We start from the raw sequence: 57,524 nt of genomic DNA on the forward strand, positions 1-57,524 counted from the left end.
TCTCCTTCCTATGTTATTCAGAGATGCCAGCTTCTCAGCCGTGAGACCCATGCTGAAGCCCGTTGTCATATCATACTTTGCATATCTTGGATCTTCAATGAGCTTTCTGTTGTATATTATCATGGGGTTGTCCCCCATTGGAACATGGGTCATGTGTTCCATGCCTCCGGCTATGACCGCGTGAGAATGCCCTGCAACTATCTCGAAGGCGCCCATCGCTATGGCCGCCATCGATGACGAACACTGCCTGTCCACGCCCATAGCAGGCACCTCTGGCGGCAGCCCGGCGAGAAGCACCGGCATCCTACCACCATAGAGCCAGTCCTCACCCACCTGAAGAGCACAACCAGTTATGACGTCGCCGATATCTTTTGGATCGATCCTGGTTCGTGATATGATATCGTTGAGAAGCATGGCCATGACCTCATCCATCCTAAGACTGTTAAATAAATCTTTCTCCGGCTCCCTTGGCCTAGATCTTGAGAATGCTGTCCTCTTGTAGTCCACCAAATAGACGTCCATTTTCATCTCCCCCTGAACTGCGGCTTTCTCTTCTCAAAAAACGCATCTATGCCTTCCCTGAGATCCTCTGTGGAGAACGCAATGCCTGCTGCGAATGCCTCCATATCTAGTCCTATATCCCTGGGCACCTGCGTACCCTTGTTTATGAGCCTTTTTATGAGTGCAATGGATATTGGGGCTGACGTCTTCAAGACATTGCTGGCAAATTCAACAGCATATATGTCTGGATCGTCAGCAACCTCGTTTACCAGGCCGATATCATAAGCTTCCCTACCCGTTATTCTCTTACCTGTGAGTGTGAATTCAAGAGCTCTACCATAGCCGATTATCCTTGCAAGCCTCTGAGACCCGCCCCATCCTGGAACGAGACCGAGAGTGACCTCAGGGAACCCTATCTTGACTTCTGGAGAAGCGATCCTTATATCGCAGGCAAGCGATAATTCAAGTGCACCCCCCAGAGCGTAACCCTTCATCACAACTACAGTGAGCTTTGGTATCTCTGATAACATCTCGAAAATCCGCTCCCCCTTTCTAGATGATTCAGCGAACTGGTAGCTGGTCATGGTAAACTGCTTGAGATCTGCTCCGGCTGAAAGGACATTTCCTTCTCCGGTTATTATTATTGCTCTTGTATTATCATCGGTCCATAGCGTTCTTATAGCATCCTCGAGATCGTCAAGCAGATCGTCGCTGATAGTGTTGTATTTTGGCCTGTTTAGTTTTATTCTGGATATGTAGTTTCCGAGGTTTTCAACAATGATGTTCCTGTACTGTTTTGACGTAACCATTCCTGAATATCCCTTATTTATATGCAATATTTCATGCATTCTCCCATTCTTTATAGAGTCTGAAGGATCGAAGACATTATTGTTGAATTTCTTCTTGAGATCCTCAAGGGTACGCAACACCTTTTCATTCGTCATATTTTCTGCTTCGGTAATAGGCCCCATCTTTCTGTTAAGACCGTATCTGACTCCTGTCTCTATATCCTCAGGTGTTGAAACTCCCATCTCCACAAGCTTTGTTGCTTCATTTATCTCCACCGCATATATTTCATCCGCAGATATCTTGTCGGTGGTCTTACTCGTGTCTATTTTCGGCCTACCCCTGCTCCAGTCGTAAAAGCCTGAGCCCGTTTTCATACCGAGCTTTCCTCTCCGTACCATATCGCCGAAGAGCGTGCACTTCGCATAATCAGGATCAACCGTTCTGGCGAAATACTCTATGGAGTGCATAGCCACGTCTATGCCCACGTAATCTGATAACTCGAAAGGACCCATAGGATATCCAAGGTTCTTCACGTACGCATCTATCTCCTCCGGTGACGCTATGCCATTTCCTGCATATAAACAGAAAAGCAATGTTACAGGTGCATTAACGCGATTGACCACAAAGCCTGGAACATCCCTGTTGACCATGATGGGGTACTTACCTATCATCTTTACAATATCAATGAGGGTCTTTGCCGTAGCCTCCGAGGTATCCTCGCCCTTTATCACCTCAACAAGCTTGAGTATCACTGGTGGATTGAAGAAATGCAGACCAGCAAAGCGGTCTTTACGCCTAAGGACGTTAGCGATGTCTGTTATCCTTATATTCGAGGTATTGGAAGCAAGTATTGTACTGTCATCAGCATATTTTTCGACCTCAGAGAATACCTTCTTTTTCAGGTCTTCTATCTCTGGAACTGCTTCGATGACAAGGTCAGATCCATTCACTGCCTTTCCTATTTCAGTGAAAGTTTTTATTCTAGCTAGAACATCACTGGCCTTCTGCCCGCTGAGTGAATCTTTCTGTTCCAATTTTGAAAGACTTTCACTTATATTCTTAAGCGCTTTGGCGAGTATATCATCGGATATATCTTCAAGACGCACATTGAAACCGTTTATCGCAAACACCTCAGCTATTCCGTGCCCCATCTCACCAGATCCTATCACGCATACCTCCTTTATATTCATATGACGTCACCATATACTTGATGATGTAACTGATTGTCAGTTAATTAGACTTGCGATATACCTCCATATATGTATAAGAATTTACAGCCTAATTGATATATTCTGTCATCTAATGATACCCAACATGATCCGCTCTCGCATCTGGTCACAGGCCACTTCTTCAATATCTTTTAACTGAAAACCATGCACGACAAAAATTATGTACTTCATATTGCATGCGATAAGATTTATCTCATGCAATATGATCGTATATTGATATGATATGACGATATATGACGTGGATCGTTATCTGAATAGCCTTGACGATGGACGCGCAGTTTATTACAGGGGACAGAAGGTTAGTAATGTTGTGAATCATCCAGAGATAGGAGCCGCGGTTAAGCATGCCTCTCTAGTATACAAATGGCAGAAAGATCCTAAGTACAGGAGCATGCTTGTTTGCAGAGATAAGGACTATGGTGAGATCAGCACATTCTATAGGATTCCTAAAAAGCCCGAGGATCTCATGGAAAGGTTTGATCTGATATACAAGACCACCAGAATGGGAAGGGGAACCTTCAACATAATACAGGCAATAGGATCTGACGCTTTATTCGCACTGCTCATCGCCAGTAGAGAGATAGACTCCAAATTGGGGACAGCGTACCATGACCGTGTTGAGAAATTCTTCAGGTATGTAGCCGAAGAGGATCTAGCCCTTGCCGTTGCACAGACGGATGTCAAGGGAGACCGCATACTAAGGCCAAGTGAGCAATCCGATCCTGACATGTATGTACATATTGTTAAAAGAACGAACGAGGGCATAATTGTGAGGGGGGCAAAAGCCCATACGACGCAAGGTCCGGTCGCGAACGAAATTATAGTGCTGCCCACAAGAGCCATGACAAAGGATGATGCAGATTACGCTGTGGCCTTTGCAATACCGGCCAATGCAAAGGGCTTGAAGATGATATCTAAGCCAGAGAAGGCTTCAGAAGCGGCCCTCAATGATCCATGGTTCATAGTTGGCAGAGAAAACGTTGAAACGGAATCCATAACTATATTCGACGACGTATTCGTCCCATGGGACAGAGTGTTTCTCGCCGGGGAATGGCAGTACGCTGGCCTTATAGCAGTAATGTTTCCAACGTACCACAGATTCACCGCCATAGCCTACAGAGCAGGTATCGCAGACATGCTTATTGGGTTAGGAAAATTGCTTGCGGAGCTCAATGGTGTTGATGATAAGTCTCACATAAGGAGAGACATTGTGGAGATCATCAAATACAAGGAACTGCTGAGAAGCACCGGCTATCTCGCTGCGCATGAATCTAAAATGGATCCTGCCACATCGATATATGTGCCGAATAGGGTTATCACGAATGTTGGCAAACTGATTGCAAATGAGAATTATCTGGATGTTGTGAAACATCTAGTTGATGTTGCTGGCGGACTTGCGGCAACACTTCCGTCTTCAAAAGACTTCGAAAACCCAGATGAAAGGAAGTACCTTGAAAAATATCTTGTAGGAAAGAAAGGTACGGATGCGATCGTGAGATCAAGGATACTATCCATGACCAAGGAGATCATATCCTCTTTTGGTGCGCTGTTTGCCACTGCTATGATACATGCCGAGGGATCGATCGAGGCCAGCATACTAGAGCTTTATAGATCCTATGACTATGATGGGAGTAAGGATCTTGCGTTCTATGCATCAGGGATAAGGGATGAACTCAGGGAATGATATCACCATCATACCTAATCTTCAAGCCAACCAGCGACCAGACCATCGAAAGGACATTCTCTGCCGCAGGAACGACCACCGCAAAGCTCAGAAAACCATGTATCATGCCCTTTGCTCTGATTCCAGTTGCAATAACGCCTGCGTCATATAGGCGCTTCAGGTACATCTCACCCTGATCCCTCAGTGGATCAAGTTCCGCAGTTACAATTATTGCTTCTGGAAGACCTGAAAGATCATTGTAGAGTATAGGGGCAAAATATGGATTGAGAGCGTCAGCTGGGCTGCTGAAATAGAGCTGCCCGAACATGTCCATCTGCTTTCGTGTCAGGAAGTATCCCTCGCCGTATTCACGCAGTGATTCGCTGAAGAAGTCAGGCCCAAGAGCAGGATAGAAGAGCACCTGCAGTCTTGGCTGGACGTACCCGGTGTCCTTGATCTTAAGCGTAACCGCTGCGGTTAGATTTCCACCAGCACTGTCACCTCCTATCGCGATCTTGCTCTCATCTATGCCGAGATCCCTTGCATTCTCCCTAATCCACCGGTAAGCCTCATAGGCATCATCAACCGCAGCGGGAAACTTGCTTTCTGGAGCAAGTCGGTATTCCACTGATATAACCTTTGAATGGGATCTGTTGGCAATCTTCCTGCATAGGTTATCATAGAGATCTATGTCACCGAACACAAAGCCGCCACCGTGATAATAAACGATCATAGATCTCGTCTCCTTATCTGGAACATACAGGCGCATCCTTATTCTGACTCCACGGTACTCAAGGGCGTAATCTCTGACTTCATAAACTTTCTCAGGGGCCTCCGGAATTTTGTATTCATTCATTGCACGTCTGAGGCCGTATACATCAAGGTTCTCCAGGTTAGCGGCAGAAAGCATCTCCAACAATTTTTTGAAGGCGGGGTCTATAGCCATATTATAATATAAAAATTCAGAATTTAAATGTTTTGCATTATGAATGATCGGTGTTCTCTATGATTATAGTGTATCCCTGTCCTCCACCAACACACAGTGTTGCGGCACCATATCTTCCATGTTTCTCCTTGAGGATGCGTGCAAGTGTACCCACTATCCTTGCACCTGTTGCACCTAGTGGATGCCCTATTGCTATTGCCCCTCCATGTACGTTTACACGATCCTCCTCAATGCCTAGCTTCTTCATGGCGTTGAGTACAACGACGGCAAATGCCTCGTTTATCTCCCAGTAATCTATGTCATCCACCTTCAGATCCGCGTGCATGAGCGCCTTTCTAGTGGCTGGGACTGGACCTTCACCCATCAGGTAGGGCTCAACAGCGGCCCATCCCATGGAGACTATCCTTGCCATGGGTCTAAGATTGTATTTCTCAACAGCATCATCTGAGGCTAGCATTACCAGTGAAGCACCAGCATTCAGCGGTGACGAGTTTCCGGCTGTTATGATGCCGTCTGGTTTGAACGCTGGTTTCAAGGCTGAGAGCTGTTCCATGGATGTGTCAGGTCTTATGCTTTGATCACGATCCACTACCACTTCCCTACCTTCGTACGTGACCCTTACAGGTAGGATCTCTTCATTGAAGAAACCTCTTTTCAGGGCTTCACTTGCCAGTCTGTGGCTACGCAGTGCAAATTCATCCATCTCTCTCCTTCCTATGTTATTCAGAGATGCCAGCTTCTCAGCCGTGAGACCCATGCTGTATGATTCCTTCATCCTGTACTCTGAGTATTCAGGATCATTTACAAGTGGATCGCACATACCGTTAGATAGCCTCGGAACGTGGGTCATGTGCTCAAAACCACCGGCAAGAACTATGTCGCTGTTACCGGTCATTATCTCCATGGATCCAGCCGCTATAGCATTCATGGATGATGCGCATGCCCTGTCAACCGCCATGGACGGTATCGTAAATGGCATATGTGCTAGAAAGAGTGGATGTCTTCCACCGTATGTCCAATTCTCGTTCCTCTGATATGCACAGCCAAAAATGGCATCATTGATCTCCTCCGGATCTATGCCCGTATTAGCCACATGATCTTTTATCAGTGATGCCATCAGAACGTCCATCCGCACCGAATTAAAAATATCTCTCTCCGGATCGTTCGGCCTTGACCTTGAAAATGCAGACCTCTTGTAATATACTACATACGAATCAAGCATGCTTTTCTGCATATTGAAAAAAATGGTTATTGAGTATTTATATGATTGCTTATATAGGAAAATATATAATTGAACTACATTTGAAAATCACCAATTAATGATTGCCCAGAATCTATAATTATCGTCTGTCCTGTTATATTTGGAGATGAGACCAGGAAGTCAACTGTTTCAGCTATCTCCGAAGGGTATATTATTCGACCTGTCAGCGTGTGCTTTGACGCATACTCGTCTTCAGTCATGTGCATGTAATCGATGAGGCTCTCCCCCATCTTTGTCTTCACTATGGATGGGGCGATCGCATTAACCCTTATCCTCTTCTGTTTCAGCTCCAGTGCAAGATATTCGGTGAGTTTGATGATGGCTGCCTTCAGGCTCCCGTAAAGCGAAAGCGACACCATCGGTCTTATGCCGGCAAGTGAGGCTATCATTATTACAGAACTCCCCTCCGACATTATCTTGGCGAACTCCTGAGTACAGTATATAGCGGATAGATAGTTGGTGGATACCATCTTATTTATGAGCCTGTCATCACTGTCCAGAAAAGGCATTCCTATGCCTAGACCGGCATTGTTGACCAGAATGTCACATCTGCCGTATCTCTTCTGGGTTTCATCGGCGAGCAGCTTCGCGCCAGATCGGGTTGATACATCTGCCTGAACCATCATACCGGCGCTATATTTTTTAACCTCTGCCAGAGTCTCATTTCCGTCTTCCACCCTCTTCTTGACATTCACGACAACATTTGCACCCTGCTTTGCCAGGTACACCGCGATCTCTCTGCCGATGCCACGCCCGGATCCAGTCACCACAGCCACCTTGCCTTTCATATCCATACATACATAAACATGCAAACAATAGTTAAACTTTGTCCTTAATGAAATTCCGGACGATAAAGAATGAACCAGCCATTTGATATGTTATTGAATGTTGATACATAATTAATCACTATGATACTTCGAATATTTGAATCATAAAATAAATAAATCAATTTTAACATATCCTGATTATGTTCTATAAAAATATAAGGATCGAATATGAAGACATGATCTCCACGATCGTTATAGATAGACCAGGAAGGATGAACGCCCTTGATTCTGAAACACGAAGCGAAATGATATCCGCATTTGGAGAGATCGAAAAAGACAACACCATCAGGGCAGTGATAATAACCGGTGCTGGAACTGTCTTCTCAGCTGGAGCCGATCTTTCAGATTCAAAGGAAGAGATCACTGAGGATCTTCTGCGATCGGATCTTGAAGAATCCTTCCACGTCATAGCAAAGGCAATAAGAAACAGCAGGAAGATATTCATAAGCGCAGTGAATGGCATTGCAGCAGGAGCTGGTATAAGCATCGCTTTACTCTGCGATCTTGTCTTCGCATCAAAGGATGCCCGCTTCATTCTCGCCTTCCAGGGTATAGGCCTGGCACCAGACACCGGGCTGAGTTATATCCTGGCAAGACTTTCCGGAGGACGCTTTTCAAAGTACCTCATAACCGGAGGGGAATTCTCCGCAGAATACGCCAGTCAGGCTGGAATTCTTGAATTGTCAGATGATCCTCTCTCCAAGGCAAGGGAAGTGGCAAGGTCCATTGCAGATGGCCCGTTCCTAGCCTATTCCACGGCCAAGTCATTCCTAAACTATTCTCTATTCGGCGATCTTGAAGAATTCCTCAAGATCGAAGCCAGAGATCAGTCAAAGCTTGCTTCAAGCCACGACTTCAAAGAGGGCGTAAGAGCATTCAGGGAAAAAAGAAAACCAAAATTCAGAGGAAATTGAAAACAAAAATAGATTCGATGTTTTTAGAATTCAAACACAACATCCTGAGCAAGGGGAAGTGTTTGGCCCCAATTCTTTGTGACTGTCTGCCTTCTCATGTAGTACTTCCAGGCATCGCTTCCGCTCTCCCTTCCTCCTCCGGTATCCTTCTCACCGCCGAATGCTCCGCCTATCTCTGCGCCGGCTGTGCTCGTATTCACATTCGCAAGGCCGCAGTCCGATCCGTAGGGAGACAGGAAAGCTTCTTCCTCACGGAGATCCGTTGTAAATATGGAGGACGAAAGCCCCTGAGGTACGGAGTTGTGTATCTCTATTGCCTCTTCTATGGTCCTGTATTTCATAACATAGAGTATGGGCGCAAACGTCTCCTCCTTGACTATGGGCATGTCTGGTTTCGCCTCTATTATGGTTGGCATGACGTAGTGCCCACCCTCATGACCCTTCACTGTTATACGTTTCCCTCCAAATACTAGGCGGCCACCCTGCTTTATGGCCAGATCGATCGCACGTTCATAGTCCTTTACAGCATCCTCGTCTATCAGTGGCCCGACCAGTACGCCCTTGTCCCTTGGATCTCCGACCTTTATGGTGGAGTACGCATTCTTGAGCTTTTCAAGGAACTGGTCATATATCCTCTCCTGGACTATAACACGCCTGGTTGTTGTGCAACGCTGGCCAGCGGTTGCAAGGGCACCGAACACCACACCCCTCAATGCAAGATCCATGTCGGCCTTGTCAGAGACTATTGCGCCGTTATTTCCGCCAAGCTCCAGTATGCTCTTTCCAAGACGCTTCGCCACATTTTCTGATATCTTCTTGCCCACGGGGACAGAACCTGTGAATGATACCAGCGGTATTCTTGGATCGTTTGTTATCCAGTCACCGCCTTCAGATCCAGAGCTGACCATGAGGAAGAATATGTTGGGAGCGTTGTTTCTCTTCAGAACTCTCTCAATCACCTTCATGACCGCAACGGCTGTTAGAGCTGCCTTTGAAGACGGCTTCCATATCACAACATCGCCGTCAACAGCCGCTATGAAGGCGTTCCATGACCAGACAGAAGCGGGGAAGTTGAACGATGTTATTACAGCCACTGGACCAAGCGGTACCCACTGCTCATACATCCTGTGGTATGGCCGTTCGCTTGCTATGGTCAGGCCGTAGAGCTGCCTTGAGAGGCCAAGAGCCAGATCCGATATATCTATCATCTCCTGTATTTCGCCTTCTCCTTCGGATGGCGTCTTGCCCGCTTCTATTGTCACTATCTTGCCAAGGTTCTTCTTCTCCTTCCTGAGCTCGTCGCCTATTTCCCTTATGATTAAACCGCGCTTCGGGGCGGGTATCATCCTCCATTTCTTGAACTCCTCAATGGCCTTAGATACGAGACGGTCATAGTCGCCTCTTGTCGCAAGCGATATTTTTGCAACCTCACTGCCGTCTATCGGGCTCCTTACAGTGAGCATCTTTCCAGATGGATTCACCCATTCGCCGTCATATACCCCCGAGTTCACATCATCAAGGCCTATCTTTGAAAAAAGGTCTTCTTCTATGAGCGCATTCATATCGATAGTAGTGAAAAAATGTATATTAATTTTCAGCGATATTCAGTTATGAATACAAAATCTATTTTATTTCGATCTTTTTGAATTTATCCTTCTCGCTCTCTCTTTTTGGCGAGGTTTCTTTCTTTATCTCTTTCTGGAATTCCTCGAAGTTCCTGGGAAGCGTGATCAGATAGAAGATTCGTTCCAGCCTTTGGTAGGTTTTCTTGGAAACCTTTATTGTGATCTCTATATCCATACGATCACTCAAGTATTACATTCAAATATCCATTTGAATATTCCGCCGATATCGGTCTCTTATCGGAGATCGATTCAGGAAGATAGAAGACACGCTTCCAGTTTGCTATCTCAATTGTGAGTTCGCCACCATGATTGAACAGGTTAAGCTTCTCCTTATCTGCGAAGGGCATCTTTATCTTTAGGATGTACCTGTCACCGTTCTTTGTGTATTTTATCGGCGTACCTTTGTAGAAGACCTTATATGGATCCTCATCGCCGTAGATCAGCTTGCCCAGTTCTATCAGCTTTTTCAGACCGATTGGTTCCTCCTGCAGCAGCCTTGCTTTGAATATTTTTATGTCAACGAATGAATTTTCCATCTCTGTTATTATGTCCTTCTGGCTGCCCCGCATCTTCTCGAAGAATTCCCCGGTCTCATCGCTGAGTATCTTGTTGATTATGACTGCATCAACTGGGTAACCATACAGAAGCAGGTATGTGTAAGCGCGCTTTGTCTCGCTGTACGACATATTGTCTGGATTCGTGACCAGACGTATGGAAGTTACATCGTTATTTGTGAGTATTTTTCTTATATCGGTCAACTGTCTATAGAGGAGATCGATATTCTCAAACACAGCATCCTCCGGCAACGGTATATCGACAAACGGCTTGAGCAGTGGGCGTGCAACCCTTGCTGTTTTCCTGCTTATGGGAAACAGCTTATCCATGTACCATGTCATGACTTCAGGGAATGACAGAAGCTGCAACGCCGCACCAGTAGGCGCACTATCCATTATGATGGTGTCGTACTCCTCATCGTAATAATAGTTTCTTAGATAGAGGAGTTCAGAGGCCTCCTCGAAACCAGGCAGCGTAGCTATCTCATCTGCAGAAACAGGATCAAGTCCCTGCGAAAGGAAGAGGGATCTCAAGTAGTCTTTCAGCTCTCCCCAGTGCTCGTTTATGGACTGCACCACGCTGACCTCCTGCCCGTACAGGTTATCGGCCAGTTGCTTTATGCTATGCCCGATCTCCATTCCGAAGGCATCGCCCAGGCTATGAGCCGGATCAGTCGATATTATTAGCGTCTTGTGACCTTTCGCAGAAAGAAGGGCACCCGTTGCAGCAGCGATAGATGTTTTTCCTACACCACCTTTTCCAGTATAAAGCAGTATTCTTGGTCTCATTTCAGTACCTCACCATATATTTTATCATGAAGATAGCATTCATCCAGATCTCACCATTCCTTTCCCCTGAAAATCAGCCATATATCTCTATGCGATCTATGACCATCAGGGCCAATTCCATCAACAGATCGATGTCAGGAGACCTTGTAACGTTCTTCAAATAGTCCATGGCCGTAGTTATGAATCTCTTCGCTACTCCGAATGAGTAATCTATGGCCCCACTTCTGAGGAATATCTTTTTCAGCAGGTCTTTGTCTATCTCCAAGCTTCCATTGATCATGTCTATGACCTTATTCCTGTCATCCTCACTGGAATTGCGGATGGCGTATATTATTGGCAGAGTAAGTGCATCATGCTTTATATCCACGAAGGTTGGCTTACCAGTGTACTTGTCGTCTCCGGTTATGTCAAGTATATCGTCGGTCACCTGAAATGCCATTCCAAGGTTGAAAGCGAATCCAGATAGCATGTTCCGTGTGTTGAGATCGGCGTTTGCAGCTATCGTGGCTCCCTTAGCGCAGGCCTCAAAGAAATGCGCCGTCTTATTTTCGATTATTCTGAAGTATGTATCCTCGGTTATGTTTAGATTCCCGAGGTTCACTGCTTCGAGTATCTGACCTTCAGCCAGCCTGCTTGAGGCGTCCGCCATTACCTTGGAAACGACGGGGCCATATCTGGACCCGAGTTCATACGCCTTAGCGAAAAGGTAATCGGCAACAACGATCGCGTTATTCACGCCCTCTTTGTAGCTGAGGGTCGGACGCCCGCGTCTCATCGGAGAGTTGTCTATTATGTCATCGTGTATCAGACTTGCCGTGTGGATCAGCTCGTATCCGGTGGCTAGATCCAGTATCTTAAAGTAAGGTTCATCTGTACTCGATTCATATGCAAGTATCGTAAGCAGCGGCCTGAACCTCTTACCGCCTGCTTCTATGGTATACCTGGCCATTCTGTCCAGATCAGGTTCCTCACTTCTGATCGTTTCGAGGAGTCTTGCGTTGACCTCTTCCACCTTGCTGTGAAGCTCCAGTTCCCAATCCAAGAAGCTCTTCATGAACTCAGTTCTATTCCCTTATTATATTAAAAGGTATAACCGTTTCTGAAATATGAAGGAAGCCTTAACATGATGCGGAAAGATCATCGGGATCGATTCAACTATATGCGAATCCTGTCATCGCTAAAAAAACCATAATTCTGTGCCAGCAACCCTATGATGCTGAATGACGCACCATGCAATCTCCTGGTGATTCGCTATATTTCGTCGTCTTGACATAAACTTAATCTATTGCAAATTGATTTATCCATATGACGAGCAAAGCGATGCTGTACTTCTCCTACACAAAGCCCAAGGTGTGGTCTTTGCTCGTTTTCGTTGGTGCGATCGGTGCTGTGATCGCCATACCATATTTCGATCTGCATTATCTGTTGCTGATCTTGTTGGCAACAATATCAGTAATGATCGGATCAATGGGTGCAGAGGCAACAACTAACTACATCGATAAGGACATCGATGCCGTCATGTCAAGGACGATGAAGAGACCTCTAGTTACAGGCAAGATAAAACCGCTGAATGGTCTAATATTTGGGCTGGTACTGATGGTCCTGTCCATGGTAGTGCTTCTCGCCTTTGGAAAATTCTACGCTGCGCTGTTTATGGCCGTTGGGCTCTTCGACAACGTGTTCGTTTACTCCTATCTCACAAAAAGGAGGACACCATGGAACATCATTTTAGGGGGTTTTTCAGGCGGTTTTCCCGTGGTTATAGGTTGGTACACAGTCACCACCAAATTCTCAGTTCTTCCGTGGTTCCTTTTCCTACTCGTCGTTGTCTGGATACCGATACATGTATGGAGCCTCGCATACAGGTACAGAGATGACTACAACAGGGCGCGTGTCCCGATGATGACGTCCATACACAACGACAGGATATCGGCTATATGCATATCCTCGGCGGCTATCATACTCTTTGCCTTCTCCATAATACCAGCCTTCTTCAGGGTGATGCCAATCACCTACATGATACTGGCCTCAGCCATAGCCATACCCATGATATTTTATTCCGTTGTTTTCGTAAGGCACCCAGACAGGAAGAATTCCCTGAAGCTTTTCATATATAGCAGTCCATATCTGGCCATAATATTCGTCTTAGTGCTTATATTCAGGTTTCTTTAATTCTAATGAAGCAACTTCCATGCGCCATAATAGCATTGCTGGCATTGAAGGATAAGCAGGCAGCGTATTAATCACAATATTTATTAAGGTCGCATTATTTGCTGTCTATCGGTGTTGATCAATGTCATTGGATGTCTCAAGAAAGATAAGCAGAGCCTTAACTCAGGAGATAGAAACGCTCAACAACATATCAAGGGAGAGCGGTTCTAAACTCTGGAGAGATATAGCTGAGAGGCTCGCTTCTAGAAGAAGAGGATATGCCTCCGTTAACCTATCAAAGATAGATAAATATGCCAAGGATGGAGACGTCATAGTCGTCCCAGGATCCGTCCTGGGCCTCGGTAAGATAAGCAAAAAGGTCACTGTCGGCGCATTCAAATTTTCCAGGACGGCCGTGGAGAAGCTGTCTAACTCTGGATGTGCCTTCATGAACATATCCGAACTTGCAAAGGACAATCCAAAGGGTACCAACGTCAAGATAATGAGGTAAGAACATGAGAGTGATTGATGCTTCAGGAGCAATTTATGGTCGGCTATCAGCCTATGTGGCAAAAAGGCTTCTAGAGGGTGAAGAGATAACCATAGTTAATGCATCTAAGGCGGTGATAACAGGTAACAAGGAATTTGTCATCGGAAAATTCAAAGAACGCCGCGACATTGGAAGCGTCAGGAAGGGTCCTTACTATCCTAAGACTCCGGAGAACATATTAAGAAGATCCATCGGTGACATGCTGCCAAAGAAGATAACAAAGGGAAAGGAAGCCCTAGCCAGATGCAAGGTATACAGAAACGTTCCGCCTGATGTGGATAAGGAAAAAGTTGAGAAGGTTGAAGGTGTTATGACGGATAAGGTCTCCGGAATAATCACACTCGGTGATCTGTCCAGAGAGCTCGGAGGTTATTGAATATGGATTTTATAATAACAACTGGAAAGAGAAAGACCGCAGTTGCCCGTGCGGTCGCAAAGAAGGGGAAAGGCGTAGTGACGATAAACGGGTATCCTGTTGAACTGTATCCTGTAAGAGTTCTTCGCAATAAAATAATGGAACCTCTTCTCCTAGCGGAAGACAAGGCCAAAGAACTGGACATAGCGGTGAAGGTCAGAGGCGGTGGTGTCACTGGCCAGGCCGATGCATCACGCACTGCAATAGCCAGGGCCCTGGTTAAATACCTTAACGATTCGGATCTCGAAAACCTATTCAGGCAGTACGATCGTACACTCATCGTCAACGATGTGCGCATAAAGCTGCCCAAAAAGGCAGGCGGCCGCGGTGCAAGAGCCAAGAAGCAGAAATCCTACAGGTGATCAAATATGATAATACCTGTTAGGTGTTTCAGCTGCGGCAGGGTCATCGCCTCAGATTACGGACGATACATAAAGCGCGTGAATGAGATCAAGGCTGAAGGCAGAGAACCTAGCCCAGAGGAGATCGAAAAGATATTCGATGACCTCGGGATAGAGAGATACTGCTGCAGAAGGATGATCGTTTCACACGTTGACCTCATAAATGAAATAATGCCATTTTCGTGAGGGGCCGTGGGGTAGCTTGGTATCCTGCCAGCTTGGGGTGCTGGTGACTTGAGTTCAATTCTCAACGGCCCCACTCCTTCAATTTTTGTTTTTCCATTTTATGCAATTTTAACTGAGGTTTTATGGAATTGTTAGGGGTTTAGTGGAGGCTGTAAAACTATCCTTCGGGAAAGGGATGCACGGGCTTCACAAAGAAAGAATTCAATAATTAATGATTATACGCCAGACCGACAAAGACAGGGTTCGTGCGGTCCAAATCAACAACTGTGAGGATCGCTGCTTCTGGCTTGTTTAGGAACCATACAGACAGATGTCCACTCGCTGAAAGTGAACTCCGAAACATAGCCGAGGTGCAGATCACTAAAGGTATCTTCTGGATCTTCTGAGGCTTATCTTGAAATTTCCGAGTACTGAATGCACCATATAACCCATCTTGAGGATAGATCCCCTTTCATCGTCTAACTCCACATTAAGGCGCAGTTTGGAGAGTATCTTTGAAAACTGCTCTATCAGTTTCATATATTCTAGGCGATGCGGTATCTTATCTGACATGGCCGAAAACAGTCTAGGATCCTTCAGCGTTACCTTCATTTTATTTTCTGATAGACTTATTTCGGCTGCTTCCCGCCCGTCTATCTTTATAAACACGTATCCGCCAAGGTTTAAAAAACCATGATACGGAATGGGATCACTGTTTTGGTTTTTCATTTACTGGCATCGCTGTTACATTGACTTTTCCATTTATCAGCATGCTGGCGTTCATTCCCGGTAGCTTTATGCTGAGATCCTCAAATGAAAACTCAACAGTTCCTTTCGTACCCTCAAGTGCTTTTACAAAACTTTCTATCAAAGATTCTTCTTCCATACATAGTCAGCAAAATATCATATTTAACACTGATGAATTTTAAAATATAATAAAAATTATACAGACTGGAGGTTTGAACTATGTCGTTTTCTCCAATTTGCATCTTTCTATTCATTATGTGCGTTTCCTCAACCTTCACCGTGCCTGTGCCGCTATCATAGAGGAAGATGCCGGAATGCCATGGTCGTACCAGGCCTCATCTCCATGAATCTATCCCTGGAAACCATGGTTATGGTAAACGTTTCATCGGGCTTCAGACCGACAAAATGGTCCTGGCCGGTAACACGGTATTTGAGAGATCCGTAATTATCGTGCAGCTTTTTAAGCGTATTCAACACCGTTATGAACTTCATACTTGGTTTTGACGTTTCTAAAGCCTTTTACCCGGCTTTGCTGACGCATCTTATGATCTTAACCGCAGAATCAGCGGGGATCGTCAAGGCAACAGTTAAACTCCTCTCTGTGTAAATGTTAACCGTTCAAGGAAATATTACAACTTCCCCCTGTTGCGACTTATCTCGCGATATACGTACTCTGGAATACTCTCTGCATCGGTGTATGATGATTCACATGGATCTGTTCCTGACCTTATTCCGATCCATAAGGGAATTCTGAGCCATACGATTTCATTATATCTGCCCATTTTAACTCTTATTGGTAATAAGTACAACAAGGATCAACGAGAAAGACCTTCCAATGTATTCGGAAATATACAAATATTTAAAAATTTTAATTTTCAAACTGAAATATATTTTTTAAAGAAAATGCTGATATCCTATTTCTTACCCACCGGAGCCTGAGCAGCTTCATCAGAAGGCAGATACTGCATATCGGATTCTATTATCTCCGTTATCTCGTCGGTCTTGAAGCCACTGAGTACAGACCAGAAGTAGAAAGCTATAGCTACCACTATCATCACCAGGAAGTCCCATGGGAAAGGTATCAGACCAGTTCCGCCATATGGTTTCTCCCCCAGATAAGAGAGCAGCGTTATAACGCCCATGTAGGCCAGAAGCCAGGCTCCACCCTTGAAATGCTTGCCAGAGAATATGTTTATGGCCGATTTTCCAGCCAGGTAGAAAGCAGCATACACGACCAGCCCTATGAGTATGGCTATGACAAGATACGCAACCAGCGGCCATCCACTCCAGTACACTATCAGGGTTGCACCAACGAACGCTATGGGGCTCAGTATAGAGGCGCCTCCCAGCTTGAATGGTCTCTTCAGCTCTGCCGCCTCTCTCCTGAAGACCTGCAGCGCTGATCCACCCACGATGTATGTAAACACCGTTGATGAAGATATGAAGCCAACTAGCTTGTACCAACTTGGGAACGGTGCGAAGAATATGTATCCTATCACAAGCGACGCGATCAGCGGGAGTATGGGAACACGTGTCTTTTTGTTTACATCAGACATGGATTTCCCAAGGTACCCTAGCGTACCAAGTCCGTACAGTGTCCTCTGCGATGTTCCAAGGTAAACGTTGAGCGTACCCGATGGTGAAACGTAAGCATCTGCGAAGAGGAAGTAGGAAAGGAACACCAGACCTGCAGAACTGGCAAGTGTCGCGAATGGCGCTGTCACAACGCCGCCAGTCAGTGCTGACCAGTCTCCAGCTGGAACGCCGACAGCCGCCCAGTTAACCTGTCCTATGAAAACTACCTGCAGAAGGGCGTATAACGCTATGCCTATCACAACTGATAGTACTGTTGCAATAGGAACCGATTTCTGAGGGTTCTTCGCCTCTCCCCCGTAGTCAAGCGCCTGTCTGAAACCAAGGTATGAGAAAACTATGCCCGATACAGATATGGCTTCAAAGACACTCGACCATCCATAGGTGACGAAGCCTGTCTTTAGGAAGAAGTTGCTGATATTGAAATGAACGGCAAGAAGCAATGCAACGGTAGCTGATGGTATTATCAGCTTCCACCATGTCATTCCCGTGTTCGTCTTTCCCATGACCTTTATGCCGAAGTAGTTCAGGAAGAAGAAACCGAGCATCAGTATGGCAGCCAGCAGTATACCGAGTCCGGTCAATACGCCGGTATTTGTAACCAGACCCTTCACGTATGTACCGGCATACGTTATCACTCCTTCTGCCTCTATCGCAGGAACCGACACAGCACTCAAAAAGTAGGCCCAGCCGAAGAGGAATCCTGCAAGACCGCCGTGAGAATATTGCCCATATCGAACGATGGCACCTGACCTTGGTATCATGCCGCCCAGCTCAGCGTATACGAGAGCGATGACAAGCACGATGAGACCACCGATTATCCACGACAGCACGGCTGCAGGCCCTGCCAGCATGGATGCGCTTGCCGCAGCGAACAGCCATCCTGACCCGATTATCCCTCCAAGACTGAGAAACAGGAGGTCTATGGTTGTCAGTTCTTTTCGGAACTTCTTGTCGGAAGCTGTGGACTTAACAAACGTGTCTTGTTCTGTCATTACATGACCTCATGGCAATTATTATTTAAATCTTTGCAAAAAGTTATGAAATTCTATTCGTTATTAAATGAATGTCTTAGTTATATGAATGTTTAGGCATAATGATAAAAACTGCTTTTTCTGATGAATATTATCTTAACGGTAAATACGTTAAAATGCATTGTTATGGCAAAATACCAATCTGAAAACGTAATGCATTATACCCATAACAGAATATTTTTATACATATAGAAATTGTAAAGTTCATGGTAATGAGTCCGCTTCCGCCATTGGCTATAGGATTCTTCGGTCTCGGAACAGGCTATTAAGTATGGGGTGGTTGGGAATTTTTCAGGATACCCGGGGAAACAACGGAGAAGGTCAGCAAGGTTCTCGGGCAGTGGGGTATTTGGATGCCTGGGTTCATGCAGTTCATCACCGGAACCTATCTCTTCCTCTGTCTGACGATTTTCCCGGCCTTTCAGGCATCACCCGTGCTTTACATGGCTGCTACGGCCTTCACGGCATACGGAGTACATTGGTTTGCCCTCGGAATAAACAGATACGTTCAGGGAGATACAACAGTCGATGGCTTCATGGCCATAGCGTTCCTCTGGATCAGCATAACTGGTGCATTCGTTTTCTTCAAGGCAGGCGATGTTCCTGTTGCAACCCTGTTCGTTCTTCTGGCCTTGGTGTACATAACCGACATACCTGCAAGTCTTCTGAAATCACCCACATGGACCCGCGCCAAGGGTTTCTTCCACCTTGTCACAGGCACATGGCTGATGTACCTGTTCTTTGCGGCGGTGACGACGTTCGCGCTCGGGATGCATCTTCCACTGTGATCTATCATATACTTAGTCTAGAAAATAATATAATTTTTAATTTTTATCTCATTGATTTTAAAAATAGTTATATACAGATGATAGCTATGGATTAATACCATGTCTAAGGAATCTTTTCCAATCTCGATCGAAGGAAAGACATATGATGCCCATGATGGAGAGACTATCCTGCAGCTCATGATAAGAAATAACATCGACATAAGCCACATCTGCTACCACCCGAGCCTTGGGCCTATACAGACGTGCGATACATGCCTCGTGGAAGCGGATGGAAAGGTCGTGCGATCATGCGCCACCCCCGTCAGGGAAAACATGAAGATAGTATATTCAGAGGATCGCATCAAGGATCTAAGAAAGGAGGCCGTGCAACGCATACTTGCGAATCATAACTTGTACTGCACTGTGTGCGACAACAACAACGGCGACTGTGAGCTTCACAACGCCGTTCTTGATCTAAGGATAGACAGGCAGAAGTATCCATTCAGTAGGAAGCCATATGATGTGGACGATTCAAACCCTTTCTACATATACGATCCATCGCAGTGTATCCTCTGTGGCCGCTGTGTGGAAGCCTGCCAGGATGTACAGGTGAACGAAACACTGCATATAGACTGGTCCCTGGAGAGGCCAAGGGTTGTCTGGGATGATAGATCAAAGATAAACGAATCCTCCTGCGTTTCATGCGGGCACTGCGTAACCGTATGTCCGGTGAATGCACTTATGGAGAAGACCATGATCGGTAATGCCGGATACTTTACCGGACTTGATCCGGAAACGAAAGATATGATGATCGATCTTGTGAAATCGTTTGAACCGACCATAACTATGCAGCCGGTGATGGCCATAAGCAACATAGAATCAAGGATGAGAGAATCAAGGATAAGGAAGACGAAAACTGTCTGCACGTACTGCGGTGTCGGCTGTTCCTTCGAGTTGTGGACGGTCGGCCGAAAAATTCTGAAGGTTCAGCCAAAGCCAGAGTCGCCGGCAAATGGCATATCAACATGCGTCAAGGGGAAGTTCGGATGGGATTTCGTAAACAGCCCTGACAGGTTGACGGATCCGCTCATAAGGGAGGGAAACGGATTCAGGAAGGCTTCATGGGATGAGGCTCTGGATATGGTAGCATCAAGACTGAAGGAGATAAAGGAAAAGTATGGATCAGATGCCATAGAGTTCATCGCATCTTCCAAGGGCACGAACGAGGAGGCATACCTGGTCCAGAAGCTTGCCAGGCAGGTCTTCGGTACAAATAACGTGGACAACAGCTCAAGATTCTGCCAGGCGCCTGCTACAACCGGTCTGTGGAGAACAGTCGGATACGGCGGGGATGCGGGTTCCATAATGGATCTGTACAGTTCCGATCTCATCCTCGCCGTTGGTACAAACACCGCAGAATCGCATCCAGTCATAGCAGCAAGGATTAAGAGGGCACACAAACTCAACGGCCAGAAGATAATTGTTGCCGATCTCCGCATGCACGAGATGGCGAGGAGGGCGGATGTATTCATACATCCAAGGCCGGGTACGGATCTGGTATGGATCAACGCCGTGGCAAGATACATAATAGATAAGGGGTGGCAGGCGAAAGAATTCATAGAAAAACGGGTCAACTTCTACGACGATTACGTGAAGAGCCTTGAACCGTTCACGCTGGATTTCGCAGAGAAGGTTTCAGGAGTGAGTGCCAAGGACATAGAGAAGATCGCAACCATGATACATGAGGCAAAAAGCATGGCGGTGATATGGGCCATGGGAGTAACGCAGCATCAGGCAGGCAGTGATACCTCCACGGCCCTCTCCAACCTGCTCCTCCTGACGGGCAACTATGGCAGGCCTGGTACAGGTGGATATCCATTGCGCGGACACAACAACGTGCAGGGAGCAAGCGACTTCGGCGCCATGTCCGCGTACCTGCCCGGATACCAACACGTCAGCGACGATAGGGCAAGGAAGAAATTCGAGGAACACTGGAACTGCAAAATTCCAGACAAACCCGGCTTCGATAACAACACTTGCCTTGAAGCAATCGACAGCGAGAAGATCAGAGCGATGTACGTCATAGGCGAAGAGCTTGTGGAAACAGGTTCGGATTCAGAATACATAAGGAAACAGCTAGAGAAGCTTGATTTTCTTGTGGTTGAAGATATGTTTTTATCCGAGACGGCGAAATACGCTGATGTTGTCCTTCCAGCAGCTGCAAGCATAGAGAAGGACGGCACGTTCGTGAACACGGAGCGCAGGATACAGAGGATATACCGCGCGATGAAGCCGCTGGGCAATTCCAGGCCTGACTGGCAGATAATCCAGGATGTTGCAAACAGGCTGGGTGCCGGATGGAACTATAAAGACCCATCAGAGATAATGCGGGAAGTATCCAAGCTTGCACCCATATTTGCCGGTGTATCCTATGATAGACTGGATGGGTTCAGGAGCCTGCAGTGGCCAGTCTCAGAGGATGGCGGTGATACGCCGCTGCTCTACACAGATACCTTCAATTTCCCCGACGGAAAGGCCAGGTTCTATCCCCTTAAGTATAGCCCACCTGTGAGCGTTGACGAGGAATTCGATCTGCACCTGAACAACGGCAGGATACTTGAGCACTTCCATGAGGGAAACGAGACTTACAAATCGCCAGGACTGAGGGAGAAGGTACCGGGTACATTTGTTGAGATATCGCCTGCACTTGCAGCCGAGAGGGACCTCAAGGACGGGGATCTGGTGCGTATTACCTCAAAGTGGGGCAGTGTAAGGGTAAAGGTCCTCGTCACAGACAGGGTCTCCGGAAAGGAGCTCTACATGCCCATGAACTCCAGTGGTGATTCAGCGATAAATAACCTGACCAGCAGGCTCATGGATCCTGCTGCACATACACCGGCTTACAAGGAACTCCCAGTGAAGATGGAGAAGATAGAGAATGGATCAGGTGCGAGTCCGATGCCGAGAACGAACCCCAGATACGGAAAACCGCATCCACAGATCGGTGTTATGGTTGAGGAAAAATGGAAGCGCAGCGACTATGTTAAATTGACGGAGGATTGATATGGCCAGAAAAATAGAATACGCTATGGCGGGTAAGGATCAGCAGGATGATGAAAAAGAGGAGGCATTGGAGGATCTTCTGGATCTTGTGAGGGCTCTTAAGAGTTCAGGCCTCCTGGACATGATAAAGGCAATGGCGGAGAGGAAGAATGACATAATGTCCATACTGGCGAAGGAAGCCTCAGAGGAGAGAAACAGGAGACTCCTTCAGAACGTACTTCTGATCTACACCATGCTAAGTTCGCTTGACACTGAGATACTGAACAATATAGCTCATGGCGTAGAGGACGCACTGAACGGCTCCAGGCAGCAGAGGGAACACGGTGGACTCAGCCTCATCAAGGTCAACGCTATGATGAAGAGCCCGGAGGTTGCAGCGGGCATACGCGTACTGTTCTCAATTATAGGATCTCTCGGCGGAGGGAAGGATGAAAATGGAGGTAAATGAGGGCGCGTTCGGTTCCTCAAGAACCGGAGTTGTCTCATACCGCAGAAGCGTCGGTTTCATAGCCTCTTCTGACAGCCTGGCTGTTGAAGAGCCACTTGCAATAGACGTGGTCGGGCCAGACCTGAAGGTGGAAAGGGTCGGTGCTATAATGCGCACTCCCGTTATGGATCGCTATCTGGTTGCAGGCTTTCTGTATTCTGAAGGCTTCATATCTGGTGCTTCAGACATAAAAAGCATCGATGGCATCGGCGAGGACGGGATATCTCACCATAACCATGCCACCGTTGCGATAAGGAACAGTATAGGATTCAGAGTCAACTCCAGACTTGTGAATTCCGCATGCGGAGTGTGCGGGAGATCAACGATCGCAGACCTCCTGATACGACATCGAAGGATAGAAACTGACGCAAGAATCGATGCTAAAACCATTCTGGATCTGCCATCAGAGATGAACAGATTGCAGAACCTCTTCTTGATAACTGGTGGGGTGCACGCGGCGGCTCTGTTCGATCTCGACGGCGACATTCGCGAAGTATGCGAGGATATAGGAAGGCACAACGCGGTGGACAAGATCATCGGATACACGCTGATGGAGCATGAGAATACGGAAAACCGCGTGATCATGGTATCGGGCCGTGCTGGCTTCGAGATCGTTGAGAAGGCTTTCATAGCAGGCTTCCCCATCGTCGTCTCCGTTTCAGCGCCCTCCAGCCTCGCTGTTCAGGTGGCTGAGTCCGTCGGCATAACGCTGGTATGCTTTGTGAGGGAAAACAGGTTCACAGTCTATTCCCATCCTGACCGAGTAATACCCTGATGGTGGGGCATCTCCTGGCGATCATTCATTGTTTCTGGGGACAGGATTTGCCTTCTTCAGAAAGACGATGGAATGCCCCATGTAGTCAAGGCATTCTCCGTCCGACCCGCAGTATATATCGAGGGGGTCTGCCTTGATCTTCTTTCCAGTCACCGCGTCATGCTGCATGGCGTCCATCATGTCCTGGGCCGATATCATCTCCCAGTAAATCTTGGAATCCTTCCTGTAAAGGAGAAAGCCCCTGACCTCCATGAATGGTTCCTTCTTCTTTGGATGCACCTCATCAGTCATCGATCTCAGCACAGCTGAAACGTATCCGACCTTCCCCACGGAATCCTTTATATATTCCCATACATCAAAAACATCGTTGTTGAAATCCATCACCAATATCCTCCTTCCGCTGCGGATCAGGTGAACTCTCCTGTGGTTCTTTCCAGCCATGACCGTCAGCCATGCCTCATCGTAGACATCCCTTGAAATCTCGGATCGGAAGGATCTTATTCCTGTATGCGCCATCTTATCGAACCCATATCTTGATCGGGTTAAAAATCGTTATTGCCGAAGCACATGAAATGGCATGATCTTCTTCGATTACATTCTTAAGTATGAAAAATGGAAGATCAAGGCTGATCAACTGGCTGCGTTAAATTTATTGATAGTTTGAATTGCTATAATATATGCAAATTTTTATACATACATCATATTAGATCTTATTATAACTTAATTTCAAAATATATAAATACATGCTGTACATGATAACGCATGGAAGGTGAAAAGGGAACATTACCCATGGGTGAGGTTTACAACCCGGGGATGAATGCCTACAACGAAATATACAGGAGATCGCTTGAGGATTCGGAGAATTTCTGGGCCAAACAGGCTGAGATACTGACATGGTATTCGAAATGGAACAAGATCCTGGATGATTCCAGGAAGCCGTTCTACAGATGGTTTGTCGGCGGAAAGCTCAATGTATCGTACAACGCAGTTGATCGCCATCTCGAACAGCACAGGAGAAACAAGGCAGCCTACATATGGGTTGGTGAAAATGGAGAGGAGAAGATCGTAACATACGATGGGCTATACAGGAGGATAAACAATCTTGCAAAGGCACTTCTGAACCTTGGCATAAAAAAGGGGGACAGGATAGTGCTCTATCTTCCAATGATAATAGAGGCTCCAGTGGCTATGCTCGCAGCCGCTAGGATAGGTGCTGTTTTCTCATTTGTATTTGCCGGTTTTGGTGCTGGTGCGCTCGCGGAGAGGATCAACGACTCAAAGGCGGTGCTGCTCATAACGGCGGATGGCGGCTTCAGAAACGGTAAGATCGTGGAACTTAAGAAGATAGCAGATGAAGCTCTTGAGATGACCTCAACTGTAAGAAACGTCATAGTGATAAAGCATGCAAAGAATGAAGTGAACATGGCCGAGGACCGGGACATCTGGTACCATGAGATCGTCGGGGATTCTTATGCATACGTGGAACCGGAACACATGGACGCAAACGATCCGCTCTTCATACTCTACACCTCCGGAACGACCGGGAAACCAAAGGGTGCTGTGCACAGCACGGGAGGATACTCCGTATGGGTCGCAAACACCCTTAAATGGGCCTTCAATCCAGACGAGGATGACAGGTGGTGGTGCGCAGCAGATATTGGATGGATAACGGGCCACAGCTATATCGTCTTTGCACCTCTCATACTCGGACTTACGAGCATAATGTACGAGGGATCTATAACGTACCCAGAACCAGACAGGCTATGGGATATCATAGAGAAATACCGCGTTAACATCCTTTACACGTCTCCGACCGCCATAAGGACGCTGATGAAGTTCGGGGAAAAATACCCGCAGAAGCATGACCTTAGCACGCTGAAGGTTCTGGGTACCGTTGGCGAACCGATAAATCCAGCGGCATGGAAGTGGTACTACGAGGTCATAGGTAACTCCAGATGCCCCATCATAGATACCTACTGGCAGACCGAAACGGGCGGATTCATGATAGCGCCGCAGAGGGGGCTTGGGCTGCCGCCGCTGAAGCCCGGATCTGCAACCTTCCCGCTACCAGGCGTGGATCCAGCAATACTTGATGATGCGGGGAAGGATGTGCGGACAGGTGAAAAGGGCTATATAGTATTCAGAAGACCATGGCCTGGCATGCTCATGACGGTTAACAACGACGATGAACGCTATGTGAAAACGTACTTCTCAAAGTTCCCTGGATACTATTACTGCGGTGATTATGCCGTAAAGGATGATGACGGATACTACTGGCTCCTCGGAAGATCGGATGAGGTAATGAACGTCTCTGGACATCGCCTGGGCACAATCGAGATCGAGGACGCGATCGTTGCAACCGGACTTGCGGTCGAAGCTGCAGTCTTTGGAAAGCCGGATCCAGTGAAGGGCGAGGCCATATCTGCGTTCGTCGTGCCAAAGGACATGAATGCAGACAGGCATGAACTAATATCAGAGATACGAAAGAGGATAAGAGCCGACCTGGGCCCAATATATGTACCGGATGAGATAAGACTGGTCAAGTTGCTTCCAAAGACCAGGAGCGGAAAGATCATGAGGAGGGTCGTGAAGGCTGTGGCTCTTAACCAGATACCTGGAGATCTAACGACGCTGGAGGATTCTACCTCCGTTGACGAGATCAGGAGCGCCATTGAAGCCTTCAAGGAAGAAGCAGGGGGTGAGTGAGACGGTGGAGAACGTTTTTGGGAAGGTCATAGGCGCAGATCCCGCACCGCTTGGACTTGCCGGTTTCGCGTTCACCACCTTCCTTCTGAGCTTCATAAATGCTGGTCTGATACCTTCTTCCGGCGTGAATGTGGTACTGCCTCTTGCATTCGCCTACGGGGGCCTTGCTCAGCTTATCACAGGATCATGGGAGATGCGCAGGGGGAACACGTTCGGATTCACGGCCTTCACGAGCTACGGTTCCTTCTGGATGTTCTACGCATTGATGGTTCTATTCGTAGACCTCCACATTATTACGTCGCTACCGGCAATTGCTGTTGGCTGGGCATTGATCCTGTGGGGCATATTCACGCTTTACATGTGGGGCGGTGCAATGATGGCTTCTGTCTCTCTGAACTTGACCTTTCTCTTTCTCTTCCTTGCATTCTTCATGCTGGGGATGGGTGCAATATACTCTTCCACCGTCCTGACCCATGCAGGGGGATACCTTGGAATACTAACAGCCCTATTCGCCGCGTACACAAGCTTTGCAATAATTATAAATTCAATGAAACCTGGAACAATACCTGTTGGACCAGGCCTGTTCAGAAAAAATTGAAGAATCATGTACTGAATATTTGCTTCAGTCTATTTATTTCATCCTCAGACAGTGTATATTTCACACTTTCAATGTTTTCTATTACGTGATCTGGATTTGAAGCTCTCGGTATGGGAAAGACGTTGCTGTTGGCCTCCATCAGATAGCTCAATGCTATCTGCGAGGCCCTTATTCCTGGGTACCTTTTCCTGAGATCGGTAAGGAGATCTGAGGGATAAGCGTCATCTCTCACCAGATCGCCATGTTCCAGAGGATACCATGAAAGTATGGCCATTCCATTCTTCTCAGCGAACGGTATAATATCCCTCTCTGGAATCCTGTGCTTCAGGCTATAATGAATCTGATTGCTCACTATATCATACTTTTTCATAAGGCCCAATGCGTCTTTCAGCTGACGAAGGTTAAAGTTGCTTACCCCTATATACCTCACAAGACCATCATCCACCAGCTTCTCCATCGCCCTGAGGGTCCCCTCCATGTTGCCAACCGGTGATGGGAAGTGGATCTGGTAGAGATCGATGTATTTCATATTGAGCCTCTTCAGGCTCCTCCTGCACGCCTTGATCGCGGAATCGTAGGACATATGCGTTATCCATACCTTCGTAGCTATGAACAGACTGCTCCTGTCGAAACCTTCTATTGCCCTGGCCACCAAGTCCTCGCTGCCGTATACCTCGGCGGTATCAATCAGTGTGACGCCATTTTCCACCGCCGTCCTGATGGCCCTTACCTTACCCTCTGGATCAGACCTTTTGCCGAACCTAGCCAGAAACATCCAGCCAACGTCATAATACGTCCCAACGCCTATCCTTGAAACTTTCTCGCCCGTCTTTCCGAATTCCCTGAGTTCCATCCTGTAGCTAAGCGAATCTTCCATTTTAATCTTCATCATTTCCGTTGGCGATGCTTTTTATCCCGCACAGGTTTTCATATCCAGTCGATTTGCCTGGAACAGGACAAGTTCCATCTATCTTCCTGAATGGGATCTGGCAGATGCAAACGATGAACCTGCATATATCCCTGTGAATATCAGCAGTATAGTGAAGGCAAGCGATATGGAGACTGTGGATATGGAGGTGGTGCCGAAACCGAATAGATAATTCCATCCAACGTTCTTTGTAACTCCGGCGAGTGATGAGACAGGCAGCCCAGCAATGGCATCGGATATCATCAATATGCCAAGCAGAACGTTGCCTGCAGCCAGTGCGTAGAGGGATGATGTCCTTAAGCCTGAGGATCCCAACAATGAGATGACGAACATAACTATGGAAAGTATGAGATAGACAACCAGTCCGAGCCAATGGTCATAGGCAGCTGTGAAAAGTATATGATCAAATACTATGAGATATATCGAAGTGGCTGCTGTTATTACAAAAGATAAGAACCTGATAACGAAGGCATATCCAGAGAAGAATATTGCAAAGAGAACAAGGAATACTATGAACAGTGCTATGGATAAACCACCAACCACGAAAGGAACGTAGTTAACGTGCACAGCAGGTGTCACCGGAGGTGGAGATGAAACAGTCGCATTCGTAACATCGATTGTCAGTGTTGCCGGGGACGACGATGGATCATCTCCTGTTGCACTTATTTCCACGGTGTACGTACCGGGAGCAACGGTTCTCGCCACGACAACCGTTGCTGTGCCTGAGAACGGAGGATCACCTGAACTGTCGCTGAATGATACTGTTATACCTGACGGAGCAGATACTGAAATTTGAGTTCCCCAGGTTGATCCTGATATCAGGTTTACCTTGTAATTGAACGATCCGGACGAACCTGCTGGCACAGTTACGCCCGTCGGAGTAACTGAGATCGAACTTGTTCCAGAGGCAGCAAATGCACTTGCAGGTATCATAAGTGATATCATCAAAACCGCAAGGATGATTAACGAGGTTTTCATAATATTTAAACTAAATATGACAATATAAAAAATATGTTCTAATAATTATTATAAACTATTATAACATATAAAAATGAAAAGACACTCCTGAATGTTGAATTATCCAAGAGAAATCGCAATGAGATACGTGGTGAAATTATCCTAGCTCCGTACCAGCAGCATCTTATCATTTCGCGCCGCAGGAGGATCTCATAGATTGAAGTGCCTGAGTATGTTTCCCGCCTCATCGAAATAATATACGGTGGCCCGGTCCTCGTTTCTGACCTTGTACTTGACTATTATTGAATATTCTTTTAAAGTATCATCATGTTTAAGAGAATCCACTCCCAAGATCTTCAGGTCAGAATAGCGCTTCTTGAGATCATCAGTTATCTTCAATACAGCCTCGTCCATATCCATGGCACTCTATTCTGTCATGATAATTAACATTTTGTGTCGTATTCTTGTCATTATATAATTGAATAATAACGATTCTGTTCAAATGGTTAGCCGATAACGAGAAACAATTTATAAAAAAAAGGTGATATCGCTTCGTATGTTAACAATCATTGAGATCATCGTCAGATTCCTCTCCATAGTGGTCGGTGCCTTCATAGCCGGTCTCATCGGTTCCCTCACCGGTCTTGGAGGCGGTACCGTCCTTGTCCCTGTCCTGACATTGTTTTACGGCATACCAATCGTTTACGCCACCGGTGCGAGCCTGATATCAACCATAGCTACCAGCGCTGGATCGGCCAGCGCATATGCAAAGGAAAAGATAGCAAACATAAGGCTTGGTGTTGGGCTAGAGGTTGCCACAACGACGGGTGCAATTGTTGGATCGCTGACCGCCGTATTCATCTACGACCATCACCTATCATGGCTCATATACGTTATATTCGGTTTCGTACTGCTTGGATCTCTCGTGCCAACAATCCAGCGTGGAAAGTACGAGATACCGAAGATGCTTAAACCTGACTGGACCACGCGGATATTTCAGCTTTCCGGATCCTATTACGATGCTCGGCTCCACAGGAACGTTGAGTACTCTGGGGTAAGATGGTGGCTGGGCGAGATCATAATGTTCTTCGCAGGCATGATATCCGGTCTGCTTGGGATAGGCAGCGGTGCTCTGAAGGTACTGGGAATGGACTGGGCAATAAACCTGCCCATGAAGGTCACTACGACATCTAGCAACTTCATGATAGGCATTACTGCTGCAACCGGAAGCTCCATATACTGGTATGCAGGCTACATACAGCCCTTCATAGCCGCGGCCACTGCCATCGGTGTCCTCATTGGTGCATTTCTTGGCGCGAAGATACTTGTTCGCATTACAAACAGGAGCATCAGATGGATATTCTTCGCCATACTGATGTTCCTCGGCATACAGATGGTTCTCAAGGGCTTCTACATAATAAAGGTCATACTGATCTCGCCATACACACAGTTCGCAATATCAACCGTGATATCCATAATAGCCATAATAATAATGTATCGTGTGATGAAGAGAATAGAGGAAAAGGGTGATGCATGATGCGCTTCGATCGTGATCTTGCAATAAGCTATGCGCTGAGGATCGGCGTCTCCATAAGCATGTTCTTCATCATATTCGGCGTTCTCCTCATATTCATAAAGAACGGTGGATCTGGATACACGCTGGCGCAGATAGCAAGTTACAACCCGCAGCTGAAGGTCAATTCTAAATACATCTATCTCGGGCTCATACCAGAGGGCCTGGTCGATCTTGACGGCATATTCTTCATAGCCACCGGCCTGTGGGTCCTAGTGTTCACCCCCATAACCAGCGTTATCATTGCTCTGATCTCGTTCTATCTCACGAAGAACAGGTTATACATAGCATTGAGCATCATAGTGCTCTTCAACCTGTTCTTTGCCATGCTGGTGGTTCCGCACATATGAGGTGGACGTGATGGAAAAAATCATCGTGTCATACATGCCCATCAAATTGTTCGCCGGCACTAAAGAATGTTTTATTAGTCAAGTTAAGATAGCAAAGGTGTGATCCCATGCTGAGTTTTGAAAGAGTCCGGATTAAAAAGGCGGACCCCGCGGAGAGGTCTAAGACCTTCGATGTAGAACCCCTGGACAACTATACGGATGAAGAAGCGATGGCAGAGGCCAGCAGGTGCCTAGGATGCAATATGTGCTCAGCAGCATGCCCTGCAAGCCTTGATATATCGGGCTACATAAGAAGCACAGCGGCAGGTGATCCGGCTCAGACCGTGAGGATCATAATGGAAACTCTTCCGTTTCCCGCGATAATAGGGAGGGTCTGCACCCACATGTGCGAGGATGTCTGCGTTATGTACGATGGCGGTGGGCCTATAGCCATAAGGCACCTGAAGAGGTACGCCGCCGACAAATTCGATGATTACGGCCAGATCCTCAGGCCACAGAAGAGGAAGTTCATTGGCAAGAAGGTTGCAGTTATAGGTGGTGGGCCAGCTGGCCTGACCGTCGCATACTACCTGAGCCTCCAGGGCGTGAAGGTTACCCTGTTCGAGGAGAGACCTGCACTGGGCGGCTTCATGAAGACAGGCATACCAAGATACCGGCTGCCGCAGAGCGTCCTAGACAAGGAGATAGGCTATGTTGTATCTCGCGGCGTGGACGTTAAGTTAAACACAAAGGTTGGGAGAGATATATCCTTCGATCAGATCATGAAGGAATACGATGCCGTTTTCCTTGGCGTCGGGAATCACAAGCCAAGAATGACGGGTACACCCGGTAGCGATGCACCCAACGTGATGCATGCAACTGAATTCCTCGAGCGCGTCAGCTTTGGGGAAAAGATAGATGTTGGGGATACTGTCGCGGTCATAGGAGGCGGCTTCACGGCAAACGATTCGGCCAGAACCTCGCTGCGGCTTGGAGCAAAGCATGTATACATAATGTACAGGAGGAGAGACGTTGATCGACCAGGCTATCCCAGCATGAACGCGGATGAGGAGATGGAGGAAGCCGAGGAGGAGAAGGTTGAATACGTCTGGGAAGTCACGCCATTCGAATACGTGAAGGAGAATGGAAGGGTCGTTGCCATGAAGTACTGGATGAACGAGATGGTCAAGGAGGGCAAAGGCAGGGCTAAACCAGTTCCCATAAAAGATAAGGTCTACACAATAAAGGTGGACATGGTTATAGAAGCCACCGGACAGGAAACTGATTATTCATTCCTGGGAGATTACGTGAAGAAACTGAGGCTCAACTCTCACGGCGAACCAATACTGGATCAGAACGGCATGACCTCAATAGAAGGGGTATTCTCTGGTGGTGATTCCACCAACCCTAACAGAGACCTCATAAGCGCGGTCAGGGATGGAGATATAGCGGTTCAGGGCATCCTGAAGTACCTGAACGTCATGGATCAGGTGTCATACGACGATCTGCCCATCCTGGATAGGTTCAAGCCGTATTCGTACACGGCCGCGCAGGAAGCCTATACTGGCAGGGGCCTGATCTGAATAGATCCAGCACCCATACACCTTTATAAACATTTTGAGGGCGAGACTGCCATATGTATATATTTTTATTATTTTTTATAGTATTAGGCTTATATATATCCTGATGACTGTATCCAACCATCACCCTTTATATCGAGAACGCAAATCATTTGTTTGATGAAGAGCATCATACTCATAGTGCTTGATGGCGTTGGTGACAGGCCGGGAAAGGATCTTCAGGGAAGAACCCCGCTGCAGGCGGCATACAGACCCAACCTGAACTGGATCGCGTCGCATGGAATAAATGGGATAATGCATCCAATATCCGCCGGTATAAGGTGTGGATCAGACACATCCCACATGTCCCTACTCGGGTACGATCCTAAGGTCTATTATCCTGGAAGAGGGCCCTTCGAAGCGCTGGGACTTGGGATGGACATACAGTCAGGGGATCTCGCTTTCAGGGCCAACTTTGCCACGAGCAGGGATGGTGTCATAATAGATAGGCGGGCCGGAAGAGAGAACAGAGGCAACGAAGACCTTGCCAGATCCATCAGCATAGACATGGGAGAATACAGGTTCAGGGTTCGAAGTGGTGTTGAACACCGTGCTGCCCTTGTTGTCTCTGGACCTGACCTATCAGATAGGATTGGCGATTCCGATCCACACAGGGAGGGGCTTCCCCCGGAGAGGATAAGGCCAACCGATCCGTCAGGAAACAGGACTGCAGATGTCATGAACGCCTATCTGGATGAGGCTAGACGCATCCTATCAGATCATGAAGTGAACAGGGAACGAATGAAGAATGGCAGACTACCCGGAAACGAACTTCTGGTCAGGAGTGCTGGAAAGGTGCCTGACATACCATCATTCTGGGAAAAGAACCATATGAAGGGGGCCTGCGTTGTTGGAAGCCCCTGGCTTAAGGGTCTGTGCAGGCTATTGAAGATGGATGTCTTCGATGTACCTGGCGCAACTGGTACCATCGGATCAAATTATAGCGGCAAGATTGAGAAGGCGTCTGCCTTGGCGGAAAACCATGACTTTGTCCTTGTAAATATAAAGGCTACAGACGTAGCCGGGCATGATGGAAACTACCTTCTCAAAAGGGATGTTATAGAGGACATAGACATGGCGATGGAGCCCCTTAAATCAATCGGCGACAGATCCGTGGTATGCATAACCGGTGATCACAGCACGCCATGCTCCTTCAGGGATCATTCGGGCGATCCTGTGCCCGTGGTCTTTTTCACCGATGGTGTCCTGAACGATGGTGTCCACCTTTTTGACGAATTTTCATCGGCAAAAGGATCACTGCGTATCACTAGCTATAATGTCATGGACATATTAATGCAGCTTGCTGGAAGATCTGAGAAATTTGGATCATGATCTGTGGCGATAGATAAACTAAAATACTTTCTTTGTTTTTGTCAGACAATGGCATATTCAATGAGTGGTGTAAAAGAGGATGTCCTGCACGATAAAAATCTGTATTCCCTGTACGCTGGATTTGCATACATGCTCCTCTTTTCTGTCATACTATGGTGGCTCCCAGTTGCCGGGCCAGCCATTGCGGGATACCTAGGAGGAAGGAAATCTGGAAACATGAAGAACAGCTTCATAGCGTCACTCGCCGTTTCCGGGCTGTTCATAATAGCAACGGTTATGCTGTATCCATTCAGGACTGGAGTTCTATCAGTTGTGGATCGATACGTCAGCTACGGGATACTCCCATTGTCTACTTCCGGAGTTGTTTCAGTTTCCAACTTCGCAACATACCTCTATTCCTATGCCGGTATAATATACACCTTCTTCGTAATGATCCCGTCATCAGTGGCCATACTCATAGCGTTCTCTCTCACGGGAGGCTTCGTCTCATCCTTGAAAAATGGTGAAGATCCAACTGTGGAAGTTCAAAAGGTAAAGGAAGATGAAGAAATAGATAAGGAAGATAGCAAATACGATTACCTATAGCTGACCGGTTTCCTCCGGAGTACTCCTGTTGAGGGTCTCTTCCATCTTCTTCAGCAGCTTGGTGAATTCCTCTATCTCATCGTCGGTGAAGTTGCTCAGAGATTCCCTTAGAAAATTGATGTAGATGCGGTGGCTTTCAGCCAGAACCTCGCGTCCCCTTTCAGTTATCTCCACGTTGACCACACGTCTATCAACAGCATTCCTTGCCCTCATGATATAGCCCCTGTTCTCAAGGTCATCTAGGACTCCAGTGATCCAGGCTGGAGTGACGAAGTTCATCTCCGCAAGCCTATTGACGCTGGAATTCTCCTCAGATAGATGGTATAGTATCCGTACCTCTATGGGCTTGAGCTGTGTGACTTGGAGGCTGTCCTCCATCCTCTTTTTTCCAAGTACGTAGACCCTGGCGAAGTGGCGCCAGATCTCCATGAGCATATCGCAGTCTTCGCCGATCATTTCTTACCATCCCTCATTACCTCAAGCTGCGAGGAGACCTTCGCCTCTGCTGCCTGCTGCATCTTTTCCCCCAATTCCACGCCCTCGCCATACACGAACCTCTTTCCCCTGAATGCGGATAGCAGCGCAGCGATCACAAGTATGCCGGCTCCGGCATAGAAGGATGCGTGGAGCGCCTTCATGAACGCAGGTGCTAGGGCCAGCGGAAACCAGTGCGTACCCTCAAGTATCGCGAGCGATGATGGACTTATCAGCGATGAAAACGACGACGGCAGAAGTCCAAGTATCGTTGCCATCGGGTTGTAGCCAAGGAATGCTGAGAAGAGGGCTGATGTTGCGGGTATTTTATCGAAGACAGGTATCAGGACAGAGGCACCTGCGGCCGCAAGAGCCGTGTTGAAGGAAGAGGCAAGATAGGAAGTAAGCGTTATCAGGACTATGGAGAAGAAAATACCCATGCTAGCTGTCTGGCCGGTGTTCTGCAACGTAGCCCTCATCCCCGACCCTGTGCCACGGTAGTGAGGCGGCAGTGAGTTCATCACTGCTGTTATGTTTGGCGCTCCGAAGAGACCCATGCCTGATCCCATCATGAAGAGGGTTGCGGCAAAGGGCGGATAGCTGAAATTGTACGGGAAGAGGGTCAGCAGTATGAACGCAACCGCGCTGACACTCATACCGAGTGTGGTCAGGAATCTAGCTCCAATCTTATCTGACAGGGCACCACTTATCGGACCGAATAGCACGAATCCAGCCATCATCGGTATCGTGTATATACCTGCCCAGAACGGAACGGAGGCGTAGGAATAGCCATGGAGTGGCAGCCATATTCCCTGCAGCAGTATGATGACCATGAACATGACACCTCCCATCCCCATCGACTGGAAGAATCCGGCGAAGTTGCCGAAGGTGAAACCCCTGTACCTGAAGAGATGCATGTTGAACATTGGCTGATCCACGTGCAGCTCTATGAATGGAAAGGCAACAAGCATCGCAGCACCGGAGATCATAGAAGCGAGTACCCATGGGTTAGTCCAGCCCATGCTTGAAGACCCGTATGGCATAAGACCATACGTTATACCTATGAGTATCAATGTTAGGCCCGCAGCGAACGTCACATTTCCCGGCACATCGATCTTCTCATCTTTCCTCCTCACAGACTGATCCTTTAGCTTCAGGTATGACCATATGGTGCCAAGGGCACCGACCGGAACGCTCACCAGGAAAACGTAGCGCCAGTTAATCGTGGCGAGGATTCCACCCAGTATCAGGCCTATCAGCGATCCAGCGAGACCGGCGATCTGGTTTATACCCATGGCCTTTCCCCTCTCATTGGACGGGAAGGCATCCGTTATTATTGCTGCGGAATTCGCAAATAAAAATGAAGCACCGATGGCCTGTATCATCCTGAACACTATCAGGTAGAAGGCGGCCGATGTACCATGGCCGGGCGTTAGAAAGAGCAGTATTGATCCGACCGTGAATATGGCGAAACCAAAGTTGAAAAGACGAACCCTCCCGTAAATATCCGAGAGCCTGCCGACGGTCACCAGCAGCACAGCGGTGACAACCATATAGCCCATCAGTATCCAGAGCAGGTACTGGAACGATGATGGCAGGAATGGGTTCAGATGTATACCCCTGAATATTGCTGGGAGGGATATCATCATTATTGTACCATTTATTGAAGCCATTAGGACCCCAATGGTTGTGTTGGAAAGTGCAACCCACTTGTACTGAACCATGAGGGTGAATTGAGAGCCATTATAAATACTTAATCAATTAATTATTTGCTAATTAATTATTGGAAAACATTTTATATGTATATTAAATTCAGGCTTATGCTTTCAAAAAGTGCAAGCATAGCCATAAGCGTTGTCGCCCTAATAATATTTGTGGGCCTGGCATACGAAGTCACAGGCCATTCATCATCATCAACCTCGGTAAGCATATCTGGAAGCATGACCGTAAAGCCGGATCTGACTCCACCTTTGCAGATTAAGGCTAACAATACAACGTATCCAGTCTACTTCTTAACTCCTGGCACGAAGAGCATAGAGCTGAACTTCACCTTAAACTCAACAACCGATCCCGTCTACGTATACGATATAGCTCCGCTGAATAAGAACGCCTATCTGTGGCAAAACATAACCTACTTCAACACAACCGGAAACTACTTGGAGATAACAAATGCCACACAGGCTCCACAGATTTACAGCGTAACCTTGTATGTGAATACGTCTCTGATAAGCTCCATGGAGCCTGACACGCCCTACGCAGACACAATACTGTTCATTTCAGCAGGCGGTACGTCCAGCTATTTCGTCATACTGCTTATGGTGCCGGGCGAAGGACCACTTTGAGGCATGAACATTGAATATAACAAGAAGCCCAGCTTGTCCAAAGAAAAGCGGTTTGGCCATCGAGGATAATACCTATTTCCCTATACATTAACAATATCTATTATTGAAATTTGATCTCTTATGGATACTTAAGGATTCTAAAACTATCCCGTATTTTTTAACGTTAACATCGCAAAACGAAAGGACATATCGTATACTGTTTCCATACATGATTATAGTATTCATCCGATCTGGAAGCATTAAGAGTCCAGTGGCCATGGCATAATTGACACCGCATGTCGTGCACAATGGTGAATAAGGCCGCATAAATGTTCATGAAAATACCAGAATTTATGCCCTCGTCTATTCATCCAATCTGAATATTTATGTCAAATAATAACAGTTAACTTTTTATATATGTACAAATTTTATTATCAATGCCAGAACGCTTTGTGGAAATGATCAGGGATGATAACGGCAGAATGGTTGTCAGGATACCCGTAGAAACTGCGAGCTATGCAAATCTGCAGGGAAGTGGAGATGAGTACCTGCTCATCCATCTGGTGAAGGTATTCGATCCTCAGCTGAAACTACCAACACATAGCATCAACGAGAAGGCCATTTGCAGGACCGTGACCTTTAAGGACAGGAGAGGCTATGATCACCTAGGGCTAGAAATCCCAAAGGAACTTGTAAATGACTACAGCATAAAGGCAGGAGAATACATAGAGGCTGTGATAGAGCATGCCGTGCTCAGAGATAAGATCGCTGCGGTTTATCCCAATCTAGAGATACTAAATCAGTACCCATATTGGTGGAGAAAGATCGGCCAGTGATATCATATCAGTCAAGATCTTCGGCCGCATTATAACTGAAGACAAATATATCATCACTCAACCTGGTCTATCGCCGAATCTATCCGCAGAATCTCGAATGAAACCTTTGATGCGTTTATGGCATCCATCACGCTCTTTTCACGATCCGTCATCCTCGCATTGCCGGTTTTAACCTCGATAAAAACTATGGAGTCTATGCGGCCTGAATCCAGCCCGTTGAAAACGATGAGATCTATGGGTGTGCCTATGAACCTCACGTCCTTGGGATTATACTTGAAGTTTGGAAAGAAGGGGGCAAGCTGCTCCGAAATCTTTCCTACGACGACTTCCCTGCTTTTCTGAACTGATTCTTTCCTCGCCTCCTCTATGCGCTTATCCAGCTCCTCCTTCATCTTCTGCGCCTCATCGCGCATGGCCATGGCATCATTTATGGTACGCGTTGCATTCTGCAGGGTCGTCTGTATTTCAGCATCCTTGGCTGCAAGTTTCCTCTGAAGCGACCTGGCCTCTAGATAGAGCAAGATGATGACGATTAGAAGAATTAGCGTAAGAACGCCAAAAAATATCAATACGGACATATCTGTCCATAGTTTACATCTGAATTTATAGGTATCGCCTGAGCGGCCTCATCGAACGATATGCATTTCACCTTTTCTTTCGTATCTCATCGAGTATCCTCTGGGCATTGGTCATGGATATGTTCTTCTCCTCTATCATCCTTGAAACCACCTGATCGATCTCATCACCCACGGCGCCAATGGATATGGCTATGTTCCTTGAGTGAAGCTCCATGTGCCCCCTCTGGATCCCTTCGGTGGCCAATGCTCGCAGAGCTGCGAAGTTCTGAGCCAGCCCAACAGCAGCAAGCACGCCGGAAAATTCCCTTGCATCCCTTACACCGAGGATCTTCATTGCTATCCTTGCCTTGTCTATGCTTCTTGTTGTACCCCCTACGGTTCCAACTGCTATTGGTATCTCTATGCTTCCAACGAGATCTCCATTCTTATCCTTTTCATATCTGGCCAGCGGGCCATAGCCATACATTGCTACATAGGAATGAGCGTTTGCCTCCGCGGATCTCCAGTCATTCATCGTGGCGATCAGAACCGCATCTACCCCATTCATTATGCCCTTGTTATTAGTTGCTGCTCGGTAGATATCCACTGCAGCCATATGATAGGCATCCATTATGCTATCCACAGCCTCCTCGCCTATAACCTCCTTCGGAAATACGGCCGATGCATATGCTATCCTGTTCTTTGTCAGGTTGCTCAGTATCCTGAGGTTGACACGGCCTCCCGTTATCCTTGCTATCTCCGGTGCTATGTACTCGCACATGCTGTTTATCACGTTTGCCCCCATGGCGTCCCGCACGTCCACTATCAGATGCACGATCATCATCCTGTACGGATACTCGAATATCTGAACCTCGATATCCTTCGCGCCAGCATTCATGGAGGACAGCGTTTTGCTCCTGGTATTGGCCATCTCTATGATCCTCTGCTTTGATTCAAGTAAAGCAATCTTAGCACTGTATGGAGCCGGAACATCAAGAACCTGTATCTCCCCGATCATTATCGGATCCGTGGCAAAGGCCCTGAATCCACCCCTCTTCCTGGCCACCTTTGCTGCGTTAGATGCTGCAGCCACCACAGATGGCTCTTCGATGGCCATCGGTATGAGATAATCCCTATCATTTATCCTGAAATTCACAGCTATGCCCATGGGCATCTCTATCGTCGTTATGACGTTCTCTATTATCTTGTCCGCCTTCTCTATGGGCAGCGAACCGTTCTTCTTTAGTATCGATATTTCATCGTCGGTCAGATCGGAGAACTCCTTCACAAACTGTATTCGTTCGTCCACCGACAGCTTGTAAAATCCAGATACATCCGAGGTCTTCATGAATATTGATATTCAAATGCTATAAAAGAATGTCGGGGAACCATCTCCTCCGATGATAGGGAACCATGATTCCATCATATTTGCTCTACATATCTATGACGGTATACAACCACATAATGATGTGATATTTTGCCGGCCAATCAGTTGGGTATCGTCACGGATCTTTGACGTCTTATTGCTATTCCATTTCTGATTGATTCATAGGATATGTAGGCCATCGGTGCGATCATCACCAGCATCGCGATTCGGATTGTGGCTATCTGTGCTATGTATCCAAACGCGGCCGGAAGCGCGAGGTTCAGTATGTTGAATATTATATTGAAAGTCGCAAATGCTATGGATACCTCCGATTTCTGAACCGAGGACGAGACGCTCATGGTGGCGATGGGATATATGGAACCATGCGGGAATCCCAGGAGTACCATGGAAAAGACGAATTCTAATGGATTCCTGCTCAGCGTCAGGGCTATGAATCCCGCGATTGTGAAAGCCAGTGAGACGAACATCAGCCTGTACCTGTTTTCAGGAGGCCTGAATGACATAGCCAGCCGTGTTATCATCGAAACAAAGAAGAAGGAGGTCAGCGCATAGAAGAAAAGTGCCGGTGAAAGGCCGGAGTAATATTTAGCGATGAGGCTTCCGTACGTCATGATTATCACAAACGGGAAGGAATAGGTCAGGTTGCCGAAGAATCCAAAGTTGAAACCGCTGTTCCTGAAGAGCTTCGGTATTGTCCTGATTATTGTCGAGGTGGATATGCTCCTCCTCTGGTTTCCGTCGTCTATCTTCAGCCTTGCTGCCAGTACCATCATCAGCAGTGCGGAAACCAGGGGCACAGGGAAGAAATAAATGAACAAATCCCTCACAGATACGGATATGGATGAAAGAAGGAAGCCCTGCATGAAAGTACCCGCTATCAGGCTTATGGATAGCGCGGACGTATAGAAACCGAGGACATTGTCTCTTATATCCTCATATGCAAGGGATATGAGTGTGAGCAGGAGCGGTGGGACGAGCCCCATCGATAGACCATCGACTGCAGCTATGGCCGCAACCTCCCATATATTCCTGGCGAGATAGAACAGAGGCAGCGAAATTGCCATCACAAACAGGGATGCCGCTATCGAAATCGATATCCTCGAGGCCCTTATCCTGCCATTGAGGAACAGGTTCGCCAAGAGGCCAGTAACGGCATACATCACAACAGGAAGCGCGGTAAGAAACGTAGATGCCAGCAGGGTGAACTTTGCCAGTACCGGTATCGACGTCATGAGCATGTTTGTGGTCATCCTCATGGTGAACGTAACGGCAAGTATGAGCAGTATTGAAATTACAGCAGACTTTGAGAATTTTGACATATTTGCGATCCCGGGTATTGCATCGTGAAAAATATAGTTTTCTCTTAAAATATTGATGTCTAAATATTTGTCCCTGGTTTGATTTATTTCAATTTTATCAGAGCTATCAGAATCCCATGTCAAATCTTTTCATTCCGTCATTCTCATCGTGCTATAAGAAAAGCATTTAGATATGTGCATGCCGTAACCTCTTGATGGCTGATCTGTCAACGTCAGTGGCAGGCATCAGGCTGGAAAATCCTCTGATGCTGGCGTCTGGAATCCTGGATGAGAATGGATACACAATGCTGGACGTAATTGCGAATGGGGCCGCAGCTGTTGTCACGAAGTCCATAGGACTGGAGGAGAGGAACGGATATTCCGCGCCCATAATAGTGGAATATGGCGACAGCCTGATAAATGCGGTTGGTCTCTCAAATCCCGGAATAGACAACTTCGCCGATGAGATTAGAATAGCAAAGAAGGCCGGCAGACCAGTTATAGGGAGCATATTTGCCTCTGATGCAGAATCCTTTACGAAGCTCGGCATGAAGATGCAGGAATACGGATGCGATGCCGTAGAACTGAATCTCAGCTGCCCTCATGTGAAGGGTTTCGGACTCGAGGTGGGATCGGACCCTGATCTTGTTGAGGAGATCGTCACAGAACTGAAATCAAAGATAAAAGTACCTGTTTTCGCAAAGCTGAGTCCCAATGTATCCGATATGATAGAGATAGCAAAGGCCGCTGAGAAGGCAGACGCTTATGTTCTCATAAATACGGTTAAGGCTATGAAGATCGATATAAGGGCCAGGTCCCCGATCCTGACCAACGTATATGGCGGATTATCCGGCCCAGCCATTAAACCGGTCGGTATCAGGTACGTCTACGAAGTCAAGAAGGAGACAGGGAAAGAGATAATAGGCGTGGGCGGCATCACGACCTATGAGGACGCCATAGAATACATAATGGCAGGTGCCTCTGCTGTGCAGATCGGTACTGCACTTTACACGAAGGGCAAGTCCATTTTCCGCGATGTAGCCTCGAAGATGAACACATTCATGGATGATGAGGGCTTCAGCCGCATACAGGACATGGTGGGGGTGGCAATAAGATGATCAAGATCGTTGCCGAGAAGGTCAGGGATGAGGCAAAGAACGTAAGAACGATCTTCTTCAGGTGGGATCAGGAGGTGAGGGCAGGACAGTTCATCATGGTATGGCTGCCAGGCCTTGGAGAGATCCCGATGTCCCTGTCCTACATTGGAACGCCGAAAGCGATAACCGTGAAGGCCTATGGCAGTGTCTCACAGGCACTTGTTGATATGCAGCCTGGGCAGGAATTCTATATAAGGGGCCCGTATGGGAATGGCTTCCAGATCGATCCTGGAAGGAAACTGTTGATAGGCGGCGGATCGGGTATGGCCTCCCTGCTTCCGATAGCAGATTCCGAGACAGACGCGATCATATCCGCAAAAACCAAGGACGAGCTCATATTCACGGATCGCTTTCCAGAAAACAGGATCTTCATAGCCACGGATGATGGAAGTGCGGGCTTCCATGGGTTTCCTCATGAACTTCTGGATAAACTGGATGTATCCGTTTACAGAAAGATATATGTGTGTGGGCCTGAACCTATGCTGTACAGGGTAATGCAGAAACTCAGCGACCTGAATGCCAGCGCAGAATTCTCGCTTGAACGCACAATGAAGTGTGGTATCGGCATCTGTGACTCCTGTTCTGTTGGTGGCCTTCAGGTGTGCAAGCAGGGACCGGTGTTCACCATAGAACAGCTCAGGGGCAACCCAGAGTTTGGGATATCAAGAACAACGTATTCCGGCAAGAGGGTCTTCCTCAATATGAAATGAAATCTTGATCGAAGGAAGAAAGCTTTAATTCAAAACTGCAAATTGAGAGCTATGGAAAAGGCCCTAACGATCAAGGAGATACCTGATTTTATAATATCAACCATACAGAAGGGGTCCTCTTCGTATATCCTCGTTGGAGACAGCTTCATAGGAAAAAAAGAGACGGTGGATGCGGTACTCAAATCTCTGGAGAGAATGGATTATCAGGTGATTTCAGAGATGGCCCCGCCAATGGGAGAATTATACAGGAATCAGACCGTGAATTCCATAATGGATAAGATAACAGGAACGCAGGAGAACAGGGGAAAGGACGAGGTCATAAGGGAATACGATGAGTTCGTCAGGAACAACAAGAAGAAGATAGCCGTGGCGATATACGGAATGGAAAAGCTCACCATCGAATCCAAGAATATACTTCTCTACATGTGCAGGGCCAGCAGGGGCAGAGGCATTGTCTTTATCGGAACATACAGCGTAGACGAGGCCGAGGATTACGATAGATTTATCAATTTCATTGCGAGCGAGGATTACATAAACATCCTGAAGGTTGAGAAGCCTGGGCTTGATGACATCATGTTTCTTACGAAGAAGATGGGATACAAGCTTCCAGAAAACTTCGTGAAGGAGATAGCCAGGATCACCAATTTCAACGTAGATAATTTCCGTTATGCACTAAGATACTACCGCGACCTTGGACTCATAAATGACAAAAACGAGATAAACGAGGTATCCTTCCGTTATTTCCCCGTACCTCCAACCACCGAGATATACTATGATCGCATGCTTAAGAGTCTCACTGCCACGCAGAAAACCATGATGCAGATAATGGCGATGATTGGTAGGGAACTGAAGCTGGAGGATCTCGCTTCCCTGATGGGAATTTCAAAGTCCTCGTTGCTAGAGATCATAAAGCCCCTTGAGGCCTCAGGCATGATAAGGTTCGCGGCGGGTATGGTGAGGTACGACAGCGAGAAATTGAAGCAACTGGTTGCAAGATCCATGTCGGAATCAGATCGTGAATACGCAATAGAGAAGATGATGGAAACTGATTTCTTCAAAACTCTCAACGAGGCTCAGAGGATACACATACTGAGGCAGGGCGACAGGATTGAAGATATAATGAAGATCATAGAGGCCTCTGGTGAAAGGATAGTGGATCTGTACAGCTCCGTTGATGAGGCCATCGAAGACCTTGAGTATGTTTTCGGAAAGATCGATCATTCACCATCAAGATACGTTCTGTGCCATGCCTACTACAGGAAAGGTGATCTTGAACGTGCCCTGGAATGCTACGAAGAGGTTGGCAGTGACAGCCTTCCCATAGTCCTTGACATGTCCAGCATACTCATAGCAAGGGGCGAGTATGATAAAGCAGATATGCTGCTGAACAGTATGTCTGGGAGATCTAGAGATGAGAAGGAGGACGTTGCCATCAAATATAAAAGGTCATCGATACTTTACAGACGCGGAAAATACGATGAGGCCAGGGATCTGCTCAACACTGTACTGTCCATGTCCAGGAAACTCGGAATCAAGGAGATTGAAGCTGGTGCGCTAAACCTACTTGGTGGAATAGACATGGCAGAATACAGGTACAGCGACGCCCTTAAAAAATACGGCGATGCTCTTGAGATCAACAGGGCAATCGGGAACTACGGTGAGATCGCAAGAAACCTCAACAACATATCCCTGATAGATGTGTACACCGGCAAGTACGATCAGGCCATAAGCACACTTAAGGAACTGATAGAGCACACATACACAACTGGAGACCTCATTTCGAGGCTCTATGCAATCTACAACCTTTCAGAGATCTATTACGTGATAGGCCATCAGGAGTATGCCGAAGGATACATACCGCTCATGCTTAGGATACTTGATGTAACGGGAGAAAAACGTGCTGCCTATCATATACACAGATTCCTTGCTCTTTATTACACAGGGCTCCTGGATTTCAAATTGGCCAGGAAATACGCAGAGATGGCTGCTGAGGAGGGAGCAAACGATGAGCAGTCCTCAATGGGGAGTATCTTCACGCAGATAATATCAGGACTCGTAGATGGCAGTTCTAAGATTGCGGATGAGGATATAGAAAAGAATGTCTACAGAGATGATTACGCGAGCATCTTCTACATAGCAGTTTCCTATCATTTCTTCCTCAGGGGAGATAACGATAGGGCGATCAGATACATGGAAAAGGCAGAGCAGGCCGCATACCATATGAACATACCGTACGAAATAATAAACACGGCTTTCCACAGGGCTTTGATGTTCATATTCACCGATAATATGGAGATATTCAGAGAATACTTCACCAGAATGCCGAAACCACCAACAAATCTCGAATACTACGATGAGTGCTACTCAATATTCGATAATATATATCGTGGGAACAAAGATGGGCTCATATCTTCAAGGTATCGCATCATAGAGGAGGATCATCTCAATGGATCGCTGAAAGCCATACTCCCAATGCTTCTTAACGCATTCGCACTTTACAAATTCGCGGGCAGGGACGAGGATCTGAGGCACATAATCAGCGTGACACCTGAACCATTTGTGGAACCTCTGAAGAAGCTAACACATTACTCTCAGACTCAATGATGATCCTGGCTATGCTCTTTTCAAGAAAACCAACATTTGTGGCCATATCAAGCGCCTGAAGGCTTCTTTCCTTAAGGCGCATTAAGTGGTATCTGACACACATGACAAATGGATCCTTCTGCGCCTCTGTCTGCCTGTAAAATTCAATGAATTTTTCCACCATGAATTTCCTGTAGATTTCCGTCTGTCCCATGCGCATCATGTCGAGGAAGGCATCGCCGATCCTGCCTCTGGACAGCATGTAGAAGGATCTGCTATTTCCGGTCAGCCTTTGAAGATCTTTGTCCATCTTATCGAAGTGCGATGTGTATAATCCATCCCTTATATTCTCCGGAATCCTGTCGGATACGATCTTGTTTACTATGTTTTCTGGCTCCATGTTCATTATGGTCTTTCCATAGGTATCCTTGAGAAACCTGACCGATTCATAGAACCTCTGTGCATAGGCATCAGGAAACCTGAGCCCATCGTCCTGTTTTTCCGATGTGGCTATATGGTCTATCGAAGGCATTATATCAGCCATGGCAAGAACGTCCCCATTCCTCATGTCGCCGATGAGATGCCACAGGCGCATTGACAGGCTGTCAGGAAACCTTGAGACCGCGTAATCTGCGGTTTTCCTGAGCTCATCAAATCTTTCGGATCTGTAAAGGATGGACATCTTATAATAGAAAAGAACCTGATCCTCTTTCTGCATGAGCAGATCGTCTATGGTGCGCATCGCCTCTCCATATCTCTTAAGCGTTATCAGAATACGCACCCTTTGCAGCCGGTCATAATATGGATCAGACACAGATGCAAATAATTTCCATTAGTAAATAGATTCCCTGCACTTTGATGTGTATCATGTTACGTAGGTGAAACCGGATACCTGAATACCCGATCTGCCGCGCTTTATACGCACGTTCTCCCTTCCCTTGTTGATCGATCTGTAGGTCTGGCCATCCATAGCTATGCGCATGGTCTGGTCGCCGAAGAAGAGCAGGTTATCTGAGGCCTTGTCTTCCACGGAAACCTCCAGTTGCCTTATTATCTGGCACATTCCGTCCTGGCATGGGCCGTTCTCCATCTTGGTCCGCATGATGATGATGTATCGATTCCGAATCTCCGTGATCAGATCCTCATCGATGGTGATGCTTCCAGAACCCACACGTATCTCGATCAAGGACATGCCGGACACCTAGTTCTTCTTTCCGTACTTCTCGTCATACATCTTTATGGATACGTCTATCTCCTTCAGGGCAGCATCCTTGCCCTCCCATCCAAGAACCTTCGTTTCCTTCTTTTCGAGCATCTTGTACGTAGAGAAGAAGTTGGCTATCTCATCGAGCAGATGGCTGTTCACATCCTTGAGATCCTTTATATTGCTCACATTTGGATCCTTGTCAAACACCGCGAGTATCTTGTTATCTGTTTCGCCCTGGTCCATCATCTTCATCATACCTATGGGCCTGACCTTCATTATTGCGCCTGGGAAAGTTGGCTGCGATATCAAAACCATGATATCCATGGGATCCCCATCGTAATACAGCGTCCTCGGTATAAGGCCATAATCCACAGGATAAACAACGGATGAGTAGAGGACTCTGTCCACCAACATACCTGGGAATTCCTTCGCTATCTCGTACTTCACCCTGCTCCCCCTTGGTATCTCCACGATCACGTAGACCTCCTCGGGCGGGTTTGGGCCAACGGGAACTGAATGATAGAAGCTATCCATAATTCTTTATTTCTATATTGTATATTATAATTGTTCTTGATGGGCAAATGCGGAACTGCTGGAAAAAGATTTAACCGGCCTAGTGCTTTAACATTATGGATTTCGAATTTACCGAGGATCAGAAGATCCTGATGGAAACGGCGAAGAAATTTTCAGAATCGGTGATAGCTCCCTCGATCGGCAGGATGCGAAGCCAGAGGAGGATACCAGATGAGGTTTATGATCAGATGGCCAGGATGGGTTATCTTGGAATGACGGTGCCGGAGAAGTTCGGTGGCATGGGCGCTGATGCCGTATCTACTGGCATAGTTGCGGAACAGATAGCAAGAAATGACCCAACTGCCTCCATCCCTGTCCTCTTCCTTGTGGATAATGCCTGGTCATACCTGATGGCCAAGTATGGGGACGAGAAAATCTTTGGCGAAATACTGAGGAAGGTGGCAAAAGGCCAGTGGATAACGGCAATCGCATCCACCGAATCGGGGCATGGTTCAGACGTTGCAGGCATAGATACTGTCGCCAGGAGATCCGGAGACGAGTACATCGTGAGCGGCGAAAAGTCCTTCATAAGTCTTGTCAGGGACGTTAAGGAGCATGGCGGTGGCTTCGTGACCGTTGTCAAGACGAAGGCGGATGCGGGCTCACGCGGTATATCGCTTCTCTATATACCATATTCCGATGACATCGAGATATCCTACCTTGAGGAGATGGGCCGTGAGGGTTCCTCGTGGGGCGTCCTGAGATTCAACGAACTGCACGTCCCTGCAAAATACCTGATAGGTGAGGAAAACAGGGGCTTCAACATAGTTCATGAGGGTTTCGAATTCGCCAGGGGCCTCATCTCAGTGATCTCGGCTGGAACCGCACTCAGATCCATTGAGAACGGCATAAACTACATGAAACAGAGGAAGGCCTTTGGACGCGAGATTGCCACATTTGAAGGGCTGCAGTTCCAGGTTGCAGACGATGTGGCGAAGATGGAGGCTGCGCTGAGCTTCGCATACAGGGCGCTGTGGATATACGATCAGGAGCAGAGGTATGGGAAGTACAGCAGGTTCTACGTGAGCAAGAACATAGCCATGGCCAAGCTCATATCCACGACATGGGGTTTCGACGCGATAAACGATGCGATGCAGTGGCAGGGTGCCTACGGGTACTCCAAGGACTGCCCAGAGGAATGGGCCCTTCGTGGTATTCGTTCCTTCATGCTTGCCGAAGGCTCCCGCGAAATAATGAAGCTGATAATCGCGAGGGAATCAATAGGCAAGGAATACATGCGGTGAGCGTGTCTCACCATCAATTTTGGAAGGACAACGTTGATATGCCTGATCATAATAATTGTTCACTGGTGATGATAGTTTGTATTTCGATACCGTCAGGGTCCCTAGGGATAGGATAAGCATAGTCATCGGCAAGGACGGTTCAACAAAGAAAAGGATAGAGGAGAACGGCGAGGTGAAGCTCACCATTGACAGCAACGAGGGCGAGGTATCGATAGACCAGATGGGTGATGCGATCAAATCAAGCATCGCCAAGAGCGTGGTTCAGGCCATAGGCCGCGGTTTCAATCCTGAGAAGGCGATGCTGCTCTTCGAGGACGGCATGCAGCTCGTCATAATATCGCTGAGGGAATTCGCTAAGCCAGGATCCAGCCGCATTGCGCAGATCAAGGCAAGGGTGATTGGGACAGGCGGAAAGACCAGGACGATAATTGAGGAACTCACTGGTTCGTTCATATCGGTATACGGCGATACCGTGTCGATCATCGGCGATTACCTTGCCGTTACATACGCCGAGGAAGCCATTAACATGATTATAAATGGTAAGAAGCACAGGACTGTATACGAGTTCCTAGAGAAAAAGGCGAGAGAGCTCAGGTTCAGGAGGATCGAAGAGAGCTTCGGATGATGTCAGGAAATTACGGTTAATGCATATCCCAGCGAAAGGTTGATTAAGGCTTATACCATAAACCCTTGTGGACGCAATCTAGGTATTCGCTTGTCAAAAGCGGGGTGGGGTAGTCAGGAAATCCCGATGGGCTCATAACCCGTAGATCGATGGTTCAAATCCATCCCCCGCTACTTCTTCTTTATGTATTCCCTTATCCTATCGGGGTTCGTATCTATTCCATGTTTTTCAAAGAACGTGCTGACGTTCAGTATATCCCTTTCTAGAAACTCGGCCGCCATCGGATGGTCTATGTCAACGGCCTGCGCCAGGTCTATGAAGTAGACCTTTCTGTGGTAGAGCATATTGTACTCGCTGAGATCAGCGTGCACGATCCTGCTGGCATACATGCGCCTCATGCCATCGATGACCTGTGTATATATATCCTCGTTAACGTCCACATCCTTCAGCTGCGGTGCGGGCCCGGACTTCGTGCCTAAGTAGGACATGACCAATATGTTTTTGAAGAAACCGATAGGCTTCGGCGCAGGCACATGGGCATTCTCCAGAGCCATCAAATTCGTATATTCCTTTCTCACCCAGACCGGGATTATGTCGTTTCTGTCTATCCTTATCTTCGAGAACCTCTGGTCCCCTTCGATGTACTTCCTTATGTTCATGAATTTAAGCGTGGACATCTTGAATATCTTAACCGCAATAAATTTTTTACCAGAAACCGCCCTGAAGACAACGGATTCCTTGCCCGTCGATATTGGAAAATCAAGGTAATCTATACTGTACCTGGAGAAAACGTATTTCAATGCCTCCAGAGTTCTCCTGTCAAAAACGAGGTCAAGAGTCTTCCTGTCCAGATTAGACCTGAAAGCAAATTCATCATTCTTTATCAGCTGTCTGAGCGCCGAGTCATCTATCCTGCATCACCTCATTTGAATATATCGATGACTTCAGGCAACATGTGGTTTCTGCTGAGATAGCTAGCCTGCGTCTTCGTGTAACGGTAGACAACATCGGCCTTCTCAGGCTGGAATTCCCATGGTTTTACTATGACCAGATCCTTCTCCCTGATCCACATGCGTTTGCGCATGCGCCCAGGTATCCTTGCATTCCGGGTGTATCCATCCTCGCACATGACCGAGAGCCTTGAAGCCCCCTCCATCTTCTCAACTATACCGAACATCTCTCCCTTCTTCTTATTTGGGAGTATAACTCGCCCTATCGATTCCTCGTTTTCTTCTCCGTTAGCGATATCCTTGACACTATTGTCAACGTCGTCCTCGCTCATATTCCACCATTCTTTCAATGTTCACCTGGCCTATGGCAATGCATCAGCAAGCCATGCCGATAGAGCATATGGAATGCTGATTACAAATACAAATTTAAATATTTGCGGAAAATTCAAAGTTTCCGGTTAACTCTCTATTGTTTCACGCTTATGCTGTTCACGTTGAAGTATCTCGAGACCGCATCCTTGAAGAGCTTTATGTTCTTGCCCTCCTTGCCGATTACCTTTCCAATCTCCTCTGGCTTAACGCCGACAACAATATCCGTCCTGTTGTTCTTCCATGAGATCTGGATCTCGTTGACGCCGTACCTGAAAAATATGTTTCTGACGAATGTCAGCAGGTCCCTGGATATCTCCGCGACCAGTATATGCTTGTTTATCTTCTCCTTGAGCTGGGCTATGACATCCTTGTTCTTCCTGAACATCTCTGCCATCTTGTGTTCTCCCACAACAAAGAGTATCATATCCTCGTTCTCGACGCACTCCATCAGCTCTATTCTGGCAATCTTTTCGAATATGGCTATGTGAGCCATGGTCTCATTATCAACAGTTATCTCATTCATCTCCATTCCTCACTTTTTGGTTTTCGGATAGCCCTTATAGATTATATCAACGGCCCCTGTTCCGAGTGTTATTGGCTGACCGACAATGATGTTCTCCGCAACGCCTGCAAGTTTGTCGACCTCACCCATGACGCCTGCCCTGAGCAGATGTTTGGTTGTTATTTCGAAAGCCGCCCTAGCAAGCACACTGCTTTTCCTTCCAGATATACCGGTCCTGCCAACCGCACGAACACTGCCGCTGAACGTCATCATGTCAGCAACAAGCATCAGATGCCTCACATCTACGTTGAGACCCTGCTCCTGCAGCGTCCTCAGTGCTTCGTTCAGTATGGCGTTTCTGGCCGCCTCTATGCCCAGGACATTTGCTATTTCAACGATGTCGTTTGTGTACGTTCTCGTTGGATCGACCTCATCTACCTCAAGCACTTCCTTGAGATTGGAACCCTGCGTGTAGATGACCCACCTGTGTTCCTTGCCTTCAACTCGGGCTATCGCCCTCTTTATACCGTTGATTCCCTTGATCGTGAGTCCCTTGATCTGCTCCTGCAGCAGATAAAGCTTCTTGAATGATTCCTGCTGGGGCTTTATTATGATCTGCCCGGAATCCTCCATGACTGTGATGCCCTTGATCCTGTTTATGGCATTCATTATGTCTTCCATCTCTATGAGCCTGTCCTTGGTCTTCCGCGGATCAGGCCTAACAGTAACCGTAAGCTCGCCTATATCCGTTATTATGTCCGCCACATCGCTTATGCTTGTATTCTCCAGCCTCTTGACAACGTCCATGACCACCTCGTCGTTGGTTTCGTATTCTGGCTTGAGGTATATCGTCATGGACGGAGTGCTGGGTATACGCCTGGCATCAACGATCTCGATGAGCCTTGGAAGACCAAGCGTAACGTTCATTTCCCTGACACCGGCGAAGTGGAACGTCCTCATGGTCATCTGCGTGCCAGGTTCGCCTATGCTCTGTGCCGCTATAATGCCAACAGCTTCGTATGGATCTATGAGCTCATTCCCTATCTCCTCACCTATACGCTTCAGTATGTTTCTGTAGGTTTTTTCACCCCATTCCTGCCTTCTCCTGGCAATCTCTTCAGCAACTGATTCGGGTATGGTGAAACCCATGGCCTTCGCATCGTCCAGGACATTCTGGACATCCTCGGAAAGATTCTCCCCGTACTTCTCACGTATCTCCGTGACCTGCCTCTCGCCTACCTCGAAATTGGCTATCGTTTCAAGAGTCTTCCCACCTGCACGAAACTCCATGACGGACAGTGGCTCTATCTTCTCAACCTTCTCTATGGTTATTATCGACTTCAGGCCGCTCTTCTTCTTGGCAATGGCCTCTGTTTCCGGTGAATACGGCATGACCCCGGATATGACCACGTGATAGGTGAAGTTCTTCCTGTTTATTGTGATGTATCCATCTTCAATGTCCTTTGGAACATCGAAATCAAGTGCATAGTTGACTGGGAGTCTCTCCATGATCGCAGATATGTTCTTTGATGTATCGCGCCATAGCAGTGAAGCCATCTTTTTCACCTCTTCTCCTCATCAAACAGGATGTAATTCATATCAACCGCTCTTCCACGGGCGCTTCTGGTCGGGTCTATACCATCCTCACCATACTTTATCTGTATCAGTGACCCAACGGTATCCTTGACCTCCCTTGTATCGTCCACCTTGAGATCCTCGAAGGCATTAATGAGCCTCCTCTGCATGTAACCGCTCCTTGACGTTCTCACCGCTGTATCAACGAGACCTTCACGACCTCCTATGCTGTGGAAGAAGTACTCGGTGGGGCTCAGCCCGGTCATGTAGGATGATCGGACGAAACCTCTTGCATCTGCACCTATGTCACCGCGTTTGAAGTGTGGAAGCGTCCTGTTGTAATAGCCCCTGTTCAGCCTTCCTCCTCTCACGGACTGCTGCCCAACTATACCGGCAACCTCCGATATGTTCAGCATCGTTGCCCTTGCACCGGATCTGGCCATTATGACAGACGGCACCTTCAATCCAAGGTACGAACTCGCAATCTTACCTGATTCATCCCTGACAACACCAGCTTCGGAGAGTATCTCCATCTCCAGAGTATCCTCAACAGATCTTCCTGGTGCTGGCTGAAGCTCGCCCAGCCTGAACGTCTCGATGAGCTTGTTTATGCGGTCCTCCGCCTGAGCCACCAGCTCCTCTATCCTGGCAACGGCGCTCTCAGGTATATCGTAGTCACTGATACCTGTGGAGAAGCCACGGTATGTGATGAAACCAACCGCTAGACGTGTCATGCGGTCGATGAACCTCGCTGCTTCCTGAGATCCGAACTTCCTGAATATTTTGTCTATTATGGCCCCCGAGAACGGTGAAATTGCAGCCTCATCGATCGTACCATGTATCATCTTTCCATCCACGATCTCGACATACGTATCGGACGGATCGTTCTCAAACTCGCATTTTTCTGAGGAACCGGAGCACAGCTTGCTTCTGAACCTGACGTTTAAGCCCTTTGGCAGTATCGTGGAGAATATATCGCGGCCATAATAGTATTTGACGCCATTCTCTATCTTGGCCTCGGGCAGAATATCCGGTTCGAGATACGCCATTATGTGCACCATTTCCTCATGCGTGTATCTTGGATTGTTATGAGTGAGCAGGAACAGGGCAGTGACGTGATCGTGAATGCCGCCTATGATTGGCCCTCCGAACCTCGGACTCATTATCTGTTCCTGCACCTTCATTATGATCCTTGCCTCTGCCCTCGCCTCCTCCTTCTGTATCACATGCAGATTCATCTCGTCCCCATCGAAGTCTGCGTTGTATGGCGTGCATACGGCGAGGTTGAACCTGAATGTCTGGCCGGGCAGAATCCTAACTGTGTGGCCCATCATTGACATCCTGTGGAGCGATGGCTGCCTGTTGAACAGTACGATGTCACCCTCCATCAGCTGCCGCTCCACCGTCCAGCCTATATCTATGCGATCTGCGTTCTCAGCAGCATTCTGGTCCGTGATCTTTATCCTCCTGCCGTCTGGCCTTATGACGTAGTTTACACCGGTCACGTACCTGCCGAACTGATCCCTTGGGCTGCGGCCCCTCTTTATGAGTTCACGCATATCGTCTATGTTGAACTGGTTCACTATCACAGGAACGGTCAGTTCCCTGGCTGCCCTCTCAGGAACGCCAACCTCATTTACGGAGAGATAGGGTTCCGGCGATATGACCGTTCTGGACGAAAAGTTGACACGCTTACCGGATAGGTTGGATCTGAACCTCCCCTCCTTTCCCTTGAGACGCTGCACAAGAGTTTTCAGTGCCCTGCCACTTCTGTGCCTTGCAGGCGGTATTCCGGGTGTCTGGTTATCGAAGTATGTCGTGACATGGAACTGGAGCAGATCCCAGAGATCCTCTATTATCAGCTGCGGCGATCCGTTGTCTCTGCTCTCCCTCAGCCTCTGGCTTATCCTTATTATATCCACGAGCTTGTGGGTGAGATCGTCCTCGCTCCTCTCGCCAGTCTCCAGAGTTATAGAAGGCCTGACGTTTATCGGTGGGACTGGAAGGACTGTGAGAACCATCCATTCAGGCCTGGCTGTCTTCGGATTGAAACCGAAGAAGATCAGATCGTCGTCGGGTATGCGCTCCAGGCGCTCCCTTATCTCCTTTGGCGTTATCTTGACGTTCGTGCCCTCCTCACGGAACGTTGTCGGCTTATCCAGTATTATCTTGCTCTGCTGTGCTCCACAGTGCGGACATACCATCCTCTGGGATGCAAGATCAACATACTTCTTCGTCAGTATCTCTATATCCTCTGGATCTCCTGTTTCGAAGTCCATCTTCTGTATTTCCGGAAGGTATGTCCTTATCTCATCGTCTGTCAGCTTTATGCGGCCGCATGACCTACATGTGGCATCCAGGAACATCTTGATCTCCTTCACGAAGCCGACGTGCACTACCGGCATGGCGAGCTCAATATGGCCGAAGTGACCTGGACATTCGTCAACCTTGCCACCGCATGTTGCGCATCTAAGACCTGGCTCGATGACGCCCATATGCAGATCCATCAGGCCGTGTTCAATAGGATAACCATCATCGTCGTATGTATCCGCGGTGATGACCTTTACCTGGCTGAGTTTTCTTATCTCATCAGGAGAAAGAAGTGCAAATTTTATTGATGAAATTCTTTTCGATATTCCCATCATTTCATATCACCAAGCATTAACCTCATGACAACACCAAGAGAGATCAGCTCATCCCTCATCAGCTTGAATGCATAGCTGGTCTCTATCGGGTAAATATTCCCGGTATTACCACACACGGGGCATCTGAGTGTCCCCTTCCTGCGGTCGTATATTGCGATGTGGCCACACGATGGGTTTCCGCACACGTACAGAACAGTACCGTCGCTCTGATCCAGCAGGCGATCCTTTATGACCATCGCTGCACCATGTGCTATGAGAGTATCCCTCTCCATTTCACCGAACCTGAGACCGCCCTGCCTGGATCTTCCCTCCGTCGGCTGCCTTGTGAGTATCTGCACCGGTCCTCTTGACCTCGCGTGGAACTTCCCCGCGACCATGTGGTGAAGCTTCTGGTAGTATATCACGCCAACGAATATGTCGGCCTTGAACCTTCTGCCGGTGATCCCGTCGTACATGACCTCTGTTGACGATTTTCTGAAACCGTATCTTACGAGAGCATCTCTGAGGCTCTTCTCAGGCTCTCCGCTGAATATTGTACCATCTATGAACCTTCCTGTCCTGGAAGCTATCTTGCCGCCAATCATCTCAAGTATGTGGCCCACTGTCATCCTGGACGGTATTGAATGTGGGTTGAATATGAGATCCGGTATTATACCATCCTCCGTGAACGGCATATCCTCCTGCGGAACGACCAGACCAACGACGCCCTTCTGCCCATGCCTTGACGCGAACTTATCTCCAAGCTCTGGTATCCTCTCGCTTCTGACCTTTATCTTCACGACACGGCTGTTGCTCTCAGAGACAGTTAGGAAGACGTTGTCAACGTATCCACTCTCGTTCGGTCTCATGGTGACCGAGGACTCGCGCCTCCTCTGCGGGCCAAGACGTTCCTCACCCTCCTCAAGGAATCTTGGAGGCGAGGTCTTCCCTATGAGAACGTCCGAACCTTCGACGTAGGCTTCAGGATATATTATGCCGCTTTCATCAAGGTTCTTGTAGTACTCCTCTGCCCTGGCTCCAATTATGTCATGCGTTGGGATCTCAAACTTGTCCTCCTGGCCTCCAGGATACCTTCTCTCCTCTGCGGAATACGTCCTGAAGAACGTGCTTCTGCCAAGACCTCTCTCTATCGCTGCCTTGTTTATCACAAGGGCATCCTGTATGTTATAACCTTCATAGGAAAGGACAGCAACAACGAAGTTCTGACCTGCCGGCCTGCGGTCATAATGGATGTAGTCCATGACGCGCGTGCGGACCAGCGGCACCTGTGGATAATGGAGGAGATGGCCTCTCGTATCAGGCCTTATCCTGACGTTTGACTGGGCGAAGCCAAGGGACTGCTTTGCCATTGCTGATGCAATCGTTATCCTCGGAGAAGAATTGTGCTCTGGGTATGGTATTATGGATGCAACAACTCCCAGTATCATGGCAGGGTCGATCTCCAGATGAGTGTTATCCTTTGAGAGCTTAGAAGGAACGTTGAACCTCTGGTGGCAGAACCCGCATTCAAGGGTTACATCTGATTCGCCCGGATTCACCCAATCCACCATTGACCTGTACAGATATGAGCCGCAGTGCGGGCATTTCTCAGGTATGTCGTAGGCATATACGGCCACGTACGTGTCCTCCTCTTCCTCCGCATCCAGCCATTCTATTGCACCCTGCCTGACAAGATCCTCGAAGGACATCTCGCCGTGCTTCAGCTTTTCGATCATGGTCCTGTCCAGCACCGTCCTTCCATCCTTCAGGATGAGCAGAGGCCTCCGGAGCCTGCCACGGTCGCAGTTCACTATGACCTCATTTGTGTTGTCATCGTAGCGTACATTAACCTCATCAGACATGCGCCCTGATCTGCGCTCCTCGCGTATCCTTGATACCAGATATCTCGGATCGTCATGGTATCCTATGAAGTCCCCATTGAGATAAACACGACCCTTCTTCGGGCTCTCCTCAAGAACCTCGCGGACATCCATGCCCTTCAGTATCTCCATGACGCTATCCGGATCGATGCCCTGGGTCACGTTGATGAGCAGGGCAGCATTCTTGACCAGACCGCAATTCTGGCCTTCCGGAGTTTCATTCGGACAAATCCTTCCCCACTGTGTGGGATGAAGATCCCTTGCCTCGAAGTGGGGCTGAGTCCTTGTCAGCGGGGATATTATTCTTCTGAGGTGGCTTATCGTACTGAGGTTCGATACCCTGTCCAGGAGCTGTGACACACCAGTCCTGCCTCCTATCCAGTTCCCTGTGGACATGGCATGCAGAACCCTCTGCGTCAGCAGATCCTGCCTCACTGCCGGCCTTATCTTTATGCCGCGCTTCCTGTTGTATGTCTTCTCCAGCTGATATTTTAGATCCTTCATCACGCTCTGGAATGCGCTCCTGAAGAGCTCGTCCATCAGGTCTCCTGCGAGCTTTATCCTCTTATTTGCAAGGTGGTCCTTATCGTCTTCCTTCCTTATACCGAGGCTGAGTTCTAGAAGAGATCTTGCCATCCTGCCGAGATAAATGGCCTTTCTTATGCGATCCGAAGGCGAATCGCCGAGATGCGGCAGAAGTGAATGATCGAGCATCTGAGATATCTTCTTGTCCCTGAACTCCTTTGCCTGACCTGCTGCAAACCTCTTCTCCAGGT

General features: G+C 47.6%; 55 protein-coding genes, 2 tRNA genes and 1 pseudogene (1 of these 58 running past the window's edge). 27 read left to right on the top strand and 31 right to left on the bottom strand.

All coding sequences use genetic code 11. The annotated features are described in order from the left end of the window. On the bottom strand, nucleotides 1–522 hold a 522-nt coding region (locus tag F6Q11_RS04185), incomplete at its 3' end, for a beta-ketoacyl synthase N-terminal-like domain-containing protein (protein WP_297026509.1). A 2-nt stretch (nucleotides 523–524) separates the two neighbouring features. Then, nucleotides 525–2,480, bottom strand: coding sequence for a 3-hydroxyacyl-CoA dehydrogenase/enoyl-CoA hydratase family protein (locus F6Q11_RS04190; RefSeq protein ID WP_297026511.1), 1,956 nt, complete (start codon nucleotides 2,478–2,480; stop codon nucleotides 525–527). Between the two features lie 262 nt (nucleotides 2,481–2,742). Between F6Q11_RS04190 and F6Q11_RS04195 the strand changes: the two genes are divergently transcribed. After that, nucleotides 2,743–4,203, top strand: coding sequence for a 4-hydroxyphenylacetate 3-hydroxylase N-terminal domain-containing protein (locus F6Q11_RS04195; RefSeq protein WP_297026513.1), 1,461 nt, complete (start codon nucleotides 2,743–2,745; stop codon nucleotides 4,201–4,203). Here F6Q11_RS04195 and F6Q11_RS04200 read toward each other — a convergent pair. From F6Q11_RS04200 to F6Q11_RS04210, 3 genes are all read right to left on the bottom strand, one after another. Continuing rightward, on the bottom strand, nucleotides 4,193–5,128 hold the full coding sequence (locus tag F6Q11_RS04200) for an alpha/beta hydrolase (RefSeq protein WP_297026515.1): 936 nt from the start codon (nucleotides 5,126–5,128) through the stop codon (nucleotides 4,193–4,195). The genes F6Q11_RS04195 and F6Q11_RS04200 overlap by 11 nt on opposite strands. A gap of 37 nt (nucleotides 5,129–5,165) precedes the next feature. Next, nucleotides 5,166–6,350 (bottom strand): acetyl-CoA C-acetyltransferase, encoded by a 1,185-nt coding sequence (locus F6Q11_RS04205; protein ID WP_297026516.1) that lies wholly within the window; start codon nucleotides 6,348–6,350, stop codon nucleotides 5,166–5,168. 74 nt (nucleotides 6,351–6,424) lie between these two features. Beyond that, on the bottom strand, nucleotides 6,425–7,177 hold the full coding sequence (locus tag F6Q11_RS04210) for an SDR family oxidoreductase (protein WP_367119328.1): 753 nt from the start codon (nucleotides 7,175–7,177) through the stop codon (nucleotides 6,425–6,427). A 179-nt stretch (nucleotides 7,178–7,356) separates the two neighbouring features. Between F6Q11_RS04210 and F6Q11_RS04215 the strand changes: the two genes are divergently transcribed. Beyond that, nucleotides 7,357–8,130 (top strand): enoyl-CoA hydratase-related protein, encoded by a 774-nt coding sequence (locus F6Q11_RS04215; protein ID WP_297026518.1) that lies wholly within the window; start codon nucleotides 7,357–7,359, stop codon nucleotides 8,128–8,130. 23 nt (nucleotides 8,131–8,153) lie between these two features. Here the strand turns inward: F6Q11_RS04215 and F6Q11_RS04220 are convergent, their stop codons facing one another. The 4 genes from F6Q11_RS04220 to F6Q11_RS04235 form a co-directional block, all read right to left on the bottom strand. Continuing rightward, nucleotides 8,154–9,692 carry an aldehyde dehydrogenase family protein gene (locus F6Q11_RS04220; protein WP_297026521.1) on the bottom strand — a complete coding sequence of 513 codons (1,539 nt, stop codon included), beginning with the start codon at nucleotides 9,690–9,692 and terminating at the stop codon, nucleotides 8,154–8,156. 61 nt (nucleotides 9,693–9,753) lie between these two features. Next, entirely contained in the window at nucleotides 9,754–9,930 is a 177-nt protein-coding gene (locus tag F6Q11_RS04225) for a hypothetical protein (RefSeq protein WP_297026522.1), read from the bottom strand. A 4-nt stretch (nucleotides 9,931–9,934) separates the two neighbouring features. Beyond that, nucleotides 9,935–11,098 (bottom strand): ArsA family ATPase, encoded by a 1,164-nt coding sequence (locus F6Q11_RS04230; RefSeq protein ID WP_297026524.1) that lies wholly within the window; start codon nucleotides 11,096–11,098, stop codon nucleotides 9,935–9,937. A gap of 73 nt (nucleotides 11,099–11,171) precedes the next feature. Further along, nucleotides 11,172–12,152 carry a polyprenyl synthetase family protein gene (locus F6Q11_RS04235; RefSeq protein ID WP_297026526.1) on the bottom strand — a complete coding sequence of 327 codons (981 nt, stop codon included), beginning with the start codon at nucleotides 12,150–12,152 and terminating at the stop codon, nucleotides 11,172–11,174. Nucleotides 12,153–12,403: 251 nt separating this feature from the next. On the opposite strand from F6Q11_RS04235, the gene F6Q11_RS04240 reads away from it, so the two are divergent. From F6Q11_RS04240 to F6Q11_RS04265, 6 genes are all read left to right on the top strand, one after another. Further along, nucleotides 12,404–13,270, top strand: coding sequence for a heme o synthase (locus tag F6Q11_RS04240; protein ID WP_297026528.1), 867 nt, complete (start codon nucleotides 12,404–12,406; stop codon nucleotides 13,268–13,270). A gap of 121 nt (nucleotides 13,271–13,391) precedes the next feature. After that, nucleotides 13,392–13,760 carry a 50S ribosomal protein L18e gene (locus F6Q11_RS04245; protein ID WP_297026530.1) on the top strand — a complete coding sequence of 123 codons (369 nt, stop codon included), beginning with the start codon at nucleotides 13,392–13,394 and terminating at the stop codon, nucleotides 13,758–13,760. Nucleotides 13,761–13,764: 4 nt separating this feature from the next. Beyond that, entirely contained in the window at nucleotides 13,765–14,175 is a 411-nt protein-coding gene (locus F6Q11_RS04250; RefSeq protein ID WP_297026531.1) for a 50S ribosomal protein L13, read from the top strand. A gap of 2 nt (nucleotides 14,176–14,177) precedes the next feature. Beyond that, entirely contained in the window at nucleotides 14,178–14,576 is a 399-nt protein-coding gene (locus F6Q11_RS04255; protein WP_297026533.1) for a 30S ribosomal protein S9, read from the top strand. Nucleotides 14,577–14,582: 6 nt separating this feature from the next. Continuing rightward, the gene (locus F6Q11_RS04260) at nucleotides 14,583–14,801 is read left to right on the top strand and encodes a DNA-directed RNA polymerase subunit N (RefSeq protein WP_297026535.1); all 219 of its coding nucleotides are present in this window, start codon (nucleotides 14,583–14,585) and stop codon (nucleotides 14,799–14,801) included. After that, nucleotides 14,802–14,874, top strand: a tRNA-Pro gene (locus tag F6Q11_RS04265). Nucleotides 14,875–15,161: 287 nt separating this feature from the next. Here F6Q11_RS04265 and F6Q11_RS04270 read toward each other — a convergent pair. The 4 genes from F6Q11_RS04270 to F6Q11_RS04285 form a co-directional block, all read right to left on the bottom strand. Continuing rightward, nucleotides 15,162–15,449 (bottom strand): hypothetical protein, encoded by a 288-nt coding sequence (locus F6Q11_RS04270; protein WP_297026537.1) that lies wholly within the window; start codon nucleotides 15,447–15,449, stop codon nucleotides 15,162–15,164. Between the two features lie 40 nt (nucleotides 15,450–15,489). Continuing rightward, on the bottom strand, nucleotides 15,490–15,666 hold the full coding sequence (locus F6Q11_RS04275) for a hypothetical protein (protein WP_297026539.1): 177 nt from the start codon (nucleotides 15,664–15,666) through the stop codon (nucleotides 15,490–15,492). A 155-nt stretch (nucleotides 15,667–15,821) separates the two neighbouring features. After that, a complete protein-coding gene (locus tag F6Q11_RS04280) occupies nucleotides 15,822–16,019 on the bottom strand; it encodes a hypothetical protein (protein ID WP_297026540.1) in 198 nt (65 codons plus the stop codon). Nucleotides 16,020–16,441: 422 nt separating this feature from the next. Continuing rightward, nucleotides 16,442–18,115 carry an APC family permease gene (locus tag F6Q11_RS04285; RefSeq protein WP_297026542.1) on the bottom strand — a complete coding sequence of 558 codons (1,674 nt, stop codon included), beginning with the start codon at nucleotides 18,113–18,115 and terminating at the stop codon, nucleotides 16,442–16,444. Nucleotides 18,116–18,360: 245 nt separating this feature from the next. Between F6Q11_RS04285 and F6Q11_RS04290 the strand changes: the two are divergent. The 4 genes and pseudogenes from F6Q11_RS04290 to fdhD all read left to right on the top strand — a co-directional run bounded on the left by F6Q11_RS04290 (nucleotide 18,361) and on the right by fdhD (nucleotide 23,246). Next, nucleotides 18,361–18,942: pseudogene (locus F6Q11_RS04290) on the top strand (hypothetical protein). A gap of 99 nt (nucleotides 18,943–19,041) precedes the next feature. Further along, on the top strand, nucleotides 19,042–21,984 hold the full coding sequence (gene fdhF, locus F6Q11_RS04295) for a formate dehydrogenase subunit alpha (RefSeq protein ID WP_297026547.1): 2,943 nt from the start codon (nucleotides 19,042–19,044) through the stop codon (nucleotides 21,982–21,984). A 1-nt stretch (nucleotide 21,985) separates the two neighbouring features. Next, nucleotides 21,986–22,432 (top strand): DUF1641 domain-containing protein, encoded by a 447-nt coding sequence (locus tag F6Q11_RS04300; protein ID WP_297026549.1) that lies wholly within the window; start codon nucleotides 21,986–21,988, stop codon nucleotides 22,430–22,432. Further along, on the top strand, nucleotides 22,413–23,246 hold the full coding sequence (fdhD, locus tag F6Q11_RS04305) for a formate dehydrogenase accessory sulfurtransferase FdhD (protein WP_297026551.1): 834 nt from the start codon (nucleotides 22,413–22,415) through the stop codon (nucleotides 23,244–23,246). Before F6Q11_RS04300 ends, fdhD begins: the two co-directional genes overlap by 20 nt. A 21-nt stretch (nucleotides 23,247–23,267) precedes the next feature. On the opposite strand, the gene F6Q11_RS04310 is transcribed toward fdhD, so the two are convergent. Next, entirely contained in the window at nucleotides 23,268–23,762 is a 495-nt protein-coding gene (locus tag F6Q11_RS04310; RefSeq protein WP_297026553.1) for a hypothetical protein, read from the bottom strand. 246 nt (nucleotides 23,763–24,008) lie between these two features. On the opposite strand from F6Q11_RS04310, the gene acs reads away from it, so the two are divergent. After that, nucleotides 24,009–25,952 (top strand): acetate--CoA ligase, encoded by a 1,944-nt coding sequence (gene acs / locus F6Q11_RS04315; protein WP_297026554.1) that lies wholly within the window; start codon nucleotides 24,009–24,011, stop codon nucleotides 25,950–25,952. Then, entirely contained in the window at nucleotides 25,945–26,550 is a 606-nt protein-coding gene (locus F6Q11_RS04320) for an acetate uptake transporter (protein WP_367119329.1), read from the top strand. The genes acs and F6Q11_RS04320 overlap by 8 nt, the downstream gene beginning before the upstream one ends. A gap of 4 nt (nucleotides 26,551–26,554) precedes the next feature. On the opposite strand, the gene F6Q11_RS04325 is transcribed toward F6Q11_RS04320, so the two are convergent. The 3 genes from F6Q11_RS04325 to F6Q11_RS04335 form a co-directional block, all read right to left on the bottom strand. Beyond that, on the bottom strand, nucleotides 26,555–27,427 hold the full coding sequence (locus F6Q11_RS04325; protein ID WP_297026558.1) for an aldo/keto reductase: 873 nt from the start codon (nucleotides 27,425–27,427) through the stop codon (nucleotides 26,555–26,557). 90 nt (nucleotides 27,428–27,517) lie between these two features. Beyond that, a complete protein-coding gene (locus F6Q11_RS04330) occupies nucleotides 27,518–28,456 on the bottom strand; it encodes a hypothetical protein (protein WP_297026560.1) in 939 nt (312 codons plus the stop codon). 189 nt (nucleotides 28,457–28,645) lie between these two features. Continuing rightward, entirely contained in the window at nucleotides 28,646–28,855 is a 210-nt protein-coding gene (locus F6Q11_RS04335; RefSeq protein ID WP_297026562.1) for a hypothetical protein, read from the bottom strand. A 136-nt stretch (nucleotides 28,856–28,991) separates the two neighbouring features. On the opposite strand from F6Q11_RS04335, the gene F6Q11_RS04340 reads away from it, so the two are divergent. From F6Q11_RS04340 to F6Q11_RS04360, 5 genes are all read left to right on the top strand, one after another. Then, nucleotides 28,992–29,972 carry a sulfite exporter TauE/SafE family protein gene (locus F6Q11_RS04340; RefSeq protein WP_297026564.1) on the top strand — a complete coding sequence of 327 codons (981 nt, stop codon included), beginning with the start codon at nucleotides 28,992–28,994 and terminating at the stop codon, nucleotides 29,970–29,972. Further along, nucleotides 29,969–30,358 (top strand): DUF1634 domain-containing protein, encoded by a 390-nt coding sequence (locus F6Q11_RS04345; RefSeq protein ID WP_297026566.1) that lies wholly within the window; start codon nucleotides 29,969–29,971, stop codon nucleotides 30,356–30,358. Before F6Q11_RS04340 ends, F6Q11_RS04345 begins: the two co-directional genes overlap by 4 nt. A 107-nt stretch (nucleotides 30,359–30,465) precedes the next feature. Beyond that, nucleotides 30,466–31,920: an NAD(P)-dependent oxidoreductase gene (locus F6Q11_RS04350; RefSeq protein ID WP_297026568.1), complete on the top strand. Its 1,455-nt coding sequence runs from the start codon at nucleotides 30,466–30,468 to the stop codon at nucleotides 31,918–31,920. Nucleotides 31,921–32,076: 156 nt separating this feature from the next. Beyond that, a complete protein-coding gene (locus F6Q11_RS04355) occupies nucleotides 32,077–33,288 on the top strand; it encodes a 2,3-bisphosphoglycerate-independent phosphoglycerate mutase (RefSeq protein WP_297026570.1) in 1,212 nt (403 codons plus the stop codon). A gap of 48 nt (nucleotides 33,289–33,336) precedes the next feature. Beyond that, the gene (locus F6Q11_RS04360; protein WP_297026572.1) at nucleotides 33,337–33,873 is read left to right on the top strand and encodes a hypothetical protein; all 537 of its coding nucleotides are present in this window, start codon (nucleotides 33,337–33,339) and stop codon (nucleotides 33,871–33,873) included. Here F6Q11_RS04360 and F6Q11_RS04365 read toward each other — a convergent pair. Further along, nucleotides 33,868–34,329: a MarR family winged helix-turn-helix transcriptional regulator gene (locus F6Q11_RS04365; protein ID WP_297026574.1), complete on the bottom strand. Its 462-nt coding sequence runs from the start codon at nucleotides 34,327–34,329 to the stop codon at nucleotides 33,868–33,870. The two genes, F6Q11_RS04360 and F6Q11_RS04365, sit on opposite strands and share 6 nt — an antisense overlap. Then, nucleotides 34,326–36,071 (bottom strand): MFS transporter, encoded by a 1,746-nt coding sequence (locus F6Q11_RS04370; protein WP_297026576.1) that lies wholly within the window; start codon nucleotides 36,069–36,071, stop codon nucleotides 34,326–34,328. The genes F6Q11_RS04365 and F6Q11_RS04370 overlap by 4 nt, the downstream gene beginning before the upstream one ends. A 96-nt stretch (nucleotides 36,072–36,167) precedes the next feature. On the opposite strand from F6Q11_RS04370, the gene F6Q11_RS04375 reads away from it, so the two are divergent. Both F6Q11_RS04375 and F6Q11_RS04380 read left to right on the top strand, forming a co-directional pair. Next, nucleotides 36,168–36,689, top strand: coding sequence for a hypothetical protein (locus F6Q11_RS04375; RefSeq protein WP_297026578.1), 522 nt, complete (start codon nucleotides 36,168–36,170; stop codon nucleotides 36,687–36,689). A gap of 416 nt (nucleotides 36,690–37,105) precedes the next feature. After that, a complete protein-coding gene (locus F6Q11_RS04380; protein WP_297026580.1) occupies nucleotides 37,106–37,504 on the top strand; it encodes a hypothetical protein in 399 nt (132 codons plus the stop codon). A 53-nt stretch (nucleotides 37,505–37,557) separates the two neighbouring features. Here F6Q11_RS04380 and F6Q11_RS04385 read toward each other — a convergent pair whose 3' ends face one another. From F6Q11_RS04385 to F6Q11_RS04395, 3 genes are all read right to left on the bottom strand, one after another. Then, nucleotides 37,558–38,082, bottom strand: a complete 525-nt coding sequence (locus F6Q11_RS04385) for a Holliday junction resolvase-like protein (protein WP_297026581.1) — start codon at nucleotides 38,080–38,082, stop codon at nucleotides 37,558–37,560. A gap of 67 nt (nucleotides 38,083–38,149) precedes the next feature. Continuing rightward, on the bottom strand, nucleotides 38,150–39,409 hold the full coding sequence (locus F6Q11_RS04390; protein WP_297026583.1) for a hydroxymethylglutaryl-CoA reductase, degradative: 1,260 nt from the start codon (nucleotides 39,407–39,409) through the stop codon (nucleotides 38,150–38,152). Between the two features lie 140 nt (nucleotides 39,410–39,549). Beyond that, nucleotides 39,550–40,767 (bottom strand): MFS transporter, encoded by a 1,218-nt coding sequence (locus tag F6Q11_RS04395; RefSeq protein ID WP_297026585.1) that lies wholly within the window; start codon nucleotides 40,765–40,767, stop codon nucleotides 39,550–39,552. 194 nt (nucleotides 40,768–40,961) lie between these two features. On the opposite strand from F6Q11_RS04395, the gene F6Q11_RS04400 reads away from it, so the two are divergent. The 3 genes from F6Q11_RS04400 to F6Q11_RS04410 are packed head-to-tail and all read left to right on the top strand — an operon-like array spanning nucleotide 40,962 to nucleotide 45,217. Continuing rightward, nucleotides 40,962–41,864, top strand: coding sequence for a dihydroorotate dehydrogenase (locus F6Q11_RS04400; RefSeq protein WP_297026587.1), 903 nt, complete (start codon nucleotides 40,962–40,964; stop codon nucleotides 41,862–41,864). Then, a complete protein-coding gene (locus tag F6Q11_RS04405; RefSeq protein WP_297026589.1) occupies nucleotides 41,861–42,613 on the top strand; it encodes a dihydroorotate dehydrogenase electron transfer subunit in 753 nt (250 codons plus the stop codon). Before F6Q11_RS04400 ends, F6Q11_RS04405 begins: the two co-directional genes overlap by 4 nt. Nucleotides 42,614–42,664: 51 nt before the next feature. After that, on the top strand, nucleotides 42,665–45,217 hold the full coding sequence (locus F6Q11_RS04410; protein ID WP_297026591.1) for a tetratricopeptide repeat protein: 2,553 nt from the start codon (nucleotides 42,665–42,667) through the stop codon (nucleotides 45,215–45,217). On the opposite strand, the gene F6Q11_RS04415 is transcribed toward F6Q11_RS04410, so the two are convergent. Genes F6Q11_RS04415 through F6Q11_RS04425 form a run of 3 tightly spaced genes read right to left on the bottom strand, consistent with a single transcriptional unit; the run spans nucleotide 45,150 to nucleotide 46,937 of the window. Beyond that, nucleotides 45,150–46,010 carry a hypothetical protein gene (locus tag F6Q11_RS04415; protein WP_297026593.1) on the bottom strand — a complete coding sequence of 287 codons (861 nt, stop codon included), beginning with the start codon at nucleotides 46,008–46,010 and terminating at the stop codon, nucleotides 45,150–45,152. The genes F6Q11_RS04410 and F6Q11_RS04415 overlap by 68 nt on opposite strands. A gap of 51 nt (nucleotides 46,011–46,061) precedes the next feature. Then, the gene (locus tag F6Q11_RS04420) at nucleotides 46,062–46,388 is read right to left on the bottom strand and encodes a hypothetical protein (protein ID WP_297026595.1); all 327 of its coding nucleotides are present in this window, start codon (nucleotides 46,386–46,388) and stop codon (nucleotides 46,062–46,064) included. Between the two features lie 9 nt (nucleotides 46,389–46,397). Next, entirely contained in the window at nucleotides 46,398–46,937 is a 540-nt protein-coding gene (locus F6Q11_RS04425) for an inorganic diphosphatase (RefSeq protein ID WP_297026597.1), read from the bottom strand. A 95-nt stretch (nucleotides 46,938–47,032) separates the two neighbouring features. Between F6Q11_RS04425 and F6Q11_RS04430 the strand changes: the two genes are divergently transcribed. The 3 genes from F6Q11_RS04430 to F6Q11_RS04440 all read left to right on the top strand — a co-directional run bounded on the left by F6Q11_RS04430 (nucleotide 47,033) and on the right by F6Q11_RS04440 (nucleotide 49,018). Then, the gene (locus F6Q11_RS04430) at nucleotides 47,033–48,220 is read left to right on the top strand and encodes an acyl-CoA dehydrogenase family protein (RefSeq protein ID WP_297026599.1); all 1,188 of its coding nucleotides are present in this window, start codon (nucleotides 47,033–47,035) and stop codon (nucleotides 48,218–48,220) included. A 55-nt stretch (nucleotides 48,221–48,275) separates the two neighbouring features. Next, complete coding sequence (locus tag F6Q11_RS04435) at nucleotides 48,276–48,845, top strand: KH domain-containing protein (RefSeq protein ID WP_297026602.1); 570 nt, start codon at nucleotides 48,276–48,278, stop codon at nucleotides 48,843–48,845. 98 nt (nucleotides 48,846–48,943) lie between these two features. After that, nucleotides 48,944–49,018: transfer RNA gene (locus tag F6Q11_RS04440), tRNA-Met, on the top strand. Here the strand turns inward: F6Q11_RS04440 and F6Q11_RS04445 are convergent. The 6 genes from F6Q11_RS04445 to F6Q11_RS04470 form a co-directional block, all read right to left on the bottom strand. Further along, the gene (locus F6Q11_RS04445) at nucleotides 49,016–49,645 is read right to left on the bottom strand and encodes a serine protein kinase RIO (protein WP_297026604.1); all 630 of its coding nucleotides are present in this window, start codon (nucleotides 49,643–49,645) and stop codon (nucleotides 49,016–49,018) included. The two genes, F6Q11_RS04440 and F6Q11_RS04445, sit on opposite strands and share 3 nt — an antisense overlap. A 122-nt stretch (nucleotides 49,646–49,767) precedes the next feature. Beyond that, nucleotides 49,768–50,127, bottom strand: a complete 360-nt coding sequence (eif1A, locus tag F6Q11_RS04450) for a translation initiation factor eIF-1A (protein ID WP_297026606.1) — start codon at nucleotides 50,125–50,127, stop codon at nucleotides 49,768–49,770. Nucleotides 50,128–50,261: 134 nt separating this feature from the next. Further along, complete coding sequence (locus tag F6Q11_RS04455) at nucleotides 50,262–50,690, bottom strand: NusA-like transcription termination signal-binding factor (protein WP_297026607.1); 429 nt, start codon at nucleotides 50,688–50,690, stop codon at nucleotides 50,262–50,264. A gap of 9 nt (nucleotides 50,691–50,699) precedes the next feature. Further along, the gene (rpoA2, locus tag F6Q11_RS04460) at nucleotides 50,700–52,226 is read right to left on the bottom strand and encodes a DNA-directed RNA polymerase subunit A'' (RefSeq protein ID WP_297026610.1); all 1,527 of its coding nucleotides are present in this window, start codon (nucleotides 52,224–52,226) and stop codon (nucleotides 50,700–50,702) included. Nucleotides 52,227–52,231: 5 nt separating this feature from the next. Then, entirely contained in the window at nucleotides 52,232–54,889 is a 2,658-nt protein-coding gene (gene rpoA1, locus F6Q11_RS04465; protein ID WP_297026612.1) for a DNA-directed RNA polymerase subunit A', read from the bottom strand. Then, a protein-coding gene (locus tag F6Q11_RS04470) for a DNA-directed RNA polymerase subunit B (RefSeq protein WP_297026613.1) crosses the window boundary here: on the bottom strand, nucleotides 54,886–57,524 show its 3' portion. The gene runs 949 nt beyond the window's last position; the window shows 2,639 of its 3,588 coding nt (coding positions 950–3,588); its start codon lies beyond the right edge, outside the window — the gene reads right to left on this strand; it ends in the stop codon at nucleotides 54,886–54,888. The genes rpoA1 and F6Q11_RS04470 overlap by 4 nt, the downstream gene beginning before the upstream one ends.

This window comes from Thermoplasma sp. (assembly GCF_008709555.1).
GTDB lineage: Archaea > Thermoplasmatota > Thermoplasmata > Thermoplasmatales > Thermoplasmataceae > Thermoplasma.

What these genes read in the sequence shown, in the direction of transcription:
- F6Q11_RS04400 (WP_297026587.1), top strand. Translation starts at nt 40,962, where the DNA reads ATGGCTGATCTGTCAACGTCAGTGGCAGGCATCAGGCTGGAAAATCCT.
- F6Q11_RS04200 (WP_297026515.1), bottom strand. Translation starts at nt 5,128, where the DNA reads ATGGCTATAGACCCCGCCTTCAAAAAATTGTTGGAGATGCTTTCTGCC.
- F6Q11_RS04255 (WP_297026533.1), top strand. Translation starts at nt 14,178, where the DNA reads ATGGATTTTATAATAACAACTGGAAAGAGAAAGACCGCAGTTGCCCGT.
- F6Q11_RS04335 (WP_297026562.1), bottom strand. Translation starts at nt 28,855, where the DNA reads ATGGATATGGACGAGGCTGTATTGAAGATAACTGATGATCTCAAGAAG.
- rpoA1 (WP_297026612.1), bottom strand. Translation starts at nt 54,889, where the DNA reads ATGATGGGAATATCGAAAAGAATTTCATCAATAAAATTTGCACTTCTT.
- F6Q11_RS04345 (WP_297026566.1), top strand. Translation starts at nt 29,969, where the DNA reads ATGATGCGCTTCGATCGTGATCTTGCAATAAGCTATGCGCTGAGGATC.
- F6Q11_RS04355 (WP_297026570.1), top strand. Translation starts at nt 32,077, where the DNA reads ATGAAGAGCATCATACTCATAGTGCTTGATGGCGTTGGTGACAGGCCG.
- F6Q11_RS04365 (WP_297026574.1), bottom strand. Translation starts at nt 34,329, where the DNA reads ATGATCGGCGAAGACTGCGATATGCTCATGGAGATCTGGCGCCACTTC.
- F6Q11_RS04245 (WP_297026530.1), top strand. Translation starts at nt 13,392, where the DNA reads ATGTCATTGGATGTCTCAAGAAAGATAAGCAGAGCCTTAACTCAGGAG.
- F6Q11_RS04350 (WP_297026568.1), top strand. Translation starts at nt 30,466, where the DNA reads ATGCTGAGTTTTGAAAGAGTCCGGATTAAAAAGGCGGACCCCGCGGAG.
- F6Q11_RS04385 (WP_297026581.1), bottom strand. Translation starts at nt 38,082, where the DNA reads ATGTCCGTATTGATATTTTTTGGCGTTCTTACGCTAATTCTTCTAATC.
- F6Q11_RS04370 (WP_297026576.1), bottom strand. Translation starts at nt 36,071, where the DNA reads ATGGTTCAGTACAAGTGGGTTGCACTTTCCAACACAACCATTGGGGTC.
- F6Q11_RS04220 (WP_297026521.1), bottom strand. Translation starts at nt 9,692, where the DNA reads ATGAATGCGCTCATAGAAGAAGACCTTTTTTCAAAGATAGGCCTTGAT.
- F6Q11_RS04250 (WP_297026531.1), top strand. Translation starts at nt 13,765, where the DNA reads ATGAGAGTGATTGATGCTTCAGGAGCAATTTATGGTCGGCTATCAGCC.
- F6Q11_RS04455 (WP_297026607.1), bottom strand. Translation starts at nt 50,690, where the DNA reads ATGAATGAGATAACTGTTGATAATGAGACCATGGCTCACATAGCCATA.
- F6Q11_RS04210 (WP_367119328.1), bottom strand. Translation starts at nt 7,177, where the DNA reads ATGAAAGGCAAGGTGGCTGTGGTGACTGGATCCGGGCGTGGCATCGGC.
- F6Q11_RS04285 (WP_297026542.1), bottom strand. Translation starts at nt 18,115, where the DNA reads ATGACAGAACAAGACACGTTTGTTAAGTCCACAGCTTCCGACAAGAAG.
- F6Q11_RS04195 (WP_297026513.1), top strand. Translation starts at nt 2,743, where the DNA reads ATGACGATATATGACGTGGATCGTTATCTGAATAGCCTTGACGATGGA.
- F6Q11_RS04235 (WP_297026526.1), bottom strand. Translation starts at nt 12,152, where the DNA reads ATGAAGAGCTTCTTGGATTGGGAACTGGAGCTTCACAGCAAGGTGGAA.
- F6Q11_RS04375 (WP_297026578.1), top strand. Translation starts at nt 36,168, where the DNA reads ATGCTTTCAAAAAGTGCAAGCATAGCCATAAGCGTTGTCGCCCTAATA.
- F6Q11_RS04330 (WP_297026560.1), bottom strand. Translation starts at nt 28,456, where the DNA reads ATGAAAACCTCGTTAATCATCCTTGCGGTTTTGATGATATCACTTATG.
- fdhD (WP_297026551.1), top strand. Translation starts at nt 22,413, where the DNA reads ATGAAAATGGAGGTAAATGAGGGCGCGTTCGGTTCCTCAAGAACCGGA.
- rpoA2 (WP_297026610.1), bottom strand. Translation starts at nt 52,226, where the DNA reads ATGGCTTCACTGCTATGGCGCGATACATCAAAGAACATATCTGCGATC.
- F6Q11_RS04280 (WP_297026540.1), bottom strand. Translation starts at nt 16,019, where the DNA reads ATGAAGTTCATAACGGTGTTGAATACGCTTAAAAAGCTGCACGATAAT.
- acs (WP_297026554.1), top strand. Translation starts at nt 24,009, where the DNA reads ATGGAAGGTGAAAAGGGAACATTACCCATGGGTGAGGTTTACAACCCG.
- F6Q11_RS04360 (WP_297026572.1), top strand. Translation starts at nt 33,337, where the DNA reads ATGGCATATTCAATGAGTGGTGTAAAAGAGGATGTCCTGCACGATAAA.
- F6Q11_RS04230 (WP_297026524.1), bottom strand. Translation starts at nt 11,098, where the DNA reads ATGAGACCAAGAATACTGCTTTATACTGGAAAAGGTGGTGTAGGAAAA.
- F6Q11_RS04225 (WP_297026522.1), bottom strand. Translation starts at nt 9,930, where the DNA reads ATGGATATAGAGATCACAATAAAGGTTTCCAAGAAAACCTACCAAAGG.
- F6Q11_RS04275 (WP_297026539.1), bottom strand. Translation starts at nt 15,666, where the DNA reads ATGGAAGAAGAATCTTTGATAGAAAGTTTTGTAAAAGCACTTGAGGGT.
- F6Q11_RS04405 (WP_297026589.1), top strand. Translation starts at nt 41,861, where the DNA reads ATGATCAAGATCGTTGCCGAGAAGGTCAGGGATGAGGCAAAGAACGTA.
- F6Q11_RS04425 (WP_297026597.1), bottom strand. Translation starts at nt 46,937, where the DNA reads ATGGATAGCTTCTATCATTCAGTTCCCGTTGGCCCAAACCCGCCCGAG.
- F6Q11_RS04395 (WP_297026585.1), bottom strand. Translation starts at nt 40,767, where the DNA reads ATGTCAAAATTCTCAAAGTCTGCTGTAATTTCAATACTGCTCATACTT.
- fdhF (WP_297026547.1), top strand. Translation starts at nt 19,042, where the DNA reads ATGTCTAAGGAATCTTTTCCAATCTCGATCGAAGGAAAGACATATGAT.
- F6Q11_RS04190 (WP_297026511.1), bottom strand. Translation starts at nt 2,480, where the DNA reads ATGAATATAAAGGAGGTATGCGTGATAGGATCTGGTGAGATGGGGCAC.
- F6Q11_RS04205 (WP_297026516.1), bottom strand. Translation starts at nt 6,350, where the DNA reads ATGCTTGATTCGTATGTAGTATATTACAAGAGGTCTGCATTTTCAAGG.
- eif1A (WP_297026606.1), bottom strand. Translation starts at nt 50,127, where the DNA reads ATGAGCGAGGACGACGTTGACAATAGTGTCAAGGATATCGCTAACGGA.
- F6Q11_RS04430 (WP_297026599.1), top strand. Translation starts at nt 47,033, where the DNA reads ATGGATTTCGAATTTACCGAGGATCAGAAGATCCTGATGGAAACGGCG.
- F6Q11_RS04300 (WP_297026549.1), top strand. Translation starts at nt 21,986, where the DNA reads ATGGCCAGAAAAATAGAATACGCTATGGCGGGTAAGGATCAGCAGGAT.
- F6Q11_RS04325 (WP_297026558.1), bottom strand. Translation starts at nt 27,427, where the DNA reads ATGGAAGATTCGCTTAGCTACAGGATGGAACTCAGGGAATTCGGAAAG.
- F6Q11_RS04260 (WP_297026535.1), top strand. Translation starts at nt 14,583, where the DNA reads ATGATAATACCTGTTAGGTGTTTCAGCTGCGGCAGGGTCATCGCCTCA.
- F6Q11_RS04420 (WP_297026595.1), bottom strand. Translation starts at nt 46,388, where the DNA reads ATGTCCTTGATCGAGATACGTGTGGGTTCTGGAAGCATCACCATCGAT.
- F6Q11_RS04240 (WP_297026528.1), top strand. Translation starts at nt 12,404, where the DNA reads ATGACGAGCAAAGCGATGCTGTACTTCTCCTACACAAAGCCCAAGGTG.
- F6Q11_RS04380 (WP_297026580.1), top strand. Translation starts at nt 37,106, where the DNA reads ATGCCAGAACGCTTTGTGGAAATGATCAGGGATGATAACGGCAGAATG.
- F6Q11_RS04410 (WP_297026591.1), top strand. Translation starts at nt 42,665, where the DNA reads ATGGAAAAGGCCCTAACGATCAAGGAGATACCTGATTTTATAATATCA.
- F6Q11_RS04390 (WP_297026583.1), bottom strand. Translation starts at nt 39,409, where the DNA reads ATGAAGACCTCGGATGTATCTGGATTTTACAAGCTGTCGGTGGACGAA.
- F6Q11_RS04340 (WP_297026564.1), top strand. Translation starts at nt 28,992, where the DNA reads ATGTTAACAATCATTGAGATCATCGTCAGATTCCTCTCCATAGTGGTC.
- F6Q11_RS04310 (WP_297026553.1), bottom strand. Translation starts at nt 23,762, where the DNA reads ATGGCGCATACAGGAATAAGATCCTTCCGATCCGAGATTTCAAGGGAT.
- F6Q11_RS04215 (WP_297026518.1), top strand. Translation starts at nt 7,357, where the DNA reads ATGTTCTATAAAAATATAAGGATCGAATATGAAGACATGATCTCCACG.